The 53,263-nt window shown below is 54.9% G+C and carries 67 protein-coding genes (1 of these 67 cut by a window edge); 38 read left to right on the top strand and 29 right to left on the bottom strand.

Going from position 1 to position 53,263, the window contains the following annotated elements:
* Positions 1-743, top strand: the 3' end of a protein-coding gene (locus BUC32_RS03275) for a hypothetical protein (protein ID WP_139280619.1). Its footprint begins 1,519 nt before the window's first position; 743 of the gene's 2,262 nt are visible here — the last part of the coding sequence; its start codon lies off the left edge, out of view; it ends in the stop codon at positions 741-743.
* A 93-nt stretch (positions 744-836) separates the two neighbouring features.
* Here BUC32_RS03275 and BUC32_RS03270 read toward each other — a convergent pair whose 3' ends face one another.
* From BUC32_RS03270 to BUC32_RS03260, 3 genes are read right to left on the bottom strand one after another with little or no spacing between them, the layout of a single operon-like run.
* Positions 837-1,175, bottom strand: a complete 339-nt coding sequence (locus tag BUC32_RS03270) for an NAD-dependent epimerase/dehydratase family protein (RefSeq protein WP_175556888.1) — start codon at positions 1,173-1,175, stop codon at positions 837-839.
* 55 nt (positions 1,176-1,230) lie between these two features.
* Positions 1,231-1,467: a DUF2842 domain-containing protein gene (locus tag BUC32_RS03265; RefSeq protein ID WP_073249404.1), complete on the bottom strand. Its 237-nt coding sequence runs from the start codon at positions 1,465-1,467 to the stop codon at positions 1,231-1,233.
* A gap of 11 nt (positions 1,468-1,478) precedes the next feature.
* On the bottom strand, positions 1,479-2,774 hold the full coding sequence (locus BUC32_RS03260) for an adenylosuccinate synthase (RefSeq protein WP_073249402.1): 1,296 nt from the start codon (positions 2,772-2,774) through the stop codon (positions 1,479-1,481).
* Positions 2,775-2,907: 133 nt separating this feature from the next.
* On the opposite strand from BUC32_RS03260, the gene BUC32_RS03255 reads away from it, so the two are divergent.
* Positions 2,908-3,303 (top strand): DUF6524 family protein, encoded by a 396-nt coding sequence (locus BUC32_RS03255; RefSeq protein WP_073249400.1) that lies wholly within the window; start codon positions 2,908-2,910, stop codon positions 3,301-3,303.
* An 86-nt stretch (positions 3,304-3,389) separates the two neighbouring features.
* Here BUC32_RS03255 and BUC32_RS03250 read toward each other — a convergent pair whose 3' ends face one another.
* Genes BUC32_RS03250 through nthA form a run of 3 tightly spaced genes read right to left on the bottom strand, consistent with a single transcriptional unit; the run spans position 3,390 to position 4,989 of the window.
* The gene (locus BUC32_RS03250) at positions 3,390-3,704 is read right to left on the bottom strand and encodes a nitrile hydratase accessory protein (protein WP_073249398.1); all 315 of its coding nucleotides are present in this window, start codon (positions 3,702-3,704) and stop codon (positions 3,390-3,392) included.
* Positions 3,701-4,372 carry a nitrile hydratase subunit beta gene (gene nthB, locus BUC32_RS03245; RefSeq protein ID WP_073249396.1) on the bottom strand — a complete coding sequence of 224 codons (672 nt, stop codon included), beginning with the start codon at positions 4,370-4,372 and terminating at the stop codon, positions 3,701-3,703. The genes BUC32_RS03250 and nthB overlap by 4 nt, the downstream gene beginning before the upstream one ends.
* On the bottom strand, positions 4,369-4,989 hold the full coding sequence (nthA, locus tag BUC32_RS03240; protein ID WP_073249394.1) for a nitrile hydratase subunit alpha: 621 nt from the start codon (positions 4,987-4,989) through the stop codon (positions 4,369-4,371). The genes nthB and nthA overlap by 4 nt, the downstream gene beginning before the upstream one ends.
* Before the next feature lie 236 nt (positions 4,990-5,225).
* Here nthA and BUC32_RS03235 point away from each other — a divergent pair, with 236 nt between their 5' ends.
* The 13 genes from BUC32_RS03235 to BUC32_RS03175 all read left to right on the top strand — a co-directional run bounded on the left by BUC32_RS03235 (position 5,226) and on the right by BUC32_RS03175 (position 15,015).
* On the top strand, positions 5,226-5,615 hold the full coding sequence (locus BUC32_RS03235) for a hypothetical protein (protein WP_073249392.1): 390 nt from the start codon (positions 5,226-5,228) through the stop codon (positions 5,613-5,615).
* Positions 5,616-5,820: 205 nt separating this feature from the next.
* Positions 5,821-6,171: a preprotein translocase subunit SecG gene (secG, locus tag BUC32_RS03230; protein WP_073249390.1), complete on the top strand. Its 351-nt coding sequence runs from the start codon at positions 5,821-5,823 to the stop codon at positions 6,169-6,171.
* Between the two features lie 185 nt (positions 6,172-6,356).
* Complete coding sequence (locus tag BUC32_RS03225; protein ID WP_073249387.1) at positions 6,357-8,000, top strand: CTP synthase; 1,644 nt, start codon at positions 6,357-6,359, stop codon at positions 7,998-8,000.
* Positions 8,001-8,043: 43 nt separating this feature from the next.
* Positions 8,044-8,706, top strand: coding sequence for a hypothetical protein (locus BUC32_RS03220; RefSeq protein ID WP_073249385.1), 663 nt, complete (start codon positions 8,044-8,046; stop codon positions 8,704-8,706).
* Positions 8,707-8,788: 82 nt separating this feature from the next.
* Positions 8,789-9,484 (top strand): hypothetical protein, encoded by a 696-nt coding sequence (locus BUC32_RS03215; RefSeq protein ID WP_073249383.1) that lies wholly within the window; start codon positions 8,789-8,791, stop codon positions 9,482-9,484.
* 35 nt (positions 9,485-9,519) lie between these two features.
* Positions 9,520-9,813 carry a DUF1330 domain-containing protein gene (locus tag BUC32_RS03210; RefSeq protein ID WP_073249833.1) on the top strand — a complete coding sequence of 98 codons (294 nt, stop codon included), beginning with the start codon at positions 9,520-9,522 and terminating at the stop codon, positions 9,811-9,813.
* Entirely contained in the window at positions 9,813-10,229 is a 417-nt protein-coding gene (locus tag BUC32_RS03205) for a tellurite resistance TerB family protein (RefSeq protein WP_073249381.1), read from the top strand. The genes BUC32_RS03210 and BUC32_RS03205 overlap by 1 nt, the downstream gene beginning before the upstream one ends.
* A 133-nt stretch (positions 10,230-10,362) precedes the next feature.
* Entirely contained in the window at positions 10,363-10,800 is a 438-nt protein-coding gene (locus BUC32_RS03200; protein WP_073249378.1) for a tellurite resistance TerB family protein, read from the top strand.
* Positions 10,797-11,531: a phosphate/phosphite/phosphonate ABC transporter substrate-binding protein gene (locus BUC32_RS03195; RefSeq protein ID WP_073249376.1), complete on the top strand. Its 735-nt coding sequence runs from the start codon at positions 10,797-10,799 to the stop codon at positions 11,529-11,531. The genes BUC32_RS03200 and BUC32_RS03195 overlap by 4 nt, the downstream gene beginning before the upstream one ends.
* A gap of 129 nt (positions 11,532-11,660) precedes the next feature.
* On the top strand, positions 11,661-12,437 hold the full coding sequence (locus BUC32_RS03190; RefSeq protein WP_073249374.1) for an ABC transporter ATP-binding protein: 777 nt from the start codon (positions 11,661-11,663) through the stop codon (positions 12,435-12,437).
* A gap of 34 nt (positions 12,438-12,471) precedes the next feature.
* Entirely contained in the window at positions 12,472-13,182 is a 711-nt protein-coding gene (locus BUC32_RS03185; RefSeq protein ID WP_073249372.1) for a transporter substrate-binding domain-containing protein, read from the top strand.
* Between the two features lie 145 nt (positions 13,183-13,327).
* Complete coding sequence (locus BUC32_RS03180) at positions 13,328-14,212, top strand: ABC transporter permease (protein ID WP_073249370.1); 885 nt, start codon at positions 13,328-13,330, stop codon at positions 14,210-14,212.
* The gene (locus tag BUC32_RS03175; protein ID WP_073249368.1) at positions 14,209-15,015 is read left to right on the top strand and encodes an ABC transporter permease; all 807 of its coding nucleotides are present in this window, start codon (positions 14,209-14,211) and stop codon (positions 15,013-15,015) included. Before BUC32_RS03180 ends, BUC32_RS03175 begins: the two co-directional genes overlap by 4 nt.
* 26 nt (positions 15,016-15,041) lie before the next feature.
* Here the strand turns inward: BUC32_RS03175 and BUC32_RS03170 are convergent, their stop codons facing one another.
* Positions 15,042-15,461 (bottom strand): hypothetical protein, encoded by a 420-nt coding sequence (locus BUC32_RS03170; protein ID WP_073249366.1) that lies wholly within the window; start codon positions 15,459-15,461, stop codon positions 15,042-15,044.
* A 161-nt stretch (positions 15,462-15,622) separates the two neighbouring features.
* On the opposite strand from BUC32_RS03170, the gene BUC32_RS03165 reads away from it, so the two are divergent.
* The 5 genes from BUC32_RS03165 (at position 15,623) to BUC32_RS03145 (ending at position 21,879) form a co-directional block, all read left to right on the top strand.
* On the top strand, positions 15,623-16,939 hold the full coding sequence (locus tag BUC32_RS03165; protein ID WP_073249364.1) for a glutamine synthetase family protein: 1,317 nt from the start codon (positions 15,623-15,625) through the stop codon (positions 16,937-16,939).
* Between the two features lie 134 nt (positions 16,940-17,073).
* The gene (locus BUC32_RS03160) at positions 17,074-17,754 is read left to right on the top strand and encodes a type 1 glutamine amidotransferase (protein WP_073249362.1); all 681 of its coding nucleotides are present in this window, start codon (positions 17,074-17,076) and stop codon (positions 17,752-17,754) included.
* A complete protein-coding gene (locus BUC32_RS03155; RefSeq protein WP_073249360.1) occupies positions 17,754-19,112 on the top strand; it encodes a glutamine synthetase family protein in 1,359 nt (452 codons plus the stop codon). The genes BUC32_RS03160 and BUC32_RS03155 overlap by 1 nt, the downstream gene beginning before the upstream one ends.
* Positions 19,113-19,200: 88 nt before the next feature.
* Complete coding sequence (locus tag BUC32_RS03150; protein ID WP_073249358.1) at positions 19,201-20,505, top strand: NAD(P)/FAD-dependent oxidoreductase; 1,305 nt, start codon at positions 19,201-19,203, stop codon at positions 20,503-20,505.
* A gap of 156 nt (positions 20,506-20,661) precedes the next feature.
* Positions 20,662-21,879: a DegT/DnrJ/EryC1/StrS family aminotransferase gene (locus BUC32_RS03145; RefSeq protein ID WP_073249356.1), complete on the top strand. Its 1,218-nt coding sequence runs from the start codon at positions 20,662-20,664 to the stop codon at positions 21,877-21,879.
* A 61-nt stretch (positions 21,880-21,940) separates the two neighbouring features.
* Here the strand turns inward: BUC32_RS03145 and phaR are convergent, their stop codons facing one another.
* From phaR to BUC32_RS03130, 3 genes are all read right to left on the bottom strand, one after another.
* Positions 21,941-22,492: a polyhydroxyalkanoate synthesis repressor PhaR gene (phaR, locus tag BUC32_RS03140; protein ID WP_073249354.1), complete on the bottom strand. Its 552-nt coding sequence runs from the start codon at positions 22,490-22,492 to the stop codon at positions 21,941-21,943.
* Between the two features lie 145 nt (positions 22,493-22,637).
* Positions 22,638-23,084, bottom strand: a complete 447-nt coding sequence (locus BUC32_RS03135) for a phasin family protein (RefSeq protein WP_073249352.1) — start codon at positions 23,082-23,084, stop codon at positions 22,638-22,640.
* A gap of 132 nt (positions 23,085-23,216) precedes the next feature.
* Positions 23,217-25,010, bottom strand: a complete 1,794-nt coding sequence (locus BUC32_RS03130) for a PHA/PHB synthase family protein (protein ID WP_073249350.1) — start codon at positions 25,008-25,010, stop codon at positions 23,217-23,219.
* A gap of 107 nt (positions 25,011-25,117) precedes the next feature.
* Here BUC32_RS03130 and phaZ point away from each other — a divergent pair, with 107 nt between their 5' ends.
* Positions 25,118-26,395, top strand: a complete 1,278-nt coding sequence (phaZ, locus tag BUC32_RS03125; RefSeq protein ID WP_073249348.1) for a polyhydroxyalkanoate depolymerase — start codon at positions 25,118-25,120, stop codon at positions 26,393-26,395.
* Positions 26,396-26,463: 68 nt separating this feature from the next.
* Here the strand turns inward: phaZ and BUC32_RS03120 are convergent, their stop codons facing one another.
* From BUC32_RS03120 to BUC32_RS03105, 4 genes are all read right to left on the bottom strand, one after another.
* The gene (locus tag BUC32_RS03120) at positions 26,464-27,174 is read right to left on the bottom strand and encodes an alpha/beta fold hydrolase (protein ID WP_073249346.1); all 711 of its coding nucleotides are present in this window, start codon (positions 27,172-27,174) and stop codon (positions 26,464-26,466) included.
* Positions 27,175-27,255: 81 nt separating this feature from the next.
* Positions 27,256-27,705 (bottom strand): VOC family protein, encoded by a 450-nt coding sequence (locus tag BUC32_RS03115; protein WP_073249344.1) that lies wholly within the window; start codon positions 27,703-27,705, stop codon positions 27,256-27,258.
* A 4-nt stretch (positions 27,706-27,709) separates the two neighbouring features.
* The gene (locus BUC32_RS03110) at positions 27,710-28,723 is read right to left on the bottom strand and encodes an alpha/beta hydrolase (protein ID WP_073249342.1); all 1,014 of its coding nucleotides are present in this window, start codon (positions 28,721-28,723) and stop codon (positions 27,710-27,712) included.
* A gap of 7 nt (positions 28,724-28,730) precedes the next feature.
* On the bottom strand, positions 28,731-29,480 hold the full coding sequence (locus BUC32_RS03105) for an alpha/beta fold hydrolase (protein ID WP_073249831.1): 750 nt from the start codon (positions 29,478-29,480) through the stop codon (positions 28,731-28,733).
* A 156-nt stretch (positions 29,481-29,636) separates the two neighbouring features.
* Between BUC32_RS03105 and thrS the strand changes: the two genes are divergently transcribed.
* The 6 genes from thrS (at position 29,637) to BUC32_RS03075 (ending at position 34,754) form a co-directional block, all read left to right on the top strand.
* On the top strand, positions 29,637-31,586 hold the full coding sequence (thrS, locus tag BUC32_RS03100; RefSeq protein WP_073249340.1) for a threonine--tRNA ligase: 1,950 nt from the start codon (positions 29,637-29,639) through the stop codon (positions 31,584-31,586).
* 234 nt (positions 31,587-31,820) lie between these two features.
* The gene (locus tag BUC32_RS03095; RefSeq protein ID WP_073249338.1) at positions 31,821-32,126 is read left to right on the top strand and encodes a BufA1 family periplasmic bufferin-type metallophore; all 306 of its coding nucleotides are present in this window, start codon (positions 31,821-31,823) and stop codon (positions 32,124-32,126) included.
* A gap of 132 nt (positions 32,127-32,258) precedes the next feature.
* Positions 32,259-32,561, top strand: a complete 303-nt coding sequence (locus BUC32_RS03090) for a BufA1 family periplasmic bufferin-type metallophore (RefSeq protein WP_073249335.1) — start codon at positions 32,259-32,261, stop codon at positions 32,559-32,561.
* 25 nt (positions 32,562-32,586) lie between these two features.
* Positions 32,587-33,444 carry an MNIO family bufferin maturase gene (gene bufB, locus BUC32_RS03085; protein WP_073249333.1) on the top strand — a complete coding sequence of 286 codons (858 nt, stop codon included), beginning with the start codon at positions 32,587-32,589 and terminating at the stop codon, positions 33,442-33,444.
* The gene (locus tag BUC32_RS03080) at positions 33,441-34,190 is read left to right on the top strand and encodes an HvfC/BufC N-terminal domain-containing protein (protein ID WP_073249331.1); all 750 of its coding nucleotides are present in this window, start codon (positions 33,441-33,443) and stop codon (positions 34,188-34,190) included. The genes bufB and BUC32_RS03080 overlap by 4 nt, the downstream gene beginning before the upstream one ends.
* Before the next feature lie 9 nt (positions 34,191-34,199).
* On the top strand, positions 34,200-34,754 hold the full coding sequence (locus BUC32_RS03075; RefSeq protein WP_073249329.1) for a DoxX family protein: 555 nt from the start codon (positions 34,200-34,202) through the stop codon (positions 34,752-34,754).
* Here the strand turns inward: BUC32_RS03075 and BUC32_RS03070 are convergent.
* Together BUC32_RS03070 and BUC32_RS03065 are read right to left on the bottom strand one after the other, a co-directional pair.
* Positions 34,743-35,111 carry a hypothetical protein gene (locus BUC32_RS03070; RefSeq protein ID WP_073249327.1) on the bottom strand — a complete coding sequence of 123 codons (369 nt, stop codon included), beginning with the start codon at positions 35,109-35,111 and terminating at the stop codon, positions 34,743-34,745. The two genes, BUC32_RS03075 and BUC32_RS03070, sit on opposite strands and share 12 nt — an antisense overlap.
* 48 nt (positions 35,112-35,159) lie before the next feature.
* Positions 35,160-35,471 (bottom strand): ArsC/Spx/MgsR family protein, encoded by a 312-nt coding sequence (locus BUC32_RS03065; protein ID WP_073249829.1) that lies wholly within the window; start codon positions 35,469-35,471, stop codon positions 35,160-35,162.
* Between the two features lie 214 nt (positions 35,472-35,685).
* On the opposite strand from BUC32_RS03065, the gene BUC32_RS03060 reads away from it, so the two are divergent.
* Entirely contained in the window at positions 35,686-35,892 is a 207-nt protein-coding gene (locus tag BUC32_RS03060) for a cold-shock protein (RefSeq protein ID WP_073249325.1), read from the top strand.
* Between the two features lie 36 nt (positions 35,893-35,928).
* On the opposite strand, the gene BUC32_RS03055 is transcribed toward BUC32_RS03060, so the two are convergent.
* The 3 genes from BUC32_RS03055 to BUC32_RS03040 all read right to left on the bottom strand — a co-directional run bounded on the left by BUC32_RS03055 (position 35,929) and on the right by BUC32_RS03040 (position 37,822).
* Complete coding sequence (locus BUC32_RS03055) at positions 35,929-36,210, bottom strand: hypothetical protein (protein WP_073249322.1); 282 nt, start codon at positions 36,208-36,210, stop codon at positions 35,929-35,931.
* A 302-nt stretch (positions 36,211-36,512) separates the two neighbouring features.
* Positions 36,513-36,989: a dihydrofolate reductase gene (locus tag BUC32_RS03045; RefSeq protein WP_073249318.1), complete on the bottom strand. Its 477-nt coding sequence runs from the start codon at positions 36,987-36,989 to the stop codon at positions 36,513-36,515.
* A gap of 2 nt (positions 36,990-36,991) precedes the next feature.
* The gene (locus BUC32_RS03040; protein ID WP_073249316.1) at positions 36,992-37,822 is read right to left on the bottom strand and encodes a thymidylate synthase; all 831 of its coding nucleotides are present in this window, start codon (positions 37,820-37,822) and stop codon (positions 36,992-36,994) included.
* A 135-nt stretch (positions 37,823-37,957) separates the two neighbouring features.
* Between BUC32_RS03040 and BUC32_RS03035 the strand changes: the two genes are divergently transcribed.
* On the top strand, positions 37,958-38,386 hold the full coding sequence (locus BUC32_RS03035; RefSeq protein ID WP_073249314.1) for a VOC family protein: 429 nt from the start codon (positions 37,958-37,960) through the stop codon (positions 38,384-38,386).
* Entirely contained in the window at positions 38,380-39,081 is a 702-nt protein-coding gene (locus BUC32_RS03030; protein WP_245815127.1) for a DUF1194 domain-containing protein, read from the top strand. The genes BUC32_RS03035 and BUC32_RS03030 overlap by 7 nt, the downstream gene beginning before the upstream one ends.
* A 164-nt stretch (positions 39,082-39,245) precedes the next feature.
* Here the strand turns inward: BUC32_RS03030 and BUC32_RS03025 are convergent, their stop codons facing one another.
* From BUC32_RS03025 to BUC32_RS03015, 3 genes are all read right to left on the bottom strand, one after another.
* On the bottom strand, positions 39,246-39,743 hold the full coding sequence (locus tag BUC32_RS03025) for a MarR family winged helix-turn-helix transcriptional regulator (protein WP_073249312.1): 498 nt from the start codon (positions 39,741-39,743) through the stop codon (positions 39,246-39,248).
* Positions 39,744-39,880: 137 nt separating this feature from the next.
* On the bottom strand, positions 39,881-40,186 hold the full coding sequence (locus BUC32_RS03020) for a succinate dehydrogenase assembly factor 2 (RefSeq protein WP_083599232.1): 306 nt from the start codon (positions 40,184-40,186) through the stop codon (positions 39,881-39,883).
* Positions 40,179-40,607: a helix-turn-helix domain-containing protein gene (locus BUC32_RS03015; RefSeq protein WP_073249824.1), complete on the bottom strand. Its 429-nt coding sequence runs from the start codon at positions 40,605-40,607 to the stop codon at positions 40,179-40,181. Before BUC32_RS03015 ends, BUC32_RS03020 begins: the two co-directional genes overlap by 8 nt.
* Before the next feature lie 84 nt (positions 40,608-40,691).
* Here BUC32_RS03015 and BUC32_RS03010 point away from each other — a divergent pair, with 84 nt between their 5' ends.
* Both BUC32_RS03010 and BUC32_RS03005 read left to right on the top strand, forming a co-directional pair.
* Positions 40,692-41,894, top strand: coding sequence for a pyridoxal phosphate-dependent aminotransferase (locus BUC32_RS03010; RefSeq protein WP_073249310.1), 1,203 nt, complete (start codon positions 40,692-40,694; stop codon positions 41,892-41,894).
* Between the two features lie 9 nt (positions 41,895-41,903).
* Positions 41,904-42,311: a hypothetical protein gene (locus BUC32_RS03005; protein ID WP_073249308.1), complete on the top strand. Its 408-nt coding sequence runs from the start codon at positions 41,904-41,906 to the stop codon at positions 42,309-42,311.
* Here BUC32_RS03005 and BUC32_RS03000 read toward each other — a convergent pair.
* The gene (locus BUC32_RS03000; RefSeq protein WP_073249306.1) at positions 42,308-43,675 is read right to left on the bottom strand and encodes an MATE family efflux transporter; all 1,368 of its coding nucleotides are present in this window, start codon (positions 43,673-43,675) and stop codon (positions 42,308-42,310) included. The genes BUC32_RS03005 and BUC32_RS03000 overlap by 4 nt on opposite strands.
* Before the next feature lie 96 nt (positions 43,676-43,771).
* Here BUC32_RS03000 and BUC32_RS02995 point away from each other — a divergent pair, with 96 nt between their 5' ends.
* Positions 43,772-44,416: a TIGR02453 family protein gene (locus tag BUC32_RS02995; protein ID WP_073249303.1), complete on the top strand. Its 645-nt coding sequence runs from the start codon at positions 43,772-43,774 to the stop codon at positions 44,414-44,416.
* Positions 44,417-44,435: 19 nt separating this feature from the next.
* Here BUC32_RS02995 and ppk2 read toward each other — a convergent pair whose 3' ends face one another.
* Positions 44,436-45,410, bottom strand: a complete 975-nt coding sequence (gene ppk2 / locus BUC32_RS02990; protein ID WP_083599231.1) for a polyphosphate kinase 2 — start codon at positions 45,408-45,410, stop codon at positions 44,436-44,438.
* Positions 45,411-45,625: 215 nt separating this feature from the next.
* Between ppk2 and BUC32_RS02985 the strand changes: the two genes are divergently transcribed.
* Together BUC32_RS02985 and BUC32_RS02980 are read left to right on the top strand one after the other, a co-directional pair.
* Complete coding sequence (locus BUC32_RS02985) at positions 45,626-45,910, top strand: DUF2218 domain-containing protein (RefSeq protein ID WP_073249300.1); 285 nt, start codon at positions 45,626-45,628, stop codon at positions 45,908-45,910.
* 99 nt (positions 45,911-46,009) lie between these two features.
* Positions 46,010-47,965 carry a DNA gyrase/topoisomerase IV subunit B gene (locus BUC32_RS02980; protein WP_073249298.1) on the top strand — a complete coding sequence of 652 codons (1,956 nt, stop codon included), beginning with the start codon at positions 46,010-46,012 and terminating at the stop codon, positions 47,963-47,965.
* A gap of 14 nt (positions 47,966-47,979) precedes the next feature.
* Here BUC32_RS02980 and BUC32_RS02975 read toward each other — a convergent pair whose 3' ends face one another.
* On the bottom strand, positions 47,980-48,816 hold the full coding sequence (locus BUC32_RS02975; RefSeq protein ID WP_073249296.1) for a DUF4393 domain-containing protein: 837 nt from the start codon (positions 48,814-48,816) through the stop codon (positions 47,980-47,982).
* 374 nt (positions 48,817-49,190) lie between these two features.
* Here BUC32_RS02975 and BUC32_RS02970 point away from each other — a divergent pair, with 374 nt between their 5' ends.
* From BUC32_RS02970 to BUC32_RS02960, 3 genes are all read left to right on the top strand, one after another.
* The gene (locus tag BUC32_RS02970; protein WP_073249294.1) at positions 49,191-49,505 is read left to right on the top strand and encodes a glycine zipper domain-containing protein; all 315 of its coding nucleotides are present in this window, start codon (positions 49,191-49,193) and stop codon (positions 49,503-49,505) included.
* A gap of 128 nt (positions 49,506-49,633) precedes the next feature.
* Positions 49,634-49,939, top strand: coding sequence for a glycine zipper domain-containing protein (locus BUC32_RS20590; protein ID WP_073249292.1), 306 nt, complete (start codon positions 49,634-49,636; stop codon positions 49,937-49,939).
* A 49-nt stretch (positions 49,940-49,988) separates the two neighbouring features.
* Positions 49,989-50,663 (top strand): hypothetical protein, encoded by a 675-nt coding sequence (locus BUC32_RS02960; protein ID WP_073249290.1) that lies wholly within the window; start codon positions 49,989-49,991, stop codon positions 50,661-50,663.
* Between the two features lie 85 nt (positions 50,664-50,748).
* Here BUC32_RS02960 and BUC32_RS02955 read toward each other — a convergent pair whose 3' ends face one another.
* From BUC32_RS02955 to BUC32_RS02940, 4 genes are all read right to left on the bottom strand, one after another.
* The gene (locus BUC32_RS02955) at positions 50,749-51,327 is read right to left on the bottom strand and encodes a PA14 domain-containing protein (RefSeq protein ID WP_073249288.1); all 579 of its coding nucleotides are present in this window, start codon (positions 51,325-51,327) and stop codon (positions 50,749-50,751) included.
* Positions 51,328-51,449: 122 nt separating this feature from the next.
* A complete protein-coding gene (gene gph / locus BUC32_RS02950; RefSeq protein WP_073249286.1) occupies positions 51,450-52,103 on the bottom strand; it encodes a phosphoglycolate phosphatase in 654 nt (217 codons plus the stop codon).
* 77 nt (positions 52,104-52,180) lie between these two features.
* Entirely contained in the window at positions 52,181-53,104 is a 924-nt protein-coding gene (locus tag BUC32_RS02945) for an MBL fold metallo-hydrolase (RefSeq protein WP_073249820.1), read from the bottom strand.
* Positions 53,105-53,180: 76 nt separating this feature from the next.
* Positions 53,181-53,263: hydroxyisourate hydrolase (locus BUC32_RS02940; RefSeq protein ID WP_139280630.1), on the bottom strand; the 83-nt coding region annotated here is incomplete at its 5' end.

Genomic DNA, 53,263 nt, shown 5'->3' with positions numbered 1-53,263 from the left:
AGGTGTCGACCAAAACCGATGCGGACATGTCGCGCCTGATGAATGAGGCCCAGAACCAGCTGAACGAACCGGGTGGTTCCCGTCGTCGCCAAGCCATAGCGCACCTTCGCGCAGCGGTTGCCGCGACCAAAGCCGAAAAAAGCGCAGGTGTACCAGACAAGGTCGACGATGCGGCAGAAGCCTACCGCGACGATCTGGCCAGTGTTGTACGCCCCGTGCCCTCTACGGCAGGCGCTGCTCCTGAACATCAGTCGAAACAAGAGCGCCCACGCGATCCTTCGCCATTGAAACTGGTTGCAGAACAACGTGTTGATGCTCCCGTTGAAACTCCAAAAGAAGCTTCGGCTCCTGCAGAAGAAGCCCCGCGCGTTCCTGTTCGCCCGCGCAGGGTTTCAGCTGTGGACACCGTTGATCGGAACAAGTTCGTAGATCAAACCGCTTTGGGGAGCATTGAAGCCGGCGACTTTAATGAGTTTGCTGAAAGCGTTGGCGCCCACCAGCTGCACGAAATACTGGAAGCAGCGGCAGCTTATCTGACCTTTGTCGAAGGCCATGACGTTTTCTCACGCCCTATGGTTATGCGCATGGTTTTGGGTTTGGAAGAAGCCGAGTTCACCCGCGAAGACAGCCTGCGTGGATTTGGTCAATTGTTGCGTGAAAACAAGATCGAAAAAGTTTCGGGCGGGCGCTTTACGGCCTCGGAAGAGATCGGATTTAGACCCGAGGATCGCGCCGCAGGGTAACAGGGTAAGGTTATCCATAATGATTTACGAAGGGGCCGCATCACGCGGCCCTTTTTTGTGCGGTCACAAAGACGGTTTGGTCACCATCGGGCCTCACACCCGCTGCACTGATCTGAACCACACGGGTCGCCTGTTCTTGCAGCGCGTCAACCAGACTCTCGACCGCCTGACATGAATGACGTCCAGTGAGATCCGCGCGCCATCCTGCAAGGCTCTGTCTGCATTCACCACGACTTCTGCATCCTTCAGAAGGTCTTTCCATTCGGCCGGGCTCAGGCGCCCAAGGCCAACCTTTCTCCAGAAGTGTGGGGTTCCGGCCGGGCGCGAGCGGCTGACACCGATCACATCATGGCCAGCCTTGGCAAGCGTATCCAAACAGGCCTTGCCAATAAATCCGGATCCACCAGGAACAACGGCTTTGGGCGCGGTCACCACAGGTCTCCTAAAAACAAAAAAGGCGCGTCCCGTCAGGCGCGCCTTTTGATACTCACTTCAGGTCGTGCTGGTCCGGATTGTCCGGATCTGGCTGCCCGATGCCTTTGAAAAGCCCCTTGAACGGTAACACCCAGATGATCCCTAAGCCGACGTAGATTGCCAGTTCAAGCAAGAATCCGGGCCGATCAAACACACTCACCAGCGTGACAGCGGCAACAATGTAGATCGGCAACCCCACCAATAGAACGATCAACGCCCAACGGCGTTTTGCTTTGTAAGACAGGGCCATAGGCTGCTTCCTTAATCTGCAAACGGGTCGGTAACGAGGATGGTGTCTTCACGTTCCGGCGAAGTCGAAACCAAGGCAACCGGACAATCGATCAGCTCTTCTACGCGGCGCACATATTTGATCGCATTGGCCGGAAGGTCCGCCCAGCTGCGCGCGCCTTCTGTGGATTCACTCCAACCGGGGATTTCTTCGTAGATCGGTGTGCAACGGGTCTGTTGATCAGCCGCAAATGGCAAATAGTCGAGACGTTCGCCGTCAAGTTCATAGCCCACACAGATCTTCAGGGTTTCAAACCCGTCCAGTACGTCGAGTTTGGTTAAAGCAATACCGCTCACCCCCGAGGTCGCACAGGTCTGACGCAGCAAGGCCGCATCGAACCAGCCACAACGACGTTTGCGCCCGGTGGTGGTGCCAAATTCATGGCCCCGTTCTCCAAGACGTTGTCCATCAGCATCTTCCAGCTCGGTTGGGAACGGTCCCTCACCAACACGGGTTGTATAGGCTTTGACGATCCCCAGAACGAAATCAATTGAGTTTGGACCGATACCAACCCCGGTTGCCGCCTGCCCTGCAATCACATTGGATGAAGTCACAAACGGATACGTACCAAAGTCGATATCCAACAGAGCGCCTTGTGCGCCTTCGAACAGGATACGTTTGCCGGATTTGCGCTTTTCGTTGAGAACTTTCCAAACAGGTGCCGCAAAGGGAAGAATCTCTTTGGCGATGTCTTTGAGCTGCGCCACCAAACCATCACGGTCGACGGCTTCGATACCCAGCCCTTTGCGCAGCGGATCGTGGTGCTGCAATGCGCGGTCGACACGGGCCTCCAGCGTGGCTTTATCGGCCAGATCAGCGACACGGATCGCACGGCGTCCCACTTTGTCCTCATAGCACGGGCCAATGCCGCGACCGGTGGTGCCGATCTTGGTGCCCTTGCTGGCGGCCTCTTCTCGGGCGCGATCCAGTTCTCCGTGAATTGGCAAAATGAGCGGCGTATTCTCTGCAATCATCAGAGTTTCTGGCGAAATATCAACACCTTGCTCGCGCACAGTTTTGATTTCATTCATCAGGTGCCAAGGGTCCAGAACCACGCCATTGCCGATCACGGATAGTTTGCCACCACGCACAACGCCAGAAGGTAGCGCATGCAATTTGTAGACCTTGCCGTCGATCACCAATGTGTGGCCCGCGTTATGGCCGCCCTGAAAGCGCGCGATCACATCGGCGCGCTCACTTAGCCAGTCAACAATTTTACCTTTGCCTTCATCACCCCATTGGGCGCCAACGACGACGACATTTGCCATAACGGTTCCTTTCACAGGTCAAACCCGCGTCCTTTTAGCCATCAATGCCACGGCGCGAAACCGTAAATTCGCCGCAGCACTGGACAGAGGCCTAAAATTCTCGCAAACCAGAGGAAAAGAGCACGATGGACACATGGGATTGTTGCTGCGCTGGGTGTTTGCATTTCTATTGCTGACCCTCACATACAACCCGACCCGGTGGAACTATTTCCGCTGGAGTATGGACAATTATGTCGAGGAGCGACCACTGGCAGTGCTTCTCGGGCTTTTGCTTTTGATTGGCTACATAATCTATTTGCGTGCCACGGTTCGCTCAATCGGGGGCTTTGGCATGTTCTTGGTTTTGTCCGTGGTCGCGGCCTTAGTCTGGGTGCTTTACGATTGGAACATGCTGAGTTTGGAGAATCAGGACATCAACACCTGGATCGCAATTTTGGCACTTTCTATCGTGCTGGGAATCGGGCTTGGCTGGTCGATTGTGCGCCGTATGCTGTCGGGCCAGGTTGACATGGACAATGTCGACGGCTGACGGGTTTAACCATTTTGTACAAAATTTTTGGGCGCAATATCCGTTTTGTACAAACGGACGTTAACCTTTTCGCCATCAAATAACCCTCAAGCGGGCAATTTGACCGGGTGTCCATGTGGCGTCGAAAGATAGGCCTGTTCCCACGCAGAGCGCATATCTTCAACCGCAGCACCCGAGGCCATTTTATTGTCCTGCAACACCCGCTCCAGAGTGGCTAGCCAGGCGTTGAAATAGTCATCCCCGCCGTTCAGATCACCGGACAACCGATGGTCAGCCAGCGTAACTCCAAAATCGACAGTCCAATCCGGCCAGGTGAACACACCCTTTTCATGCAGGTGCACGGTCAGAGCAAAAAGCTGGGCGTGCCAAGGGGCTTCAAATATTGGGGTGGGTTTGCTCATGCGGGCTCCAGATAGCTTTGCCAGAGGTCCAGAATCACTTCGTCCTGTACCGATGCTTCGTCGCCCCAAAGGTCGCGCGCGGAAAATGCGACCGCATACAAGGGTTCCGGAGATTCCCCCTGACCATGGGCGTTGGCATCGGGAAGAACATGCGCGCCGTGGCGCAGAACCACCTGCCCCGGCATGCCTGCCGCATAAGATGGCAAGCGGGTGTGGCCGCCCGTGACCATGACATTGCGTGCAGGTCTGCGCGTGCGCACAGTATCACCCGGTCTGAAAGCCGCGGGCTCGGCATCGGTGCGTTGATAGGGGCTTCCTTTGGCCAGCACACCGGCGACGGCGTCGGCCTTCAGGGCGCGGCTCGCCAGATCGGAAACACCAGTCGCATGGCCCGTACTCAATTCCTCTGGCGTAACGACTCCTTGATGAACCAGCATATCCGCCATCGCGGCCAGCCATTTCTCGTAATAGGTGAACCGGCTGTAATCTTTGGGGCTGAGCGCTTCGCGGGCGTGGCGAGACACATCAATGTTCCATTGCCCCAAAGCGCCTGCCGCAAGCGTCAGCGCCATGGCACGGGCATGCCAGTCTTGGGCAAAGGTCGCACTATCTGATGGATCAACTGCGCCATCGCCATAGCGCCCGCCCATGTCGTGCACCCGGCTCATGCTTTTAGGCCCTTGGCCAGCGCCGTGCCGATCATCGAATCGCGACTGACCAAAGCTTCCAATTCGGTTTCGCTCAGGCCGTCAGTGCCGGAGGGACGTTCAGGCACCACCAGATAGCGGATTTCAGCTGTTGAATCCCAGACACGTACTTTTTTGTCTTCGGGCAGATCAACGCCAAATTCGGCCAGCACCTTGCGCGGCTCACGGACCACCCGCGACCGGTACGCGTCAGATTTATACCAGCCCGGCGGGATGCCCAGCAAAGGCCATGGGTAACAGCTGCACAAGGTGCAGACGACGACATTGTGCACTTCGGGGGTATTCTCAACAATCACCATGTGCTCGCCCTGACGACCGTAAAATCCCATGTCGTCCAGCAAAGGCATTGGATCATCCAGCATGGCAGCGCGAAACTGCGGATCGCTCCACATCCTGGCAACAACCTTGGCACCGTTCTGGGGGCCAATCTTGTGTTCATAGGTGTCGATAATCTCGTCCAGTGCAGCCGGATCAATCAGGCCTTTTTCGGTGAGAATAGTTTCAAGCGCTTTGACCCGCAGGGCGGGATCAGGTGGCAAAAGAGCGTGCGGGTGGTCGGGATCATGATCATGGGGCATGCACGCGAGTTTGCCAGATAGAGGCAAGCGCTGTCCAGCCGGGATGAATAGGTTTGAGATCAATCATGATCAAAAACTTTCGAGTTTCAAATTCAAGGCCTATGCCGACAGACCGTCAACCGGACCGGGATTCAGGTCTTTCACACCGCCCACGACCACCAAGACTAAAAGTCCCCCACGCCGCGACGGAAACGCGCAAGACAATCGTTTGACTGGGACAACCGATCGGAGCCGTCATGCGAAACCACTTAATCTTGTTGACCACCACATTGTTTTGCCTGAATGCGACATCATCGGCCTCTGAAACTCTTGGCAAAACCGGGAACTCGAGCTGGGAGAGCCTCAATCAAAGGTATGGAGCCAACCAAAGCGATCAAAAACAAATGGATCGTCTGGGGATCACCAATGCTGATTTTTCCAAATGCAAGTCAGGCGACGGCGCGCGCCGTCCTCAACAAGGTCAGCCACAAGCCTCCATGCAAGGTGCCCCAAGCGATGGACCTGTGGCGAAACCAAGCGGACAGCGCAACGGTGACAAGCTGTACAAATGCTTAAAGCGGGCCAACCCATACCTGTCGCGCGGCACGTTCGAAGCCGTTATGAAATCCATGCGAAGCCAATTCTGATTCAGGATTGAGGCAAATCAGCACGCGCAAAAAACCTCTGATGGTGCAAAAAGCCGCTGGGCTGATTGTCCCATGACATAACAAACGCAACGGCATTTGACACTTACAGTCCTTCTTGGCGATCTATGCGCAATACTGCCTTGCCCCGCGCGTCAAAACTGCCTACATAGCGCGCTGAACCAACCGCTCGCTTTTACAGGTCCTCATGGAAAACGTTGTTCTTATCGTCCACCTTCTTCTTGCACTGTCGCTGATTGGCGTGGTGCTGCTGCAACGTTCTGAAGGGGGCGGCCTGGGCATGGGCGGCGGCGGCGGAGGGGCTATTTCCGGCCGCTCTGCAGCGACTGCTCTGGGCAAGCTGACCTGGATTTTGGCGATTGCGTTCATCTGTACGTCGATTGCCCTGACGATTATTTCGGCGCGCAATTCGGCCGGCAGTTCGGTTCTGGATCGTCTGGGCGATGCCCCGGCACAGGAAACCACTGAAGAACCCGCATCTGATTTGCTGCCACCTTCCAGTGACACATCAACTCCGTTGGTTCCAACCGCCGACTGATCCCAATTGGGGCCTTTGGCCCCGACCACCAAACCTTGACGTTTTAAACTGGTTCGCAACAGCATCTTGCGTTTCGGTTGCCAAGGGGGTGCGAATCCTGATAAACTTAAATCCCGTGATGCTGCGTCAGATTCTCTTGGCGTGGGCGCTTGCAATGTTCTGAATTCACGGGGGTCGCCAATCTTATGGCACGGTATATTTTCATCACTGGTGGTGTTGTGTCTTCGCTGGGCAAAGGCCTTGCTTCTGCGGCATTGGGCGCTCTTTTGCAGGCCCGTGGCTATACGGTGCGCCTGCGAAAACTGGATCCCTATCTGAACGTCGATCCGGGCACGATGTCGCCGTTTGAACATGGTGAAGTGTTTGTCACGGATGATGGTGCCGAAACCGATCTGGACCTTGGCCACTATGAACGGTTCACAGGCGTGCCTGCACGTATGACGGACTCGGTGTCATCAGGGCGGATTTATTCCAACGTTTTGGAAAAAGAACGTCGTGGCGATTATCTGGGCAAAACCATTCAGGTGGTCCCGCATGTGACCAATGAAATCAAAGACTTTATCGGCATTGGCGATGATGAAGTTGATTTCATGCTGTGTGAGATCGGCGGCACCGTGGGCGACATCGAAGGCCTGCCATTCTTTGAAGCCATCCGCCAGTTCAGCCACGACAAACCCCGCGGTCAGTGTATTTTCATGCACCTGACATTGCTGCCATACCTCGCCGCATCCGGTGAGTTGAAAACCAAGCCAACCCAGCATAGCGTCAAAGAATTGCAGTCCATCGGCATCGCACCGGATATTCTGGTCTGTCGTTCAGAACACCCCATCCCCGAAAAAGAACGCGCTAAGATTGCCCTGTTCTGTAACGTGCGCAAAGAGGCGGTTGTGGCGGCTTATGATCTGAAATCGATCTATGAAGCCCCGCTGGCCTATCACAATCAGGGACTGGATCAGGCGGTGCTGGATGCCTTCAACATCGCCCCAGCCCCGAAACCAGACCTGCGGGTCTGGGAAGACGTGGCCGACCGGATCAAAAACACCGATGGCGAAGTGAATGTGGCCATCGTTGGCAAATACACGCAACTTGAAGACGCCTATAAATCGATCAAAGAGGCGCTGACCCACGGTGGCATGCACAACCGGGTCAAGGTCAACGTGAAATGGGTCGACGCTGAGGTTTTTGATAACGATGACGCCGCCCCTTATCTGGAGGGCTATGACGCCATTCTGGTGCCCGGCGGATTTGGCGAACGCGGCACCGAAGGCAAGATCAAGGCGGCGCAATTTGCCCGCGAACGTGGCATTCCCTATCTTGGCATCTGTCTGGGCATGCAAATGGCCGTCATCGAAGCCGCGCGCAATGTCGCGGGAATCACCACTGCCGGATCCGAAGAATTTGACCATGAGGCTGGCGGCAAACGGTTTGAACCGGTGGTCTATCACCTGAAAGAATGGGTGCAGGGCAACGCCAAAGTGACACGTAAGCAAGACGACAACAAAGGCGGCACCATGCGCCTTGGGGCTTATGATGCTGTGCTGACTGATGGGTCAAAAGTGGCTGAGGTCTACGGTGCAACAGCCATCGAAGAGCGCCATCGCCATCGCTATGAGGTCGACACGACCTATCGCGAAAAACTGGAAAAATGCGGGTTGAACTTTTCGGGCATGTCTCCGGATGGACGCCTGCCGGAAATTGTTGAATGGAAAGATCACCCCTGGTTTATTGGGGTTCAGTTCCACCCCGAGCTGAAATCCAAACCGTTTGATCCGCACCCTCTGTTCAAAGACTTTGTGCGCGCGGCCAAAGACAATTCCCGCCTGGTCTGACCCCGGTTTTGAGTTTTGAGCAGGCTGCGTTACCCTCAACGGTATGCGCAGCCTGTTTGCTTTCTGTCTGACCGTTTCCACAGCCCTGCCCGTCTGGGCCTGTGAACGTCCGGTCTGTCTTGTCGAGGCGGACAGTCTTCATCTGGCCCGCCATGTCACTTTTGATGATTTGCCCAGCGGATTTGGTGTGGGGCGTCAAATCGAAGGCATCCTTGACCAAAACGGTGTGCGTTTTGGCGAACGTTTTTCCGGGCAATCGCTGACGGTACAGGGTGATTTCGACGGGGTTGAGGGCACCGCCAGCGCGCCGCTTACTTTGCTGCCCGGCGCCCCCGGTGAAACCCTTGGCATTTTGCGCCTGATGCGCACCTCGGTGCTGCAGGGCCACGGCCCCCGCGGATTTCCGCGCGCCGAAGCCGTCGGAGAAGGCGCGATTGCAGCCATCTTTGACTATGATCAAAGCGCGATTTCTCTGGACATCCGGGGCGGTGAACTGGGGGAGGCCACAGTGACCTTCCTTTCTCGGGATGGTCAGAAAATCGACACACACACGCTCGGGCCTTTGTCGGAAACCAGCCACGGGTTTCTGCGACAGCACAGGAAAAGCGATATCGCAGGCATCCTGATCACCAACACGGACCCCGAAGGCATCGCGCTGGACAACCTGCGGTTTGACCAAAGTGCCATTTTGGGATGGCTGCGCTGATCCGTCTTCATTTCGCCAAAAATACTCCCGCCGGAGGCTCCGCTGCTTTTCAACTGAGCAGGCTTTGAGTACCTTTCACGCCATGAGCCTGAGACTGCTCTTCCTGCTTGCCTTCACCACGCCTGTTTCGGCCGAAATCATTGCGGTGCCTTATAGCGATCTCCGGCTAGAACTTTCCAACACGCTCACGTTCGAAACCCTGCCCCAACGCCCGGAACCGGGGTTCAATCTGGATCATCCCCTGCGCAGCGCCGGAGCTTGGGTGGGTGAACATTTCGCGGGGCAATCCATGGCAGAGGTTGTGGCGACAAACGGCTCGCCTCATGACGCGTTAGGGCATGCATTTGGCCACCGGCCCCTGTCTGTTCAACCCGGCCTGCCCAACCGCAATCTTTCCATCGCGTTTCATCGTGGATTTGGGTCCAATGCGATTCTGCCGCTGGGCCCGGATGGGTTTGATAGGGTCTCGGGCCGTGGTGAAGGGGCGTTGGCGGTGGTTTTTGATACCGATCAGATGGCCGTCGGGTTTCGCGTCCACACCGATTATGCCGCCCCGCTGGGCAACATCCCATCATCGGGCGACGTAAGGGTGCATTTCTTTACCAGACAGGGCTATCCGATCGAAACAAAGGTCCTGACACCGGGTCGTGGGATATCGGAATTTGGGTTTCGTGTCACAGACGGTCCGATACTGGGTGGGATGGTCGTGACCAATACTGATCCGGGGGGGATTGCCATCGACGACATCCTCTTTCAAATTGACCTCATGCTGTTTTGAAAGACCAAAAAAACAATCGAGGGGGAAAAGAGACCATGGCTAAAGGATATTGGATCGGCAGTGTCGAAGTCGATGATATGGAAATCTACAAAAAGTACATTGAGGCCAATGCAGCGCCCTTTGCTGAATATGGCGCCAGGTTTCTGGTACGGGCCGGGCAATTCACCAACCCCGAAGGCACGGCGCGATCCCGCAATGTGGTGATCGAATTTCCCAGCTATGCAGCGGCATTGGAATGCTACGACAGCGCCTCGTATCAGGCGGCCAAAGCCATACGCACACCGGTTAGCGTGAACAATATGGTCATTGTTGAGGGGTACGATGGCTGATGTTTGAAAGTCTGATCAACCGCCTGCGCGGCACACAGGAAACCCCACCCCTGCCGGAACCGGACGAACATCTGGCGCTTGGTGCGCTGATGGTGCGGGTGGCGAAATCGGATCAGCATTATGATGCGCTTGAGATTGGCGAGATTGACAGGTTGCTGGCCGAGAGTTTTTCTCTGAACCCGATCGAGGCCGCCAAGATGCGTGCGACCTGTGAAAAGCTTGAGGCGCAGGCACCGGGCACCCCTGACTTTGCCCTGTTGATCCGTCAGACGGTGGATTATCCCCATCGTCTTGAGATGATCCGGGCCTTTTGCAGAGTGATCATGGCGGATGGTCGCCACCTGCCGGAAGAAGACGCCGCTTTGAGCGATATTCTGCGGATTTTTGGTATCCGTGACGAAGACAAACCGTTTTGAAGGCTGGCAAAAGAGGCATTGCGTCTCAGGGCGCCCCTGCAGTGCAAAGGCGCCATTTACCTCAGAGTGCTTTTAAGAGATGAAACCGCCACACTCTTGTGGTTTTCCCAAACAGGCATAGATCGGACGCAGAATGATTGCAGGATTTTTCAAACGACTGACCGAGGGCGCTTCCGGGGCTCTGGCCGATGATGACGCGCGGCTGGCCCTGACCGCCTTGTTGGTGCGCATCGCGCGGGCTGATGGAGATTACGATCAAGCCGAAGCCACGCAGATCGACAAAGTGAACCTGCAGCGCTATGGGCTTTCGCCGTTTGAGGCGGCAGCACTGCGCAAAGAAGCCGAGATTGTCGAACAGGACGCGCCAGACACGGTGCGCTTTACCCGGGTCATTAAGGATGCGGTGCCACATGACGACCGTATCGGTGTGATTGAGGCCCTGTGGCAAGTGGTCATGGCCGATGGTGTGCGCGAGGCCGAAGAAGACGCTGTGGTGCGACTGGCGGCCAATCTTTTGGGCATCAATGATCGCGACAGTGCTTTGGCGCGTCAGCGGGTCTCATCAAAATGATTGCCATGCTGGGCATGTATGATCGCCCGGAAACGGCTGCGGCCAATGATCGGCTGTGGCAGGCGATCCGGGGCAATCTGGGATTTGGACCGGTTGCTCTCACGCGTGACAGGGACTTCTTTGACATATGGCGCGCCCGCGATCTGGTGTTTGCCCAGACCTGCGGCATGCCGTTTCGGTTGGAATTGCACGCTCGGGTTCAATTGGTTGGCACACCTGACTATGGCCTGCCTGACTGTCCACCGGGATTTTACAACAGCGTGATCGTGGCACGACGGGACGCAGGAGATGTTACGCTGACCGAGCTGTGCGACGGAGTGTTTGCCTATAACGAACCAGTGTCGCAATCGGGTTGGGCAGCTCCAATGGTGCATATGCAGGCGCTTGGCCTCACTCCAAATCAAACGTTGCAAACCGGAGCGCACATTCTTTCGGCGCAGGCCGTCGCCACAGGAAAGGCCGATTTCGCCGCGCTGGACGCTCTGACATGGGCGCTGATCCAGCGCTATGACGCCTTTGCAGATGATTTGCAGGTGATTGCAAAAACCACACCAACCCCGACCCTGCCATTTATCACGGGGCCCGGTCAACGCGTGGACGTGATCCGCGCAGCGACAATCAAAGCCATTGCCAATCTGACGGATGCGGATCGATCCACGTTGTGTCTTTGGGGGCTTACAGAGATTCCCGCGTCGGACTATCTTGCAGTGCCAAATCCCCGAAAAACATAACAAACGGCGAATTAACCCGCCGAAATGGACGAATTCCCCTAGGGTCAACCGTTTTGCAAGTTGCAATCGCCCATTTTTTCGGCCCTAGTGTGACCCTGATAACGCAAACAAAAAACGTGATTGCTGCCCTTGTCTGACACAACACCTGTTCTAGAAATTCGCAACCTGCACAAAGCTTACGGCGACCTTGAGGTCATCAAAGGCGTGGATATCACCGCCCATCGCGGTGATGTTGTTTCGTTGATCGGCTCGTCCGGGTCCGGCAAATCGACAATATTGCGCTGTGCCAACCTTTTGGAGGACAGCCAGCAAGGCGAGATTCTGTTCAAGGGTGAGCCTGTGTCATGGAAGGGCCAAGGCCATGATCGTCACCCTGCGGACCCAAAGCAGGTGCTGCGCATTCGCACCAACCTGTCGATGGTGTTCCAACAGTTCAATCTGTGGTCGCATATGACCATTCTGCAAAATGTGATGGAGGCGCCGCTGACCGTTCTGGGACGTGATCGTGCAGAAGTGGAAGACGCCGCGCATGCCTACCTGAACAAGGTGGGTATTTCCGACAAGCACGACGTGTTTCCGGCGCAACTGTCTGGTGGTCAGCAACAGCGCGCCGCGATTGCGCGTGCCCTGTGCATGGAGCCCGAAGCCCTGCTGTTTGATGAGCCGACCTCGGCGTTGGATCCTGAACTGGAACAGGAAGTGATCCGCGTGATCAAATCGCTGGCAGAAGAAGGTCGCACCATGTTGATCGTGACCCATGATATGAAACTGGCCCATGATGTGAGCGACCACGTGGTCTTTCTGCATCAAGGCAAGATCGAAGAAGAAGGCGACCCGGCAACGTTGTTTGGATCGCCTAAAACCGAACGGCTGCAGGGGTTCCTGTCAGCCACTGCTGCACACTAAAGACTAAGAAATCAAACTACTGGGAGTGTAAAAAATGAAAAAACTAATCCTCAGCACTGCTGCGCTGGCGCTGGTCGCCGGGTTTGCATCTGCCGACGTGGTGCGTATGGGCACAGAAGGCGCCTATGCACCGTGGAACTTTGTCAACGACGCTGGCGAGATCGACGGCTTTGAGCGCGAATTGGGCGACGAGCTGTGCAAACGCGCCAACCTGACTTGTGAGTGGGTCAAGAACGACTGGGATTCGATCATACCGAACCTCGTGTCGGGCAACTATGACACCATCATCGCCGGCATGTCTGTGACCGCTGAGCGTGATGAAGTCATCGACTTTACCCAAGCCTACACCCCGCCGGACCCCTCGGCGTTTGCGGCACTGGACGCAGGTCTTGACGTCGAAGGCGGCGTGATCGCAGCCCAAGCGGCGACCATTCAGGCGGCTTTCATCGCTGAAAAAGGCTGGACCCTGATCGAATTCGCCACCCCGGAAGAAACCGTGGCGGCGGTCCGCAACGGCGAAGCCGACGCGGTTCTGGCTGACAAGAGCTTCCTCGACACAGTTGTCGGATCAGACGGTCTTGTTCTGCTTGAGCGCACCGAAATGATCGGTGGCGGCGTTGGCATGGGGGTCCGCGAGTCGGATCAAGAGCTGCGCGCAACGTTCGACGCGGCCATCCAGTCGATGAAGGATGACGGCACACTGAACACGCTGATCGCCAAGTGGGAAGTTTCTTCTCAGTGGTAATACGGCAGTAAACTGATCCCATCAGGGATGATCCGGGTTCGCAGGCCATAGCTTGCGGACCCGAATGGTACCCGGACCGGCCCAGCCACATTCTGAGGCCACATGAAAAACCGGGACCACACGACGGACAAGGACAGACCAGCAGATGTTTTCCTATTGTACGGATCCAGAAGCGCTTGAGGGGTTGGCGTGGCTTTCCTGCTACCTGACAACGGGCAAGCACATGGGCCTCTACATCTCGGTTGTGACCGTGCTTGTCCTTTTGGCGATCACCGCCCCCGTCGCGTTGGCATTTGGATTTGCGGGCGCTACGGCCGCGCGGTCCAAGTTTCTGCCGCTGCGCTGGCTTGGCAAAGGCTATACGTCGATCGTACGCGGCGTGCCGGACATCGCCTTTTTCATGTTTTTCGTCATTGCGCTGGACCAGGGCTTTGAGTGGCTGCGCCATCAGGTGAAGTGCCCCGACTGGCCTGATGCGATCCGCCAAGGCAATGATTTTGTCGTCTGCACCGCGGCCAAGCTGCCCCTGTCGGCCTCGCCGCAATGGTTGCATGAAACTTACGCGTTTTTCCTTGCGGTTCTGACTTTTGCCATCGTGTTTGGCGCCTTTGCCGCCAACGTGCTGTTTGGCGCCATGCGAGCCGTGCCGCGCCCGCAGCTGGAAACTGCAGAAGCCTATGGCATGACACGTCGCCAGACGTTCTGGCGCATCCTTGTGCCGCAGATGTGGGTCTATGCCCTGCCCGGCCTGTCGAACCTGTGGATGGTGCTGATCAAAGCCACGCCGCTGTTGTTCCTGTTGGGTGTCGAAGACATTGTTTACTGGGCGCGCGAGTTGGGCGGCACTAAGAATGCCCGCTTTACCGACTATCCGCATGGCGACTGGCGGATGTGGTACTTCTTTGCGCTGCTGGTGTTCTATCTCAGCTTTACCAAAGTCTCTGAGGTGGTTCTGGAGCGCATTATGAAACGTCTGACCCACGGGCAGGCCACATCTGGCGGTGAAGCCCAGCGGAGGGCAAACGCATGAGCTGCTGGGTGACGGTTCAGGACTATGCGCTGCGGTCCATAGGCATTGGCGAGCGTCTGTTGCCAAAGTCTGACTTTACCTTATGTCAGCAGTTCACGCTGATCGGGTCGGGCATGTTCTGGAACATCTATTTCGGGGTTCTGGCCCTGATGACCGGGTTCTTTTTTGCCACTGCATTGGCGGTCGGCAAGAACTCGAGCAGTGCCTGGGCGCGAAAGCCGTCGGAATGGTTCATCTTTATCTTCCGTGGCTCGCCACTGTTCATTCAGTTCTTCTTTGCCTACTTCGTCTTTCTGACACTAAAGCAATCCGTACCTCTGCTGGCGCCCTTTACCGCGGCGTGGCTGGGCGCGCTGGTGGTGTTGTTCTGTAATACTGCCGCCTATTCGGGTGAGATTTTCTACGGCGCGCTTTTGTCGATCCCTAAGGGCGACACCGAAGCGGCAGATGCTTACGGATTGTCTGGCTGGGCACGGTTCCGCCGAATCGTGTTCCCGACGATGATGCGGCTGGCTTGGCCTGCCTACACCAACGAAGCGATCTTTCTGTTTCACGCCACGACGCTGGTGTTTTTCTCGGGCTTTCCAGTGCTGCGCCAGCAGGGGGACGCGCTGTATTATGCCAGCTATTTCGCAGATAAAACGTTCAACCCGTTCATCCCCTACCCTATCCTGGCGTTCTACTTCATCATTCTAACCTTGATTGTTGTCGGCCTGTTCGGACTGGTGAACAATCGTCTGAACCGCCATTTGCCACAGGAACGCCGCACCAAAATGCGGTTCCGCCCCAACATCATCCGTTAGGGCGGAGGCAAGTGTTGTAAGAATGACTAGAACTTGAGCTCTTTTCGGGCGCGCTCTTCGGACACTTCTTCGAATTGCAGCTTACCGGCAAAGGTGGCCGCATTCAGATAGCAGCGGATATAAAGCGTTTGGCCCGCTTTTACGTCGATCGTGCCTTCGGTGTTGTTGGCTTCGGGGACTTTGAAAAAGTTTGGCCCGGCCGGAACAGGAACGGCATCAACGGACCCGCGCTTGAGATGCGCTACCGTTCTACCGTTTGCATCTTGAATCGTGAACCGCACACCACTGCCAGCAGTTGTTCCGCTACGGTAAAATACGACAACGCCCTGACCAGGTTTGGGTGCTGGAATTTTAACCTGAGCAAAAGCCGCTGCGGGCCCAAATAAGGCCGCAACCGCTGTGGCACCTGCATATGCCAATACGTCCCGTCTGTTGAATTTTGACATCCTAAACTCCTTTGCAAAATCATGAGGCACAATGTGTGTCACCTTAGCATTAGGACAAGTCACATGCTTGTGAATTTCTACCAAAAATTATTTTGATCAAATTATGGTGACATCCCCCGCCTGCCTGCGCTACAACGGGGCAAAGCCCTAGGGAGCCTCACATGGACCTGTCACAGTTTTCAACACTTCGCGTCGCTGCATCCGATCTAAACGGTCAGATGCGCGGCAAACGGGTGCCAGCATCTTATGGAGCAAAGCTGGCCAAAGGGGCGATCCGTATGCCCCTGTCCTGCCTGAATGTAGACGTTTGGGGCGCAGACATCGACGACTCTCCACTGGTGTTCGAAACCGGTGATGAGGATGGCATTCTGTTCCCAACGGACCGTGGTGCGGTGCCGATGCCATGGCTGGACACGCCATCAGCGCTGGTTCCGTTGACCATGCACACCGAAGACGGTGCGCCTTTTCTGGGCGACCCACGTCAGGCTCTTGCCAGCGTTCTAGAGCGATATACGGAACGCGGCTGGTCGGTGATGGCCGCCACGGAAATGGAATTTAGTCTGGTCGATCCCAGCGGCAAGCGGCCAAAGCCACCGCGTGATCCGCGCAGCAGCCAGCGCCTGTTTGCTCCCGATATCCTGTCTGTGGATGAGCTGGATGCCTTTGATGTCTTTTTCACCGAGCTTTATGACGGCTGCGTCGCCATGGGCTTGCCTGTTCAAACCATCATCAACGAAAGTGGCCTTGGCCAGTTTGAGGTGACTCTGACCCATCAATCGGCATTGCGGGCCGCAGATGATGCATGGCTTTTCAAATTCTTAACCCGAGGCCTTGCACGGCGCCACGGAATGGCCGCGAGCTTTATGGCAAAGCCCTATCTGGATGACGCGGGCAATGGCATGCATGTGCATTTCTCGGTGTTGGACAGCGATGGCAACAACGTCTTTGACAATGGTGGCCCGGAAGGCACTGAGACCTTGTTACAGGCGGTCGCGGGATGTGTGCGCGCAATGCCGGCCTCGACCCTGATTTTTGCACCACATGGCCCCAGCTATGACCGTCTGGTGCCCGGATCCCATGCGCCCACGGGTGCCTGTTGGGCCTATGAAAACCGCACCGCGGCCATTCGCATTCCGGGGGGGCCGCATCAGGCACGGCGCATTGAGCACCGCGTCGCGGGCGGGGACATTAACCCCTACCTCATGCTGGCCGCTGTTCTGGGGGCCGCGATCGAAGGTGTTGAGGAAGGCCTAAAACCCCCTGCCCCGATCACCGGCAACGCCTATGACATGGACCTGCCTCAACTGGCGCCCGACTGGACGTCGGCCATCGACCGCTTTGAAAGCGATGCGTTCATTGCCCGTTGCCTGCCGGAAATGCTCATTCAGAACCTTGTGATGACCAAGCGTCAGGAAGCGGCCAAGCTGGCCGAGATGCGCCCCAAAGATCACTGGAAACTCTACCTCGAAAGAGTCTGAGCCCTTCCGCGTGACGACCGGCCCACCGGGCCACGCGCGGAAGGATGACAGCCTTTCAACAGCCGGAATCCGTGCCCCCTTGCGGGAAGTGATTCTCTCGGCTACCATTAATTTGATCAAAAATCTGGTGACACATGAAAATCGGTATTCTCCAAACCGGCCACTCCCCTGATGAACTCAAACCTGAGGTCGGGGACTATGGGGAGATGTTTATTGCCCTTCTGGGCGACCACGGCTTTGACTTTGAAGTTTTCAGCGTCGTGGATCAGGAATTCCCGGCCTCTGCAGAGGCCGCAGATGGCTGGCTTATCACGGGCTCTAAACATGGCGCCTATGAAGACCACCCCTGGATCCCTCCATTGGAAGATCTAATCCGCGAAATTGTCGAAACAGGCCGTCCTTTGATTGGCGTGTGTTTTGGTCATCAGATCATCGCACAGGCCTTGGGCGGCAAGGTTGAGAAGTATGCCGGTGGATGGGCTGTTGGGCGCCAGGTCTATGACTTTGGCGGCACAGAAATGGCCTTTAATGCCTGGCATCAGGATCAGGTGACGGAACGCCCCGAAGGTGCGGTGGTTCTGGCATCCAATACTTTCTGCGAAAATGCGGCTCTGGTTTATGGCGACCAAATACTGACGGTCCAGCCACACCCCGAGTTTGGCGCTGCTATGGTGGACGGGCTGATACAGACCCGTGGCAAGGGCAACGTACCGCAAGAGCTGCTGGATGCAGCCACAGAAAAGCTGAGCGAACCTGTTTCGAGTCAGACTTTCGCAGATCAGATGGCGGATTTTTTCCGCAAAGAGAGGGCGTAATGGCCGACTGGATGAAAAAGGTGCCCCAAGCGGCACGTGATTATGTTGAAGGTAAACGACTGGATGAAGTCGAATGCATTATTTCGGATCTGCCGGGGATTGCCCGCGGCAAGGCGGTCCCTGCCAAAAAGTTTGCAGGGCAAAGCTATTTCCACCTGCCGGATTCGATTTTCTATCAGACCATCACAGGTGGTTGGGGCGAGGCCGCAGGTGATGGTGGCTTTATTGAAAAAGACATGGTTTTGCGCCCTGACTGGGACACCGCCACTGCGGCCCCATGGACCGGAGACTGGACGCTTCAGGTGATCCACGATGCTTATGACATCGATGGCAACGCGATTGAGTACAGCCCCCGCAATGTGTTGAAACGGGTGGTTGAACTATATCGGAAAAAGGGCTGGAAAGCTGTTGTCGCGCCTGAGATGGAATTTTACCTCGTGGCCCGCAACATCGATCCAGCCAAGCCGATTGAGCCAATGATGGGCCGCTCCGGCCGCCCGGCTGCGGCCCGGCAAGCCTATTCGATGACAGCCGTTGACGAATTTGGCCCTGTGATCGACGACATCTATGATTTCGCCGAAGCCCAGGGCATCGACATTGACGGTATCACCCAGGAAGGCGGTGCAGGTCAGCTGGAAATCAACCTCTTGCACGGCGACCCTGTCGCGCTGGCCGATCAGGTGTTCTACTTTAAACGTCTGATCCGCGAAGCGGCGCTGCGCCACGATTGTTACGCCACCTTCATGGCCAAACCGATTGGCGACGAGCCTGGCAGTGCAATGCACATTCACCACTCGGTGATTGATATCGAGACCGGTCAGAACATCTTTTCCGGCCCGCAAGGTGGTGACACGGACGCGTTCTATCACTTTATTGCCGGTCTGCAGAACCACATGCCGGCTGCGATCCCATTGATTGCGCCGTATGTGAATTCCTATCGCCGCTATGTGCGGGACCACGCCGCCCCCATCAATCTGGAATGGGCGCGCGATAACCGGACCACCGGCATTCGCATTCCGATCTCGAAACCAGTTGCGCGCCGGGTGGAAAACCGGTTGGCAGGGATGGATTGTAACCCCTACCTTGCCATCGCGGCCTCTTTGGCCTGTGGCTATCTTGGCATGATGGAAAAAGGGCGCCCTGATGCGCAATACAAGGGCGATGCCTATGACGGTGAAGAGGCAATCCCACGCGAAATGAGCGCCGCGCTGGATATCTTTGACGAAGCCAAGGACCTGCACGAGATATTGGGGCCAGAGTTTGCCCGGGTGTATTCCATCGTAAAACGCACGGAATACGAAGAATTTCTTGGGGTTATCAGCCCGTGGGAGCGTGAGCACCTGCTGCTGAACGTCTAAATTCGCTTTGTGGGTTTTCGGGTGCGAATTGCACCCGAAAGCCTGCAGCGCGAGTATTTTTGCAAGATTGAATGCGGGAGGATATCCCATGAATTTGCTTCACTCGAACGACAAGCGCGGCGAACACGCGCCCAGCTGGTATGCTGCAACCGCAACGCCGCTGGATCCTTTCCCTCAGTTGCAGGGGAACACTAAGGCTGATGTTTGCGTCATTGGCGGTGGCTTTACCGGCCTGTCCACGGCCCTGCATCTGGCGGAAAAAGGCTATGATGTGGTGCTGCTTGAGGCACATCGCGCGGGCTTTGGTGCCTCTGGGCGCAATGGCGGGCAGTTGGGCTCGGGCCAGCGTATGGAACAGGATGAGCTGGAAAAGCTGATGGGGCGGGACGATGCGCTCAAGCTGTGGCACCTGGCGGAGGACGCCAAACAGGTGGTCAAAGATCTGGTCGCCAAACACAAAATTGATTGCCACCTGCGACCCGGCATCATGCACGCCTGCCTGAATGAGCGCGAAGTCAAACACGAACATGACTACGTGCAGCAATTGCAGACCCAATATGGTTATGACCAGATTGAAGCGCTGGATTACGACGCGCTGCAGGCAATTTGCCCGTCACCTGCCTATGTCGGAGGCTCTCTGGACATGAGTGCGGGCCATCTGCACCCCCTGAATTTTGCGCTGGGGCTTGCCGAGGCTGCGCGCAAAGCGGGTACGCGTATTTGCGAATTGTCAGAAGTAACCGGGATTGACCACGGCACTAAGGTAAAAGTGAAAACCGCCGAAGGGTCCGTTACCGCAGATCATCTGGTTCTGGCCTGCAATGGTTATCTGGGCGATCTGGACGGCAAAGTGGCGTCACGGGTTATGCCGATCAACAACTATGTTGTGGCCACAGAACCGTTGGGCGATGAGGCGGCCAAAGTTCTGACGCGCGATATCGCCGTGGCGGATTCCAAGTTCGTTATCAACTACTACCGTCTCAGCGATGACAAACGCCTGCTGTTTGGCGGCACGGAAAGCTACAGCTACAAGTTTTTCGACGATATCGGCGAAAAGGTCCGCAAGCCGATGCAAAAGATTTATCCACATCTGCGGGACGTTAAGATTGATTATGCCTGGGGTGGGACTCTGGGCATTACGATGAAACGCATGCCGTACTTACGCAAGCTACGCCCCAATGTCGTGAATGCATCGGGCTATTCCGGTCACGGTGTTGGTACGGCCACACATGCCGGCAAATTGGTGGCCGACGCCATCGCCGGACAAAGCGAGGGTTTCGACACCATGGCTGCCGTTCCGGCGATGCCCTTCCCCGGTGGCCGACTTGTCCGCAGCCCTCTGCTGGTTCTGGCAATGACGTGGTATTCTTTGCGCGATCGGCTTGGGGTTTAACCTCCAGCGCAACACCCCACTAAGTTTTGGCCCTGCATCTTTCAGATGCGGGGCCTTTTTTTATGGAGATTCCGGCCAATCCTTGACCAAGGGTCTGGATTTTGGAATAGGCCTGATTTATATTTATCAAAGGTTGAATTAAGAAAAGCAAAAACTATGACATTGCCACCGAATGTGTATGACGCCGAGCCAATTCCTGAATCCGCCCGAGCAGAAGTAGACAGATTGCTGCAATCAGGGGATTTGTTCCGTTACACGGCACCTGAAGACGCGCCAGTTGCGCTTCTCGAGGCCGAGTTTGCCGCGATGATGGGCACGAAATACGCGCTGGCTGTGTCTTCGTGCTCAGCGGCACTGTTTTTGTCATTGAAAGCCTTGGGATTGCCACGCGATGCGCGGGTTCTGATCCCAGGTTTCACCTTTGCTGCGGTTCCATCTTCGGTGATCCACGCGGATTGCGTACCTGTTCTGTGCGAGGTCGGTGACAACTACCGTATTGATGTCGCTGATTTCGAAGCCCGTCTGGACGACAATATCTCAGCCGTCATCATCAGCCACATGCGCGGGCATACGTCCGACATGGATGCGATCATGGCGCTGTGTGATGCCCGCAATATTCCCGTGGTCGAAGATGCCGCGCACAGCCTTGGAACCACCTGGCACGGCCGTAAAATTGGCACCATAGGGCAGATTGGCTGTTTCTCGTTTCAATCCTACAAGCTGGTGAATGCGGGCGAAGGCGGGATCATGGTCACGGATGATGCGGACCTTGTTGCGCGCGCTGTAATCATGTCAGGAGCCTATGAGCATACCTGGCAAAAGCACAAAGCCCCTGAGGGGGACAACACGGGAGCTTTGGAGGCTGCGTTTGCACGCTGGCAGAACCAGTTGCCGCTGTACAATCTGCGCCTGAACAACCTGTCGGCTGCCATCATCCGCCCTCAGTTAAATGAGGTTCCACGCCGGGTCCGGGATGGGCGCAAAAATCACGATTATGTTGCTGACCTGTTGAACCAGTCACCATGGCTGAGCGTTCCCGAGAAGCTGGCCCCGGAAGATCGCGCGCCGGATTCAATTCAGTTCAACATCGAAGGTATGACCAACAATCAGATTCTCGCATTTCAGGAAGCCGCCCAAAAGCGCGGTGTCAAAGTTCAGGTGTTTGGACAATCCACAGACAACGCGCGCGCGTTCTGGAACTGGCAATTCATCCGCGACCTGCCTGAGTTACCGCAAACACGGGCCATGCTGATGAACGCGTGTGACGTGCGGCTTCCAGCACGATTAAAGACGGAAGAGCTGAATGTAATTGCTGGGGCGCTAACCGGTGCTGCCGAGGATGTGATGGGACGCCTGCGCGCCTACGGAACGTAATATCGGCTTGAAATCCGGTCTGGATATCAAAAGCCCCGGCACATGTCCGGGGCTTTTTGTTTTAACTGAGTTTGTTCAGCTTGGATTGTAATTCAGACAGTTGTTTCTTGATGTCATCAAGATCTTCGCCGCCCTCGCCGCCTTTTTCTTCTTCAGGTTCAGTGGATGTTGTGCCACCTGCCCCCCAATTGCCCAGACCTCCGGTCATGGCTTTTAGAAAGGCCTCTTGCTGGGCTTGCATTGCCTCGAGGCCGGGTAACTTCATAGCGCCGCCACCCATCATCTTTTCCTGCCCCTCTTTCAGCATATCAAATGACGCCTGCAAGAATTGCGGCACAACGCTGGTGGCTTGGGTGGTGTAGCTGCGCACAAGGTCGTTCAGCACGTTGACAGGCAACATGTTTTCGCCACGACTTTCGTGCTCGGCAATGATTTGCAAAAGATACTGGCGCGTCAGGTCATCACCAGATTTCAAGTCGACGATCTGCACTTCGCGTCCATCGCGGATAAATCCGGCGATATCGTCCAGCGTTACGTAGTCGCTGGTTTCAGTGTTATAGAGCCGACGGCTCGCGTAGCGTTTGATCAGTAGCGGTTTGGTGTCGTCAGCCACAGGAGTCTCCCCAGGATATGCGCGTTGCAGAAAAACCTTATGCGAGCGCAGAAAAAAAGGGAAACAAAAAGAAAGGGCGAGCCACTGGCTCGCCCACACGTTCGGCACCTTGAGGGAGGAGTTGGTGCCGGAAGGTCGTGTTTTCTTATTTCGCTTTTGCGGCTTTCTTAACAGCGGCAGTCGCGTCAGTTGTGGCTTTTTTAACAGCAGCAGTGGCTTCTTCCGAAACGTCTTTGCCAGCAGCCATCAGCAGTTCAACAGTTTCCATCTGAACTTTTTTAGCAACTTCAGCAAAAGCAGCCATGTTTTCAGCAGCAACTTCAGCCTGAGCCGATGCGAAATCGGTCATCGCCTTGGCATAGTCAGCTGGGTCTGTTTTGGCTTTGGACATGTCGCCCATTTTTGCCAAAGTGTCTTTTGTCCATTTCGACGAGATTTCCGAAGATTTCTCGGCAGCGTCCAGCGCTACGTTGGTCAGTTTTTCGTTCATGGATGCAGTGTTTTTGAAAGCATCTTCCAGAGCGGCGGTGTCTACCGGGAATGCGCCCATCATGTCTTTCAGCATCGCTGTTACGTCTTGTGCTTTAGTCATTTGACAAATCCTTGATTTAATCCTGCGGGTCGCCCCGCTCTTTCTACGTCTGCAAACAATATGTATGCTGCAGTGCGGCAAATCAAGGATTTTTTGCTGCACTGCGGCAATTTTATGCGTTTGTCTTTATTTTCAACGCGTTGCGAGGGTCACAACATAGGTTCCAGGCGCATCACACAGGACTGGATGGTCCGAATCGCCCGGCTCACGCGCAGGAACCTGCTTGCCAGAGCGGCCCGAAAGCCACTTATCCCAGCGCGGCCACCAAGAGCCTTCGTGGAATGTGGCCCCTTCCATCCACTCGTCTGCCGAACCTTTGGACGAAACATTGGAATAGTGACCGTATTTCTTTTTTGACGGAGGGTTCACGATCCCGGCGATATGCCCGGATTCAGACACGATGAATGTTTTTGACCGGCTTTTTGTTTGCTGGAAGCCCTGATAACAGTCTTTCCACCGTGCGATGTGGTCGGTCTCGCAGGTCACCGAACAAATCGGCAAATCGACGTCCGAGATATGCAGACGCTCGCCACATAGTTCGATCCCCTCGCCGACAAAGGTGTTCTCCTGACACAATTGACGCAGATATTCATGCGCCATCTTGCCCGGTAGGCCTGATCCATCGCCATTCCAATACAAAAGATCAAACGCCGGTGGTGCTTCACCCATCATGTAGCTTTTGATCGCTGGCCCATAAACAAGGTCGTTTGAGCGCAGAAAGGAAAATGTTCGCTGCATAATAAAAGATCGCAATAGACCTTCGGCTTCGATTTCTTCGTCGATCCCGTCGATGAAGTCATTGCCAAGGAACGGTGTAAATTCGCCCTGATCGCCGAAATCAACCAGAGTTGTAAAGAAAGTCGCCGATTTGATCGACTTGTCGCCGCGCTGTTTCAACAACGACAAGGTCAGGTGTAATGTTGTTCCCGCAATGCAGTAACCAACCGCGTTCACTTGCTTTTGCCCGGTCAGCTTTTTGACCTCGGATACAGCCGTCAGGAAGCCTTCTTCGATGTAATCTTCAAGACCGACATCAGAATAACTGCGGTCTGGGTTGATCCAGCTGACGATAAAGACGGTGTAGCCTTGATCCACCGCCCATTTGATCATGCTGTTCTGCTCTTTCAGATCCAGAATGTAGTATTTATTGATCCACGGCGGAAAAATGATCAGCGGAACTTCGTGAACCTTTTCTGTGGTCGGACTGTATTGCAACAGTTCGAACATACGGTTGCGATACACCACTTTGCCCGGTGTCGTGGCAATGTTGCGGCCAATTTCAAAGGCATCCTGATCCGCCAGACGCACGATCAGTTCGCCATTGTTGGCCTCAAGATCCGAGATCAGGTTCTCGAGCCCTTTGACCAGAGATTCGCCTTCGGTCTCAATTGCTTTTTCCAGAACGTCCGGATTCAGCCCCAAAAAGTTGGTCGGAGACATCATATCGATGATCTGTTGTGAAAAATACTCCAGCCGCTGCCGGTCTTTGCCTTCGACACCGTCCGCATCCTGCACGGCCTGACGAATCGCGTCGGCGTTGTGCATGTATTGTTGCTTGACGAAATTGAAATAGGGATGGGTTTGCCACAACGGATTTGAAAATCGACGGTCGGTTGGCGTGTCATCTTCCGGTGCTACTAATTGTCCCTGAAGAAGCAGCTGCTGAGCGTCCATCATATGCTTAACGGACTTGGTCCAATACTCGATTTGGTGCTCAAAAACCTTACCCGGATTTTGGGTCATTGCTTGCATGTATGCACTTGCAGCATTGACAAAAACATCATCGTCGGGGCCCTGAAGTTCCTGCCGCAACGGTTTGCGGTGCGACATGACTTCTACAAGCCTATTAGATAGTTGCTCTACGCGGGCAAGATTCTCATTCATTCTGTCCAAGTTTGCCCCTGCGGCATTCTCTTTAGTTGTCATATTCAAAAAATAACCCTATTCTCGCTGCTACGCAGCATAAATTCGCCCAAGTAACGGGTAGCACAACACCTTAATGTGTGAACTACCGGGTAAAGCAGGAGACGCCAATGCGCTACATGGCCACGTATGACCTTATGGAAACCATCCGTAATACCAACCAATGGATGGGGGCCTCTGCTCTCGCTATGGCATCGTATCCGGTTTTTTCTCTGATGCCTAACCCAATGCTTGAATGGGCCGCGGCCTGGGGCGAAGTGACGGAACGCACGTTTCAGCGCATGGTTGTCAAACCTGACTGGGGCATCCGCACATTCACCTGCGAAGACGGCAAAGATCATCTGGTCAATATCGAAACTGTGGTCGAAGGCGCCTTTGGGGACCTCCTCCACTTTAACGTTGCTGGTCGTGAAACCCAGCCGCGCAAGATTTTGCTGGTTGCTCCGATGTCCGGCCACTATGCCACCCTGCTGCGCTCGACTGTCAAAAGCCTGATTGTGAACTGTGAAGTTTACATCACGGATTGGCACAACGCGCGTGACATTCCAGTGTCAGAAGGCAAGTTCGACGTCGAAGACTATACCTTGTACCTCGTTGATTTTATGAAAGAACTTGGCCCCGACACCCATGTGATCGCCGTGTGTCAGCCTGCCCCTCTGACTTTGGCGGCAACCGCCTATCTTGCTGAAGAAGACCCGGAGGCCCAGCCTCGGTCTTTGACCTTGATTGGCGGGCCCATTGATCCAAACGCGTCGGCCACGGACGTCACCGATTTTGGCCATCGCGTCACTATGGGGCAACTTGAAGAAATGATGATCCAGCGCGTGGGCTTTAAGTATCCCGGTGTGGGTCGGATGGTTTATCCGGGTCTGTTGCAGTTGGCGTCGTTCATGTCGATGAACGGCGAGCGCCACTCGCAAGCGTTTCAGGACCAAATCTCGCGTGTGACCCGTGGCGAAGCTTCTGAGCATGACGCACACAACCGTTTTTATGATGAATATCTGGCAGTTATGGACATGCCTGCGGAGTTCTATCTGTCGACCGTCGAACGTATTTTTAAGAACGGCGAGATTGCGGGCAACGAATTTGTCGTGAACGGCCGCAAAGTCGACATTGGGAAGATTACAACAGTGGCCGTGAAAACCGTGGAAGGCGCCAAAGACGACATCACTGCCCCGGGGCAATGTGTGGCCGCACTTGATTTGTGTACTGGCCTGCCTGACAGCAAAAAAGCCAGCCACGTAGAGCCCGAAGCTGGCCATTACGGTATCTTTGCCGGCAAGAGCTGGCGGAACAACATTCGCCCTCTGGTTCTCGAATTCATTGATGCCAACGCTGAGGCCCCCAAAAAGACGCGCAAGCCAGCGAACAAGAACGCCGCAGCCTAAACACCGGCTTCTGCCAGGTTATCAAAGGCGTGCCCTAAGCGGGCGCGCCTTTTCCTTTTAAGATTCTGTTATTGCAAGATAAATGGTTGCGTCATCCATTCACGAAGCGCAGCGGTTGTGGCTTGCGGTTGTTCAAGCGTTGGCAAATGCCCGGCGTCTTCGATCACAGTAAGTTTCGCGTAAGGAATAAGCTCAGCCATGGATGTATGCCGTTTCACCGGTGTCAGGCGATCATATTCACCGCACAAGACCAACGCAGGAACTTTGCATTTACGTAATGTGCTTTGCTGATCACGACGACGCTGTAATGCACGTGCCTGACGGATGAACACATCCGGCCCCAAATACAGGCCCATTTCCTGCACCAAAGCGAGAACTTCAGTCCGATGTGGTCCAGGCGCAAGAAAGTCTGGCTGCATAAACCCTGTCAAAACTTCGTCCAGCCGTCCAGCCCGTGCACCGACAATCATTGGCTCGTAAGTCGCTGAACTTTGGGGGGTTTCTGCCAACGGGTTGGTGTCCATCAAGGCGATACGTGAGACCCGATCCGGAGCGCGACGCAGAATTTCCATAGCGACAATGCCGCCCAGGCTTAGTCCTGCAAGGGCAAATTTTGGTGGCAAAACAGACAGCAAGCCAGATGCGATCTCTTCCACTCTTTCGCCATGAGTAATCGGAGCGATGGTAACCGCAAACTCAGAGGACAATTCGGCAATTTGCGGCCCAAACAGGCGTGCATCACACATCATTCCGGGAAGCAGAACCAGTGGCTCTTGCATACTCATTCGCCTCTCATTTTGGGTACGGCTTGTAACATCCGTGTGATTTGTGCCGCATTGGGCAAGGACACGTCAACTCTGCTAATCGTCTGTCTTGGCATTGTCGAACCCATTCCAGCGGAATTCCCCGGTTTTGGACAAAGGTGCAAACGGATTCCAAGCAATTTCCCAGACATGCCCGTCAGGATCTGCAAAGTATCCATGGTATCCCCCCCAGAACACGTCTTGCGCTGGTTTAAGAATATTGGCTCCGGCAGATGCAGCAGAACTCAGTAAAGACGATACCTCGCCTTTCTCCCTTACGTTGTGCGCCAAGGTGATTCCTGAAAAGCCAGAAATCTGGCTCTCATCAAGCCCCAGTTCCTCTGCCAAAGCGGTCTTGGGGTATAACCCCAGCGTCTGTCCAATCAAGTCAAACGCAATCACCCCATCGGGACTTTGCACGCGGGTCCACCCAAGTGATTCATAAAAAGCCGCTGACACATTCATGTCGGAGACGGCCAGCGTAATCAGGCTTACTCTTTGATCCAAAGTGTTAGTCCTTTACATTAGGATACAACTCTAATTCATTGATCCAATTTAATATACCACCTACAAGACCTTGCGTCTGCCCAGGTGACAGAATGTCTCCGGCAATGACATGGCTATTGGGGTCATCGCCCGTGCCAACGGAAACGGCCATCACTGTTTGCAGGGTATTCTCACCGCCCCACGCTGCGGCCACTTTACGGGTTTCGCGGTGATCCACAACGTCGTCTGCATCCGAGAACCAGAACAATGCCGGCACTGTTACCGACTGATAGTTTTGGGTCGCGGCGTGCTGAACAAGAGCAGCCATCTGAAACAAAGACACTGTTGGATAGGTTGTGGTCCAAAATTTGTCATGCAGATCGTTTCGACCAGTCCAGCTCCGGGTTTTGCCCGCCACAACTGGCCCCCAATACCGCGCCGCCGGCAAGGTCAGGATCATAGCTGTTGGGTCCGCAAGCCCAAAGTTTGGGGACACCAGCACCAGCCCTTTTACATCTTTAACCATATCCGGCTGCACCGCCGCCTCAGCCATCAAAGTTGCGCCAGTGGATGTTGCTATCACGATTATGTCTTCACCGAGACGCCGCCCGATCTCAAGCGCTTCGGCCGCATCGTTCATCCAGTCCTGCGTGGTGACTTCGGCCAATGCCTCTCCTTTGCGCCCATGTCCGGCAAGCCGCGTATAAAACAAATTGGCGCCAAGTGCTTTGGCAACCAAATCAGGCACCGGTCGAATTTCTTCTGACGTGGCTGAGAACCCGTGAATGTAGACAATCGCAAGAGGCGTTTTTTTGCCACTTTCTCCGTGCCAGATCACCCGCTTTTGGGTGTCGGGCGTGATGTCATCAAAGTCAGCTTCTTTCGCGGCGAGATAGGCATCAATGTCAACACCGATATCGGACGATCCAAAGGTTGGATGCAGCGAAATCCGCTCATACGGGCCCCATATCCAAAGCGCCAGACAGAGCAAAATGATCAAAACCAACCCACGACCCATTATTCGCCTAAATGTTCGCATATGACAATTATCCTTCATCAATAATGCATTTAAGCGATCTTCCAATCAGCTTTAGACAAGCGTCATCTGAAAATCTGTGATCCGCACCCTTTACCAAAGTCAGTCTTATATTGTCTCCTTGAACGTGTTCCAGAAGTTGAACGGCAGTGGTGGTTGATACGGCTGTATCGGCGGTGCCTTGCAGAAACCTAACCGGACAATTTAGTGCCAAAGTGGACCGTAAGACCAATTGATTGCGCCCATCTTCGATCATCTTTTTGGTGATGATATAGGGCTCCATACAATCGGAAGGCAGCTCGACATGCCCAACGGTCTCTAGCGCCTTTTTCTGGTCATCAGTGAAATTCGCCCAATAGCCATCTTCGGTGAAATCCGGTGCGGCGGCGATGGTCACCATTCCGGCAATGCGTTCCGGAATCGCCCGCGCCAAAAGCAAAGCCTGCCATCCCCCCATCGATGACCCCACAACAATCAAAGGCCCTGTTGTCAAAGCATCAACTGCTGCCAGAGTGTCCTGATGCCAATCGCCAATGCAACCTTCCTCAAAAGTACCTGAGCTTTCTCCGTGGCCGGAATAGTCAAACCGCAAGAAAGATTGCCCGCGCGCCTGACACCATTCTTCGAGGAAAATGGCCTTGGTACCTTGCATGTCGGACTTGAGACCACCCAGAAAGACCACCGTAGGTCCAGTGTCCCCGCTTTTGTGATAGGCGATGCGACGCCCCTGAGGTGTGTCAATAAATTGCGTTGTGCTCATGGTGTCCTCACTGCGATTTGGCCCAAGCTTAACCGCACAATTCCGACCTTGAAAGGCTGCTTGACTTGAGATCATCAAAGGCGCAAAAGATGCGCGAACCATATACTTGCAACCGGGCGTTCCGTGGGCGCCAAACTGACGAGGAGTTGAAGGCTGATGGCCGATATTTCCCTTACTTTTCCTGATGGTAATGCACGTTCGTATGCGAGCGGGATTACCCCTGCAGAGGTCGCATCGTCGATCTCATCTTCACTTGGCAAAAAGGCGATTTCTGCCACCGTTGATGGCCAGCATTGGGATATGCAGTGGCCGATTGATGCGGATGCATCGATTGCGATCAATACTCTGAAAGACAACGATCCTGAGGCGCTGGAGCTGATCCGGCACGACTGCGCGCACATCATGGCGCGCGCCGTTCAGGAGCTTTGGCCGGACGTTAAGGTCACCATTGGCCCGGTCATCGAAAATGGCTGGTATTATGACTTTGACCGTCAGGAACCGTTCACACCCGAAGACCTTGGTGCGATCGAAAAGAAAATGAAAGAGATCATCAATCGTCGTGATCCAGTAACCACCGAGGTTTGGGATCGTGCGCGCGCAGTGGCTTTTTATGAGGCCAACAACGAGCCCTATAAAGTTGAGTTGATTGATGCCATTCCGGGTGATGAACCACTGAGGATGTATTGGCACGGCCATTGGCAGGACCTGTGCCGTGGCCCGCACCTGCAGCACACCGGTCAGGTCCCTGCGGATGCCTTTAAGCTGATGAACGTAGCTGGCGCCTATTGGCGCGGCGACAGTGACCGCGCGATGTTGCAACGTATTTATGGCGTGGCCTTCAAAAACAAAGAAGACCTCAAGAAACACCTGCATATGCTGGAAGAGGCCGCAAAACGCGATCATCGCAAGCTGGGCCGCGAAATGAACCTGTTCCATATGCAGGAAGAAGCCCCAGGTCAGATTTTTTGGCATCCAAACGGTTGGACCATCTATACCGAACTTCAGAACTATATGCGCCGCAAACAGCGCAAGGACGGCTATGTCGAGGTGAACACCCCGCAAGTTGTCGACCGCAAACTATGGGAAGCATCCGGTCACTGGGACAAGTATCAGGAGCATATGTTCATCGTTGAAGTTGACGAAGAACATGCGCGCGAGAAATCGATCAATGCGCTTAAGCCAATGAACTGCCCCTGCCACGTTCAGGTCTATAACCAAGGCCTGAAATCTTACCGCGATCTACCACTGCGCATGGCGGAATTTGGCAGCTGTAACCGATACGAGCCTTCGGGCGCTTTGCATGGGATCATGCGTGTGCGTGGCTTTACGCAGGATGACGCGCATATTTTCTGCACAGAAGAGCAGATCGAAGAAGAATGCGCCAAGTTCATCGACTTCTTGTCGTCGGTTTATAAAGACCTTGGTTTCGAGGAATTTGAAATCATGTTTGCCACCCGCCCCGAAAAGCGTGTTGGCACCGAAGAAAGCTGGGACCACGTTGAGAACGCGCTTGAAAACGCGATCAAGAAAACAGGCAACGCCTATACGCTTGATCCCGGCGAAGGGGCTTTTTACGGACCCAAGCTGGACTTTAAGCTGACCGACGCGATTGGCCGTGTCTGGCAATGTGGCACCTTTCAGGTGGATCCAAACCTGCCAGAACGTCTGGGGGCTTCCTATATTGCAGAAGACGGCGCAAGGCATCAGCCCTTTATGCTACACCGCGCGTGTTTGGGTTCGTTCGAACGCTTCATTGGCATTCTGATCGAAAGCCACGCGGGCAAACTGCCCTTCTGGCTGGCGCCGCGTCAGGTGGTTGTCGCGTCAATCGTGTCAGATGCGGATGATTATGTGCAGGAGGTTGTCGAAGCGCTGCGCGCCAAAGGCGTGCGTGCAGAGGCCGATGTGCGCAATGAAAAGATCAACTATAAGGTTCGCGAGCATTCGGTCGGCAAAGTGCCGGTCATTCTGGCCATCGGCATGAAAGAAGTCGAAGAGCGCACCGTTTCGACCCGCCGCCTGGGTGAGAAGCAAAGCAAAGTCCAGACATTGGACGAAATCGTGAGCATCCTGGCCGAAGAGAGCCTGGCACCCGACCTCGTCTAAAGGTAATTGCAACAATCCGGCAGGCGCGTCGCGGGAAACCGGGCGCGCCTGTTTCGTTTTCGAAACATTTCCCACCTTCCAGTGCTGGAATCTTCACAGAACCGTCACGTCACCTGACGGGCTTGTGATACACGGCCCCGTGATTGGTCTGTGTGGGTTTCTCCGGCCTAGTCTGTTCTCATGCCACTCGAAGCAGTGGCCCGAATGAGTAACTTACCCAAGGGAGACCACCCAATGTCGAACACAGTAAAAACCCTCGCAGTCGCCAGCGCCGTTGCCGCAGCACTGACCGCAACGACCCACACAGCTGCCAACGCAGCAGGCCAGGAAAAATGCTATGGTGTTTCAATGGCTGGTGCGAATGACTGCGCAGCAGGCCCCGGCACCACATGTGCAGGCACTTCGACCATGGACTACCAGGGCAACGCCTGGAAACTGGTTGACGCAGGCACCTGCATGGACATGGAACTGCCCGCACAGGCAGACGGCTCTATGCGCAAAGGCTCGCTCGAAGCTCTTGAGCGCGACCTGCCAGCATAAATTAACCTTATCACCCCGGCGCTCCCGCGTCGGGGTGATTTGACGAAAAACGGCCTGATTGTGCTAGGCTGTCCCTGAATCCATCAAATGGTTTCAAAATTCTTAAGATATTCAACAAAAAGGGACGCGCGAATGTCTAGACCTCTTAAAACTGCGGCGATTGCCGGTGCTGTTGCCACCGCTTTGATCGCTCAAAGCCAATCGGCACAGGCCGGAAAAAAAGAGAAATGTTTTGGTGTTGCCGAAGCGGGCCAAAATGGCTGTGCTGCGGGACCAGGCACCACCTGCGCCGGAACCTCGTCAACGGATTATCAAGGCAATGCATGGATGCTGGTCGAAGAAGGCACTTGTCTGACCATCGAATTGCCGGACACGGCCGACGGCAAAATGCGAACACCTTCGCTTGAAGCCTTGGATCGTGACCTGCCAGCCTGACCCGGATCATAGGAAAGCCCCTGTTATGTTCGACGTCACTTCCCGGTTCCCCCAATTACCCAACGCGCCGGGAGTTGGCTATAAACCGCAGCATTTTCAAAATATTATGGGTGATCCGGGGCACGTGACATGGCTTGAAGTTCATGCCGAAAACTATATGGGGGCCGGAGGGCGCCCGCTGGCGCAGTTGCGGCTGTTGGCTGAACGATTTCCCGTTTCGGTGCACGGTGTTGGCTTGTCGATTGGCGGCGAAGGGCCGTTGGATGCTGACCATCTGACGCGCTTGAAACATCTGGTCGACTGGCTGAACCCCACTGTGTTCTCTGAGCATCTGGCCTGGTCCAGCCACGAGAGCGCGTTTTTGAACGATCTTCTGCCCCTGCCCTATACCAACGACACCCTGAGCCGTGTTGCGGATCATATCGATCAACTTCAAGACACGGTTGGTCGCCAAATGATGCTGGAAAATCCGTCAAGCTATCTGGCGTTTGCTGAAAGCACCTGGTCTGAACCGGATTTCCTGCGGGAAGTCGCCAAGCGTACCGGCTGTGGGCTGCTGTTGGATGTGAACAACGTCTTCGTATCGGCCACCAATCTGAACTACGATCCCCGCTCATACATCAACGATTACCCGCTTGAATTGGTTGGGGAAATTCATCTGGGTGGACATGATGAGGACACCGACGATCACGGCGCACCATTGTTGATCGACAGCCACGGCAAACCGGTGGTTGATCCAGTCTGGGCGCTGCTGGATCATACTCTGTCTTTGTCCGGGCCCCGTCCGATCCTGATTGAGTGGGACAATGACGTGCCTGAATGGCCCGAGCTTGACGCCGAAGCCGAACGCGCGTCCAAGGCGCTGGAACAGGTGGCCGCATGAGCGTCACCCAAACCGATTTCCGCACCGCGATTCTGGACAGTGACCTGAATGTTCCGGATGGGTTGAAAGATGCGCAAGGGCGCCCTGCGGGACGACGGTTCGATGTCTATCGCAACAATGTGGCCGTCTCGCTGACGGAAGCTTTGCAAGCTGGTTTTCCAGTCGTTTTCAAATTGCTGGGCACGCAGAACTTCAAAGCCATTGCTGGTGTTTTTCTGCGCCGGAACCCTCCGTCAAATCCGATGATGATGCATTATGGCGCGGAATTTCCTGATTTTCTTCGCGGCTTTGAGCCCTTGTCGCACCTTGGCTATCTTGGAGATGTGGCAGACTTAGAATTGGCTTTGAGGCGTTCATACCACGCCGCCGACTGCGAAACTGCGGGCGGTGATGTACTGGCGCGAATCCCCGCCGCACAACTTGAGACACTGCGTATTGGGATCGCACCTTCGGTGGAGGTTTTGTCGTCCCCCTGGCCCATCCACGACATCTGGGCCTTCAATCAGGTTAAAGGCGCTCCAAAACCTCGCTCTGAGGCACAGGATGTCTTGGTCACACGTCATGAGTTTGACCCGGAACCGCATTTGCTGCCGCCCGGAGGCGCCCGGTTTGTGGCCGCGCTGATGACCGGCACGACTTTGGGAAAGGCCGCAAGTGAGACCACAGTCCAAGTTCCGGAATTCGATCTCAGCACCGTTTTGACACTCTTGCTGACCGGCAATGCCATCACCACAGCAACCATCTGAGGATACGCCATGAATGCCTTGATATCACTTCATAATTCTGTCTTCTCGAGGGTAAACCGTGTCGATTGGCTTCTGCCCACATTGGCACGCTTTGTCTTTGCAGCAGTGCTTGTGGGGTACTATTGGCATTCCGGGCTCACCAAATTGGGCAATGGCATTCTGGGCCTGTTTCAACCTTCGGTCGGGGCCTATGTTCAGATATTTCCACGCGCGCTTGAGGCGGCAGGCTATGACACGTCTCAGCTATCCGTTTTTCACTGGGCCATCGTCACCGCAGGTACCTGGGCCGAATTCATTCTTCCGGTGATGATTGTTCTGGGGCTACTGACCCGTCTGTCAGCACTGGGGATGATCGGATTTGTCGTCTTGCAATCTCTGACGGACATCGTCGGACATCATGCAGATGCAGTGACGGTTGGCGCATGGTTCGACCGTTTTGAAAACAGCGCCATTATGGATCAGCGCGCGTTCTGGGTGTTTTTGCTGGTTGTTCTAGTGGTTAAAGGCGCCGGGCCGCTATCTGTCGACGCGATATTGGCACGGCGCACCCAATCAGAAATGTGACTTCGGCTCGTCCGGTTTACCAGCTGCCACGGCCAGCACCCCGCCAAGCCCGGCAAAGCAGATTGGGAACATCGTAAAGACGTTAAAGCCAAAGGCCGCGTACATTCCCACCGCTGACAAAAGCAGTAGTCCTCCGCCCCAAAGAGCGCGTGCCCGTGCCATAGCGCCGCCAGCAATCGCCAATAACGGCGCCAGCAATCCACCAGCTTTTACCAGTTGGACATTGTCCACGGTGCCGAAAATCTCGCCAACTTCGTTGTAGCGTTCGGTCAGATCGGTGTAACCCCAGCTGAAGAAACCAATAAACATGCCGATTATTCCGGCGATAATACCCAAAGTCAGTGCTGCGTTACGCATGGATCGTCCTCGTTAACTTGTTGGTTCCACATAAGGGCCAACGTGCGCTTATCCAAGGGCCATTTGCACATCCCTACCCCATCCGAGGTAAAGTACCCCATCACGTTCAATCAATGGACGTTTCATCAAAGTGGGATGTTCCACCAAAAGATCCAATGGGGCTGTGCCACGTTCTTCCTCGCTCAGATTACGCCAAGTGGTCGAGCGGGAATTGACCAGAGCATCACCAAATTCGGCAAAAGCCCGCACGAGCAAATCGTAAGGAACGCCATCTGCACGCACATCTACAAACTCTGCATTCGTCAACATTTTCAAGGCTTTGCGACAGGTATCGCAATTTTTCAAACCATAAAGTCGCATATTTTTTTCCAGTTTCAACTACATCACAATTTTTCGCAGATCACTCAGACCTTCGGGTTTTGCTTGCTTTTTACATATGCCGTGCAATCCTTCGATCAACATTTTGGTGTCAACGCCATTTCTTGGGGCTTACCCGCTGATATTGGCGACTGGAATGTGATCCACCGTCTCTTTGTGGGCGGTGGAAAAGAGAGACATTAAAAGGAGAAGCTGTATGCCAAACGGTACCGTCAAATGGTTCAACTCAACCAAAGGCTTTGGCTTTATTGCCCCGGATGACGGCGGCAACGATGTTTTTGTACATATTTCAGCGGTAGAAGCTGCTGGTATGACAGGTCTGGCCGATGATCAAAAAGTCCAGTTTGAATTGGTCGAAGGAAGAGACGGACGCCAGATGGCTGGCGATCTGAAAGCTTTGTAAGACCCGATGGGGCGCCTTCGCGCCCCATAAATCCTCTTAGCTACAGCCTTTGGTCCCCGCAGGGCAGCTTGCGGTGTATGAGACCTGCGTCGGAGCCGGTGCAGCAGAATTGGGTTTACCACAACAAATTACGCCCCCGACGACAACGGGCTGATACCCTGCCTGGCAATGGTTTGACGAAGTTGGATAGGCTTGGATCAACAGCCCTTCGGGCTGGTTCACTGGGCCGATTTTCGGAGCATTGCTGCTCCAGGTTTGTGCCGTAGCCGGTGCCGCCAGCAAGGCGGAAAATGCAACGATGGAAATTAACGTCTTCATGGGGCCCCTCCCAGTTTAAAATTAAATAACTTCCTGAAAATAGGAGGTCTCGCGGGGCGGTGTCAATTTCCATACCAGAAATGCATTGTTTCTTTTTCGTGAACAAAACGAGACTGGTCTTAAATCGCGACAACGCGCGCCTGGTGGGGGCCAGCGGCGCTTATTGGATCAAACCTAAATCGCACAAAGCAATTGTGCTGATTTTGAAACTGATGCGTTTGCAGGTGAGGTCAGGGTCTGCGTTCAACCTAATCTCTATAATGCAAAGTGAAGGGCGTGCCGACTGGATTGGAACTTGTTGACTAACGTCGAAAGTATTCATGCACCACGCATCGCGGGTCTACTTCGCGCAGCGTGGTTTTGCCGATCAGCTTCCACTCGTCATCGTCAAATGCTGGAAAGAACGTGTCGGCATCGGGCACGTTCAGGTTAACTTCGGTCACCAGAAGACGATCTGCCAGAGGCAGCAGGTCTTTGTAGATGCGAAAGCCACCAATCCCATAAACGCGCCGGTGGCCGGCGGCATGGGCCGCGTCAATGGCAGCCTCAAGACTTCCATAGACGTGTTCTGCAACATCTGCGTTCGAAGACACAACCAAATTCAGGCGCCCTTTCAGGGGCTTAAATGGCAAACTGTCCCATGTGTTGCGCCCCATGATGATGGCCGCCCCACTGGTTTCACGTTGAAAGAACTTCAAATCCTCGGGCGCATGCCAAGGGATCGTATTGCCTTTGCCGATGGCGCCATTGCGGTCACGAGCGACGATCAGAGTTATCATGGTTACACCGCCACAGGTGCAGAAATCGACGGGTCCGGATCATAATCCAGCACTTCGAAATCCTCGTACTTGAAATCAAACAACGACGATACCTGCCGTTTAATCCGAATTTGCGGCAAGGGTTTCGGTGTGCGTGCCAGCTGGGTTTGGACCTGATCCATATGGTTTGAGTAGATATGGGCGTCGCCGATGGCATGCACGAAATCGCCTTCTTCATAGCCGGTGACATGCGCCAGCATTTTCAAAAGCAATGCATATGAGGCAATGTTGAAGGGAACCCCAAGGAACATGTCTGCAGACCGCTGATAAAGCTGCAAATGCAGCTTTCGACCGATGATCCGCACTTGCCATAAGGTGTGGCAGGGCGGCAGCGCCATATCTGGCACATCGGCTGGATTCCAGGCCGACACAATCAGACGGCGGCTGTCTGGTGAGGTCTTGATCGCTTCCAGCAAGTCAACGATCTGATCCACTTCTCCGGCGTGAAACAACGGGCGCCCACTTTCATTTCCGGCGCTCAGCAATTTTGGGAAATGCCGCCATTGGCGACCATAGACCGGGCCCAGATCTCCGTTTTCATCCGCCCATTCGTCCCAGATCGATACGCCGTTTTCCTTGAGATAGGCGATGTTGGTGTCGCCCGACAAAAACCAAAGCAGTTCATGGATGATCGACCGCAGATGCAGCTTTTTCGTCGTCACCAATGGAAAGCCATCCGCCAACGGATAGCGCGCCTGCATGCCGAAATGCGAAATCGTGCCAGTGCCGGTGCGATCGCTTGATTCTTCGCCCTGCTCCAGAATGGTGCGCAACTGATCGTGATACTGCTTCACGTGCCTCTCCCCCCAAAGGAATGGTATTACCGACACTCTTAAAGACTTCGTACAGCAGCGCCAAGACGGTTTGGGCTGGAAACCCGCAACTTGCAGTGGTTTGATCGTGCCAAAGCATTGCGAAGGGGAAACCAAATGCATTTGAAATACCTGCACACCATGGTCCGAGTGACCGATCTAGAGGCTTCGATGGCGTTTTACGGGCTTCTGGGACTAAAAGAAATCCGTCGGTATGACAGCGAAGCCGGGCGGTTCTCGCTGATTTATCTGGCCTCGGAAGGCAATGAAGAGACGCCGTTAGAGTTGACCTACAACTGGGATGGCGATGACGGACTGCCCAGCGATTCTCGTCATTTCGGACATCTCGCCTATGAGGTGGGCAATATATATGAGATGTGTCAGCACCTTATGGACAATGGCGTTACCATCAACCGCCCACCGCGTGACGGGCGTATGGCGTTTGTACGCTCGCCGGACAATATCTCGATTGAGTTGTTGCAACAGGGGGACGCACTTGCGTCAGCAGAGCCATGGGCCAGCATGGAGAGCACTGGTCATTGGTAAAACTCACCTGCATTGCTCTGATATCAGCACTGGCCCTGCCTGCGGGTGGGGTCATGGCGCAATGTCGCCAGGCGTTGGCGTTGGGACTGGATGTCTCGGGATCGGTCGACACGCGAGAATACCGCCTGCAACTGGACGGGCTTGCCGCTGCGTTTCAATCCAAAGAGGTACGTGAAACCCTGCTTTCAGATGCCGGTTTTCCGGTGCGGGTGGCCGTCTACGAATGGAGTGGTTCGCGCAATTTCAACCGGCGCATTCTGGTCGATTGGACCGCAATCACCGATGAGGCCGCATTGAATGCTCTCACCAGCCGGCTGCAGTCCACAACGCGCAGAGCTGCAGGGCCTTCGACCGCATTGGGCGCGGCGATTGAATTTGGCACGGCCCTATTGGCGGAGCAAACGGACTGTCCAAAACGCACTTTGGATATTTCCGGGGATGGAACGTCCAACACAGGCCCACGCCCGCAAAACATCGTCTCCCCCAATTGGATCACCATCAACGGCCTGACCATCGGTGAAAATCGGGCCGGGTTCGACCCTTCGCTTCAGGAGTTGTCCGCATATTTTGAAGCCAATGTTATTCGCGGGCCCGGAGCGTTTGTTGAAACTTCGCTGGGGTTTACAGATTACGAACGGGCGATGACCCGTAAACTGTTGCGTGAATTGCAGGGTTTGGCCCTATCTTCGAGTTAACGAATTTGTCAGCCAGACTTCGGGCTTTCCGACATGGGTCATTGAGCCCGCAAGCCAAACGGAGGTTTGCGGGTTCAATGAGTGGCTGGTTTCTTAGGATTTCGCTGGTGACCCGCACTCATCAAACATGACTTTGCGCATTAACCACGGGTCTGGTGCGCAAATCAGTAAATATAGCGGATCTGATCGCTCCAATAACGCTCAACACGGCGCAAGGCAAAAGTGATGCCTTCAATGCCATCCGGTCCCAGAACGCCTTTGGATTGCAGACCTTGCGCGTGACGCTCAAACAGGGTTGAAACCACGTCTCGTATTTCGCGGCCCTGCTGGGTCAATCGCACCCGCACTGACCGGCGATCAATCTCGCAGCGTTGATGGTGCATAAAGCCCATTTCAACCAATTTCTTGAGATTATAGCTAACGTTAGAACCCTGATAGTAACCGCGCGATTTTAACTCACCGGCGGTGACTTCGTTGTCCCCGATATTGAACAACAACAACGCCTGAACAGCGTTGATTTCAAGAACGCCAACCCGTTCAAATTCATCCTTGATGACGTCCAGAAGAAGGCGGTGCAATCGCTCAACCAGCGCCAGTGAATCCAGATAAGAAGTGATGAAACCGGTGTCTGCATTGGTCCCGAGGGGGGCGTGAATACTCATGAATTATCTCCGACGTTCTTTGCTTACATCGGAAACTGGGGGCAAAAGGCGAACATTGTGTTAAATCGAACAGGTTTCTCTAAGAATTTATCTATTTGAGCATTTCGCAGCGATTTCGAAGCCGATGAATGCCGGTCTCAGGCCTGTACAAACATGTGCTTGGCGCCTTTGGGCTGACCGGTACAGGTACCGCTGATCGCTTGAGAGATATCCTTAATCAGCCCCGAGAAACGGTCAGGTGCGGGCATTTGCCCGGTGACCCACTGATAAAGATCCTGATCGTTTTCGTGCAAAAGCGCGTCATAGAGATCAAGTTCGTCCGCATCCATTGACGCCAGATTGTCGTCTGCATAGCGCACAAGGATGAGGTCCATTTCCTTGATACCACGGCGCATGGACCGCATTTTCATCCGTTTCAGGCGGTTTTCATGTGTCTCAGTCATTTTGCATTGTCTCTTTCACTGCCAGACGCAGTTTCTTTTCCAGCCGCGCAAGATGATCCAGGTTGTTTTTCATTTGCGCGCGAATATCACGAATTTCCACCAAAAGGCCGGAGAGGTTGGGAGCCGTTACCCCTTCATCTTCTGCGGGGGCCGAGACGACGCCTTCGCCTTCCCCCATCAGCAACCAGACAACCGAAACATTGAGTAAACCCGCCATCATCTGCAGTTTGTTGGCGCGTGGCTCGTTCAGGTCATCTTCCCAACCACGTGCGGTTGAGATCTTTACGCCCAAACGGCGCGAAAACTCTTCCTGAGACAGGCCCGCATATTCGCGTGCAGCAGCCAACCGGTCTCCAAATGTAGCCACATCATCGCCGTACCAATAGTCATCATAGGTTTCGTCGGTGAAATCATCAGCCATTTTGAGCCCTCCTGAGCTTCGCGCTTGATCGGGCGCGGTGCGCACCCTAAGACAGGACTGCATTGAATACAAACGAGGTTGCCCATGTCTTTCCTATCCGCGACACTATCCCGCGTAAAACCCTCGCCGACGATTGCTGTGACCACCAAAGCAGCAGAACTTAAAGCAGCGGGACGCGATGTGATTGGTCTTGGTGCCGGGGAACCCGATTTCGATACGCCACAAAACATCAAAGACGCGGCAGTGGCCGCAATTGACGCCGGAAAGACGAAATACACGCCCGTCGATGGCATTCCAGAATTGAAAGCCGCGATCTGCGCCAAGTTAATGCGCGACAATGGGCTGGACTACACGCCGCAACAAGTCAGCGTTGGCACCGGTGGCAAACAGATTCTCTACAATGCCCTGATGGCCACGCTCAATCCCGGCGACGAAGTGGTGATCCCCGCCCCGTATTGGGTCAGCTACCCGGATATGGTGCTGCTGGCAGGTGGAGAGCCGGTCATCGCTCAGGCATCTTTGCAAACCAATTTCAAACTGACCCCAGATCAGCTTGAAGAAGCGATCACCCCCAAAACGAAATGGCTGATCTTTAACTCGCCTTCGAACCCAACCGGCGCGGGATATAGCCGCGAGGAACTCAAAGCACTGACAGATGTGCTGATGCGTCATCCGCATGTCTGGGTGATGACAGACGACATGTACGAACATCTGGCTTATGACGATTTTGAGTTCTGCACGCCTGCCGAAGTTGAGCCTGCTTTGTACGACCGCACATTAACTTGCAATGGAGTGTCCAAGGCCTATGCCATGACCGGTTGGCGCATTGGCTATTCAGCGGGTCCTGTCGAACTGATCGCTGCGATGCGCAAGATACAATCGCAGTCGACATCAAACCCCTGTTCGGTGTCGCAGTGGGCAGCCGTTGAAGCGTTGAACGGCCCGCAGGATTTCCTGCCGGTGAACAACGAGACTTTCGTGCGCCGTCGTGATCTTGTGGTGTCGATGCTGTCCGAAATTGACGGAATGGTCTGCCCGGTGCCGGAGGGCGCGTTTTATGTGTATCCGTCAATCGCGGAATTGATTGGCAAAACCACCCCGGCGGGCACAGTGGTTGAAAATGACGAAGCTTTTGCCACAGCATTGCTGGAAGAAGCCGATGTCGCCGTGGTCTTTGGTGCCGCCTTTGGTCTTTCGCCAAACTTCCGGGTCAGCTACGCTACGTCTGACGAAGCGCTGAAAACTGCCTGTGCGCGCATTCAGGCTTTCTGCGCCTCGCTGACCTAAGGGGGCGCGATGTTGGCTGAGCTACCAGACTATTTTTTCCGGGTGCGGGAAAACGGCGCGATTGTATTTCGCGTCGACACGCAGAACCGCCAGCGCCGGATCGACATGGATCAGATCGCCGTTGTGAACATTCGCAACGGCGAAATTAAGCCACACGGCGACCGGGTCTTGTCTGACGTTGATTTGGGCGCAATCCGCAAATGGATGGTTGAACGTCAGGATATTCTGGCCCACCGTGACATCGATGATATTCACCGTGCTGTGGACTACCTCAACCTGACCAGTCAGTGGGCGCAATCGCGGGCCAGTGCCGAACAACTTGAGGACGTGACGGATGCCCTCTTGCTGGCAATGCATGATTTGCGATCCGTTCTGGTCCGCAAAAAAGCGGATCGGTTGATGAAGGGCAAAGACTAGGCCGAGTATTTCACGCGCAAAGACGCGAGCATCGGCCCCCAGAACCTCCAGAGTAGCAAAATGGCGGCAACGGTCAGCCCCACGACCAGACCCAGCCAAATGCCAACCCCATCCCAACCGACCCAGAATCCGAAGACATAACCGGTGGGCACGCCAATGCCCCAATAACTTATCGCTCCGATCAGCATGGGCGCGCGGGTGTCTTTCACGCCCCGCAACAATCCCAAAGCCATGATCTGGGCCCCGTCGACAAACTGAAACAGGGCGGCGACAAAGATCAATGACACACCGATGCCTAAAATCGCCTCGCGGTTGGGTTCATTGGGGTTCAAAAACAGCTCTAACAAAGGGCGCGGGAAGGCCAGTAGTGCAATCACTGTGATCAGAGATGCCGCCAGCGACAGGAAAATGGCCACTCTCGCCCCACGCGCCAGATGTTCGGGGTCTTTGCGACCGATGGCATTTCCAGCCCGCACAGTGGCTGCATTTGACAAACCAAGATGGGCCATGAACGCCAGGCTGGTCAGTTGCAGCGCAATCCCGTGAGCCGCCAATTGCAATGTGCCAAGCCAACCCATCATAATACTTGAAGCGGCAAACAGTCCGGTTTCGGCCAGGCTGGTCAACCCAATCGGCACGCCGAGGCGAAAGACATGGCCAAAGGCCTCCCAGTCAGGGCGCCAGACGCGGGTGAACATTTTGTGCTGAGGCAGAACCACAAGCACATAAGCCACAACCCCAATCAAAGACACAATCTGCACCAGAAGGGAGGCGATCGCCGCGCCGATCACACCCAGCTCGGGCGCGCCCCAATGGCCAAAGATAAGCGCATAATTGGCCACCGCATTGACCAACGCGGCCAGCACCGTCACCCAGAATACCACGCGTGTGCGTCCCAGAGACGCAAGATAGGATTTCAGAACCATCACCAAAAGCGCCGGCAACAGGCCCAGCCCAACCAGGCGCAGATAGCCTTGCGTGACGTCAGTGATTTCGGGGTTTTGCCCTAATCCATTCAAAATGGCTCCGGAAAACCAAAACAAAGGAAATGCCGCAATCGCGGTCACAACAGACAACCACATCCCCATGCGGGTGACACGTCGGACCGCTGTTTCATCACCTTCGGCGTCTGCTTCGGCCACCAATGGCATCACGGCGATGGCAAAGCCCGAGCCTAAAATGAACAGCACAAAGAAATAGGTCCCGCCAAGCACCACTGCTGCCAGTGCTTCAACCGAATACCAGCCCAGCATGATGGTGTCGGTCAAACCAATGGCGAACTGCGCCACGTGCCCGCCAATTAATGGCAGACCCAAAAGCAGCATTGCGCGCAAATGATCACGGTATGAGGTGACAGGTTTCATCCCCAAGGCTTAGGGGTGATTTCGATAACTGACAAGACAAGGAATTTGCAGGAACACCAGCGCCGGGTAGAATGAGTTTCAGCAAGGGGGAGTAACATGTCCGATGATTTTGCAGATTTGGTGCCGCAAGCGCGCGCATTCCTGACGGAGCTAAGCGCGAACAACAACCGCGACTGGTTTTTGACCAACAAAAAGCGCTATGAAATCGCGCTGAAGCACCCTGCACTTGCGCTGCTCGATGTGATCTCGGCTGATCTGGAAAAGATGGTTGGCGCGCCTGTATCGACCAAACTGTTTCGCCCGCACCGAGATGTGCGATTCTCTAAGGACAAAACGCCCTATCATACCCACCTGCATATGCTGTGGACTGCCGGTGGCATTGGATGGTTTTTAGGGATCGCACCGGGATACGTCAGTGTTGGTGCCGGGGTTTTCGGGTTTGACAAGAATGCCTTGATCAGATGGCGCGACACGGTGGCGGGTGCAGATGGCCAGGCCATAGCGAACATGATTTCAGCGCTGACTGATAAAGGAACACGTCTTGATCCTCCAGAACTGAAACGCGTGCCCGCCCCTTATGACAAGACCCATCCTCGCGGTGATCTGTTGCGCCGCAAAGGATTGGCTTTGTGGTTCGATCTGGAGGACCGCACCATAGAAAAAGGCGGCCTGACCGCATGTATCAGGACCGCCTTTTCAGAGCTGCTACCGGTTCAGGTCGCACTGGCGCCATTGGAGTAGGCCAGCGCGGACGCGGCTCTTATTTCTTGCGTGTATCCGGGTGCAAAGCTGTGCCCAGAATATGATCCGCGCGGTGGATCACATGGCTGGCCGTTGACACAATCAACGGGTCCGGTGCATGGGCGATCTTCAAGTCCTTGCCGGGGTAATCCAGCGAATTCAGGAAATGCAGCATACAGTTCAGCCGTGCGCGCTTTTTGTCATTGGATTTGATCACCGTCCAAGGCGCATCAGCTGTATCTGTGTAAAAGAACATCGCTTCTTTGGCTTCGGTGTAATCATCCCATTTGCCGAGCGACGCTTTGTCGATCGGTGACAGCTTCCACTGTTTCAATGGATCGTTTTCACGGCTCTCAAAGCGGCGACGTTGTTCTTCCTGGGTGACCGAGAACCAGTATTTGTAGAGACGAATGCCTGAACGCACCAACATTTGCTCAAGATCAGGTGTCTGACGCATAAATTCCAGGTATTCACCCGGCTCACAAAATCCCATGACCCGCTCAACACCTGCACGGTTGTACCAAGAGCGGTCATACAGAACGATTTCACCAGCAGTTGGCAGATGGTCGACATAGCGTTGGAAATACCATTGCCCGCGTTCTTCATCCGTCGGCTTGTTCAGCGCCACAACGCGGGCAGCCCGAGGGTTGAGGTGTTCGGTGAAACGTTTGATCGTGCCCCCTTTACCAGCAGCATCGCGCCCTTCAAAAATCATCACGAACTTTTGGCCGGTTTCCTGCGCCCAAAGCTGTACCTTTAGCAATTCAGCCTGAATTTTGGCTTTTTGGGCCTCGTATGGACGGCGCCCCAGTTTGGTATCATAGGGGTACTCACCACTTTCAAACGCGCGGCGCACTTCCTCCGCAGACGGTGTCACCTTGGCTTTCGACGCCGTTGCCTGAGCAGGCGTCGTCGCTTTGGGTGTGGCGGGCGCCTTGGCTTCTTCAGCAGCTTTTTTAATTGCAGAAGGGGTGTTCGCAGAATTTGCGGTCATAGATGTCTCCTAAATGTCTGAACTTGAGACCGCAGTACTCGATTTCACCTGACGCTACTTTGATACACGTCAACTGAAATACACAATCGGGGTTCAATCATACACTCAAACCGGGTTTTTTGTTGGTGGGCGCAACAGCATTGGGTAAAGTGGTTTACCCAAGCCAGCCAAATGCTCGCCAGGCCCTATTCCGATCCCTGAAATGAGGCCCCCTGATGACCCAATCCGCAACCGCCACCGCACCAACTGAACACGCCAGCCGCTATCTCCAGCAACTTTGCAAACACTGGTCCCACAAAGCCGAAACTGATTTCACCCCAGAATCCGGAACCATCACCTTTGCCAGCGGCAATCTCCTGAAACTTGGGGCCTCAGCCGTCCAACTGACGCTTGACGTCACAGTGCCCGACGCCGAAGACCTTGAACACTTCAAAGGGGTGGTCGATGCCCACCTGTTGCGCTTTGCATTTCGCGAAGACCTAGAGATTGTGTGGGGCTAGGCGAGATTTGCGCCTCCAAAGGGCGCAAACCACCCTTCCCCCTTGGGCGATCCCCTGCCATAATGATCGCCAACCAAAACCAATAAGAGCAGCCCAACGATGGCAAACGATCTTTTGAACGCACCTGCTGCGAGCGACTATGACGCCTCATCCATCCAAGTGTTGGAAGACATGGAGCACGTGCGCCTGCGTCCGGGCATGTATATCGGTGGCAAGGACGACCGCGCGTTGCACCATATGGTGGCCGAGATTGTCGACAACTCGATGGACGAAGCGGTCGCGGGGCACGCCACATGGATCGAAATTGAGCTGCATGAAAACGGCCACGTCTCAGTGCGCGACAACGGTCGGGGTATCCCCACTGGACCTCACCCCAAAGATCCGGAAAAATCCGCGCTTGAGATCATCTTTTGCACCCTGAACGCAGGCGGCAAATTCTCGGGCGACAGCTATGAAACCTCCGGTGGTTTGCATGGCGTGGGCTCATCCGTGGTCAATGCCCTGTCCGATCATCTGCGTGTGGAAGTCGCCCGCAACAAAGAACTCTTTGCGATGGAGTTCTCGCGCGGCATCCCGCAGGGCAAGCTGGAAAAGATCGGCTCAGCCCCCAACCGACGCGGCACTGCGGTGACGTTTCACCCGGATGCAGACATTTTTGGTTCACTGAAACTGAAACCTGCCCGCCTGTTCAAAATGGCGCGCTCCAAAGCCTATCTGTTCTCAGGCGTCGAAATCCGTTGGAAAACCGGTATTGAGGATGGCGAAACCCCGAAGGAAGCGAAATTTCACTTTCCCGGAGGCCTGTCGGATTACCTGAATGAAACCTTGTCCGGGGCCTCCACCTATTCCGAAAACCCTTTCAGCGGCACGGTCAGCTTTGAGAAATTCAACGCACCCGGCAAGGTTGAATGGGCGATCAACTGGACCCCGTCGCGCGATGGCTTCATTCAGTCCTATTGTAACACGGTCCCCACCCCCGAAGGCGGCACCCACGAGGCCGGGTTCTGGGCCGCGATCCTCAAAGGCATCAAGGCCTACGGAGAGCTGGTCAGCAACAAAAAGGCCGCAACCATCACCCGCGAAGACCTGACCACAGGCGCCGGGGCGCTGGTGTCGTGTTTTATCCGCGAGCCGGAATTCGTCGGCCAGACCAAAGACCGTCTGGCCACGGTTGAGGCCCAACGCATGGTCGAAAACTCGGTCCGGGACCACTTTGACAACTGGCTTGCGGCTGACACGAAATCCGCCGGTGCAATTTTGGACTTTCTTGTGCTGCGCGCCGAAGAGCGCCTGCGCCGCCGCATGGAAAAAGAAACCCAGCGCAAGTCTGCCACCAAGAAACTGCGACTGCCCGGCAAGCTGACCGATTGTTCCAGCAAAGATCGCGCAGGCACGGAACTGTTTATCGTCGAGGGCGACTCGGCCGGCGGATCAGGCAAAGGCGCGCGCAACCGTAAGACGCAAGCGTTGCTGCCGCTAAAGGGCAAAATCCTGAACGTGCTGGGGGCGGCGTCCTCCAAGCTGGGCAGCAACGCCGAGATTTCGGACCTGTGTGAAAGCCTTGGCTGTGGCATGGGTAGCAAGTTCAACATCGACGATCTGCGCTATGAAAAGATCATTATCATGACCGATGCGGACGTCGATGGCGCCCATATTGCGGCGTTGTTGATGACCTTCTTTTACACCCAAATGCGCCCGTTGATTGACGCAGGGCATCTGTATCTGGCCTGCCCGCCGCTTTATCGTCTGACCCAAGGCCCCAAACGCATCTACGTCGCCACCGACGCCGAGAAAAACGCGCTGATGGAAAAAGGTCTGGGCGGCAAAGGCAAGATCGACGTGCAGCGGTTTAAGGGTCTGGGCGAGATGGACGCGAAGGATTTGAAAGAAACCACCATGGACCCGGCCTCGCGCAAACTGATCCGCGTGACGATTGACGAGGACGAACCCGGCGAGACCGCCGATCTGGTCGAACGCCTGATGGGCAAGAAGCCCGAAATGCGGTTCCAGTATATTCAGGAGAACGCCAGGTTCGTGGAGGAGTTGGATGTTTGAGGACCGATTGCTTCTCAGCGAAACACCGATTTTGAAAAGTTTTGGCCAACTTGCGTTAGTAAAACGCTGGACCTCTTTAGTGAGAACGTAAAACCATTGACTTCGCCCCGATTGACGAATTCGGAAAACCAGTCACTTTTTTCCGATTTTTCATAGTCCTTGATGCGTTGAGGTGCCGTCAATGTTGCGTCGTCTCGCGCGACAATGAGGCCAAGCCCCACAAGGGTCTCTATACTCGCTTGAACTGCCCGAAACACCTCATCGCCTTTGTGCCCCTTCCCGAGAGCAAGCGTTAGCAAGTCCTCATTGCAAAACCTATACAGCTCGGTTTCGCCTGTGAAAACCTTGTGCTTTCTACGAATGTTCGTTGTGCTAGTCGTTTGTTGTTTGGCCAGATAAGCAAAAACCTGAGCATCGAATGCACTCATCAATCTTATCTTATCTACAAATGAAGGATGCGTGCTTGAAGCCTTGTTTTTCATCATCGAAGAAGCCAGTAGGCTTGCAAACATTTCACTTATCTCAGGCTTCTGGCCGTGAAACTTCAACGATTCGATAATCGGCCCGGCAATTGCCAAGTCAGGAGTTTGGATATTTTCTTCTGGCTCATTTTCAAGTTTCTTTGAGACCCTAGTTTCAACCCAATTCTCGACATACTCAGCACTCCAAACCAATCCTCTAACGGGAGCCAAACACACATTCACAACTCGTCCTACAGTACCAAGCGCTTTGCCTGTTTCAGATGCTATTGGCTTTAGGGCATCATCGTAGATGGGGACAGCCTTAGCCAAGTTGGCCGCTGCATTAATTGCGTCACTGACATTGCCCGGTTTTGCGTCGTCTGAACCCATGTTTCGTCCTTTATGACTTCGTGATTGGAACTCTGACGTTTTATAGCGTCAACCACAACTGGATGTACATTTAATCTAAAGGATGGGTCTCCAACCCACCAAACTCAAAGCCTTCCATCTAAACGTGGTGTAAAACTCTTCCCCAACAACCCTCGCGCCTGATCCGATGGGTGGGTGCGGAACGCGCCCGCCCAGTGGGGCGGGTCGGGCGCGTGCATGATGCAGGGCATCATGCATTGGGGGATAGGTTGCCGTTTCTCCAACCCGTAGGGCGGGGTTTCACCCCGCCATTGCCACAACAATCCTCACACATCAGCGGGGTAAAACCCCGCCCTACGGGTTGTGTCAACCTTTCGGCATGATACCCTGCCCCCATGCGCCTCACCCTCACCTTCCTCCTCCTCACCTCTCCCGCCTTCGCCGATGAGCCCGAGCGCACGCCGATCTTTTGCGATCAATATGCGCGGCATGCGGCGGGAACGCCGGGCACGGTGCAAGGCGGGCGCACGGGCAACTGGGCGGGAGCCGCTGCCGGAGCCACTCAAGGCGGCAAAACCTCCCGCCAACGCGGGGCGCTGATTGGCGGCACAATTGGGGCGGCCAAGGGCGGGCAATGGGACAAGCAGGTGATAGATTTCTTCTACGAGGAATGCATCAGCGGCCACAAATTGTCGGCTCCTTTCCCCTGATCCGGGGCATTTGGCACAAAATCACATGACGCTGGCACCTGTTCGCTCTTGGGCGGCGCTTTGGCTTCCTAAATAGCTTTCATAACGAAGCAAACGCTCCCCCAGAGCAGACTACAGGAACCATCATCATGAAACGCCTCTCAGCCCTTCTTGTGGCCACAATGCTGGTCACCACCCCTGCCCTCGCACAGGAACGCTCCGCCACCTATTGCGACTCATATGCCAAAGCCAAATCCGGCCACAGCAGCGCCAATCAGGGTGCTGGACGTGGCCTTGTCGGAGGCGCGGTCGTCGGTGGCATCGTCAACGGATCAAAAGGCGCATGGCGCGGTGGCGCGACTGGCGCGGTCATAGGCGGCATCAGCGGCAGCAACGCCGACCAGCAACGCTATAATCAGCTTTATCATCACTGCCTTAGCGGCAACCCTTTGTGATATCTGACAAACCCCTTGCCCCGCGCGGTAGCCTTGCTAGGCTACCGCTATGCGCGCCGCCCTTTTGATCCCTCTTGTTCTGCTGACCTCATGTGCTCGTCCTTTGACGCCCGCAGAAAAGGCCTTTGCCCACGATCTTCACGGCAGCACCATCAACACAAATGCGCCCGCGATTGTGGCGGATATCCCGATGAGCGTGGCCACGTTCAAGCGCGAAAAACGCGCGCGGCTGGCGTGTCGTGAACGCATCTTTCCCGAACCCAAATCCGAGACCGTCACTGTATCCCCCGCCGCCGTGGTCCTGTGGAACACGGCCTATTTCTCGGAATCCTGGTATCGCAAGGATTTCCTGAAGGGCTATCCCGACAAGATGAACCTGATGGATGCAATGCTGTTTGCCCATGAGATCACCCACGTCTGGCAATGGCAGAACCGTGCCACAACCGGCTATTCCCCCTGGCGCGCCGCACAAGAGCATGAACCCGGCGGCGACCCGTATTTGTTCGACATCTCAACCGCCACCAGCTTTTTGGACTATGGCTATGAACAACAAGCCAGCATTGTCGAAGAATACGTCTGCTGCGCCATGCTCGACCCTGACGCACCTCGGACCGAACGGCTGGCTTCTTTGATTTCGCAAGCCATCCCAGTCAACGATCTGCCCATCCCGTCAGAAATCACGCTGCCTTGGAAAGGGGCCCAGATCCAAGGCATCTGCGGCTGACCCTTTCACTTTTCAAAAAACATTCTCACCGAAAGCAAAAAAGGGCCCGTTCGGGCCCTTTTCAATTCCTCGTGATCGTCGGGGACTATTTGTAGCCAAAAGCGCTGTTCGGGATCAGCTGAATGGATCCACCGGGCTTTTTCCATTCCGATTCAAGACAGGCGGTGCCTTCTTTCTGGAAATAGATCACTTTTAGGTCATACCATCCCGCCGAGGGTACTTTGACCTTGGGCCGACCCGCGCTGGCACATGGGGTGACATCATCCAGCTTGGCCACTTGCTTGCCACTGATCCAGGCTTGCATGCCGTCGTTCGAAAAAAATTCGAGGTCATAAACACCAGGGGCCGGGAATTTGATATAGCCACGGATATCCGCCACCACCAATTCGGAAATGCCTGCGGTCAGAACCGGGGCACCTTTGCCCTTGTCGGGATAATTCAACCCCTTCAAAGGCTTACCGGGCTTACTGCTTTGCTTGAGACGCCCCTTGGCCGCCCCGAGCGAGCGCACTTGACGGTCTCCTGTAAAATAGCTGACTTTCAGGCCTTGTTTGACGCCTTTGGGCTGTGGGTTGGCTGGAGTAAGCTCAATCACACCCGCCGACACAACAGTCGCGCCCAACATTCCCAAAGCTGCAATCGCGCTGATAAACAGTTTTCTCATTCGAATTCTCCCCGTGATTTGCCATCTATATTCGCATGATGCGCAATTTATCCAAGGGTAAATTCGGCACAGAGTTCCCCTAAATCAAAAGACGGCAAGAATTGGCGCCGCCTGCTGGCGGGTCACGATTGAAAATAACCGCTGACTATGTCAGGCAGTTGCGCGAAATTCGCAAATGCATACTGGTGTGGAATATCCACAACCGCCCGCTTGCGATACCCCTCGGTAAACAGCGCAAACGTGACGCTGGCCGCCACGGCTGTATCTGCGTCAATTTCGCTATCACCAACATACATGACCTGATCTGCGCCAAGCGCGCGAACAGTTTCTTGCAATGGAAAAGGATCGGGTTTGCGTGCTTTGGTGCTGTCGCCACCAATGACCACGTCAAAATACCCGTCCAGGCCCATCTGCATCAAAAGATGTATCGCTGGCCCATGCGGTTTGTTCGAACACACGCCCATTTTGTACCCAGCAGCCTGAAGGACCTTCAGTGCTTCTTCCATGCCGAGATATGGCTGGCTAAGATCCGCTGTGGCCGTCTGATATATCCCAAGCACATCCGCCGCAATGCGATCAAACTGGGCCATATCCATGGCCTGCCTTGCCATCACCCGCTCGACCAGTTTGGGAAGACCATTGCCGACAAAGGATTGCACCGTGGCCATGCCCAGTTGAGCCTGCCTTTCATTCGTCAACATCTGGTTCACTGCAGCATGGATATCCGGCAGGCTGTGAACCAGCGTACCGTCCAGATCGAAAATCACCGCTTTCATGCACGTCCCTCAGATTGTAACCGCCAGTCTCAGGTCACTGACCAAGGCCTGCAACAATGGAAACCATGCCGGTGAAGTCAAGCACCCTCGGGCACAAAACGATAGGTATCTTCGCTGCGTTCCACATGGCCCATGCCGCCGCCCGGCAAGTGATAGCCGATGATCCGCATTTTATCAGTTGCCATCTGGTCCAACATCGACAATCGCGTGGCCACGGCCATCGGGCGATCCTGATCGGACCCTGACTCAAACTGTGGCGCAGCAAAAGCAACGTGGTGATTGCCAATGGCATCGCCCACAACCATCACACTTTCACCGCCAGAGCGCAGCTCAAACGACATATGGCCCGGCGTGTGGCCGTAAGAGGCTCGCGCAGCGACACCGGGCAAAATTTCCTGTCCATCCTCAAAAAAGCTGATGGAATCCTCTAACATTTCCATCCGGCGTTTCGCCCCGACAGCCATTGTGGTGCGTCCGGACTCGATGGTGTCCACTGTCTTGGGGTCCCACCAATAGTCCCATTCAACACGCCCCATCATATGCTCAGCCTCGGGGAACAAGGGATCATCAAAATCATCCAATACCCCCCAAAGATGGTCTGGGTGGCAATGGGTAAAGACGACATGGGTGATCTCATCGGCTGACACTCCGGCCTCGTCAAGCGTGTCGACAAGCAGACCTGCACTGTCCTGAAATCCGACACCAGAGCCTGTGTCAAACAGCACGGTACGATCCCCGTCCCGAAGCAAAGTGACATTGCATTCTGGCATTAACGGCCCCTTGGCGATGCCATATTCACTCAAAATTGGCGCGACAACATCCTGTGGCATGGGCCCAAAGATGAACTCGTAAGGCAAAGTCAGAGTCCCGTCCGATAGGGTTTGAATTTGCATCGACCCAATCTGAGTCGCATCCGAAGCCCAGCCCAGCTGAACCCCCGCCCCCATCATCGCAGCACTGGCGGTCGCCCCTTGCAATAGCTTTCTACGGGTCATTGTCATTGGGATGTCCTCTTGGTCACATGGCTTTCGCAACATGCTGACATTCAAATGTTTGAATGACAATCCCTAAGGTACCTTAACTGCCTCTGTATGTAGAGAATCCGAATGGGGATAGGAGGAGTGGGACGTGGTAGTGGCTGTGTTCTGACATGCCAAAGC

This window comes from Shimia gijangensis (genome assembly GCF_900142085.1).
GTDB lineage: Bacteria > Pseudomonadota > Alphaproteobacteria > Rhodobacterales > Rhodobacteraceae > Shimia > Shimia gijangensis.
The sequence above is the reverse complement of the archived record's forward strand: the minus strand, read 5'-3'. Positions and strand labels throughout refer to the sequence as shown.

What these genes read in the sequence shown, in the direction of transcription:
- BUC32_RS03265 (WP_073249404.1), bottom strand. Translation starts at nt 1,467, where the DNA reads ATGGCCCTGTCTTACAAAGCAAAACGCCGTTGGGCGTTGATCGTTCTA.
- BUC32_RS03260 (WP_073249402.1), bottom strand. Translation starts at nt 2,774, where the DNA reads ATGGCAAATGTCGTCGTCGTTGGCGCCCAATGGGGTGATGAAGGCAAA.
- BUC32_RS03255 (WP_073249400.1), top strand. Translation starts at nt 2,908, where the DNA reads ATGGGATTGTTGCTGCGCTGGGTGTTTGCATTTCTATTGCTGACCCTC.
- BUC32_RS03250 (WP_073249398.1), bottom strand. Translation starts at nt 3,704, where the DNA reads ATGAGCAAACCCACCCCAATATTTGAAGCCCCTTGGCACGCCCAGCTT.
- nthB (WP_073249396.1), bottom strand. Translation starts at nt 4,372, where the DNA reads ATGAGCCGGGTGCACGACATGGGCGGGCGCTATGGCGATGGCGCAGTT.
- nthA (WP_073249394.1), bottom strand. Translation starts at nt 4,989, where the DNA reads ATGCCCCATGATCATGATCCCGACCACCCGCACGCTCTTTTGCCACCT.
- BUC32_RS03235 (WP_073249392.1), top strand. Translation starts at nt 5,226, where the DNA reads ATGCGAAACCACTTAATCTTGTTGACCACCACATTGTTTTGCCTGAAT.
- secG (WP_073249390.1), top strand. Translation starts at nt 5,821, where the DNA reads ATGGAAAACGTTGTTCTTATCGTCCACCTTCTTCTTGCACTGTCGCTG.
- BUC32_RS03225 (WP_073249387.1), top strand. Translation starts at nt 6,357, where the DNA reads ATGGCACGGTATATTTTCATCACTGGTGGTGTTGTGTCTTCGCTGGGC.
- BUC32_RS03220 (WP_073249385.1), top strand. Translation starts at nt 8,044, where the DNA reads ATGCGCAGCCTGTTTGCTTTCTGTCTGACCGTTTCCACAGCCCTGCCC.
- BUC32_RS03215 (WP_073249383.1), top strand. Translation starts at nt 8,789, where the DNA reads ATGAGCCTGAGACTGCTCTTCCTGCTTGCCTTCACCACGCCTGTTTCG.
- BUC32_RS03210 (WP_073249833.1), top strand. Translation starts at nt 9,520, where the DNA reads ATGGCTAAAGGATATTGGATCGGCAGTGTCGAAGTCGATGATATGGAA.
- BUC32_RS03205 (WP_073249381.1), top strand. Translation starts at nt 9,813, where the DNA reads ATGTTTGAAAGTCTGATCAACCGCCTGCGCGGCACACAGGAAACCCCA.
- BUC32_RS03200 (WP_073249378.1), top strand. Translation starts at nt 10,363, where the DNA reads ATGATTGCAGGATTTTTCAAACGACTGACCGAGGGCGCTTCCGGGGCT.
- BUC32_RS03195 (WP_073249376.1), top strand. Translation starts at nt 10,797, where the DNA reads ATGATTGCCATGCTGGGCATGTATGATCGCCCGGAAACGGCTGCGGCC.
- BUC32_RS03185 (WP_073249372.1), top strand. Translation starts at nt 12,472, where the DNA reads ATGAAAAAACTAATCCTCAGCACTGCTGCGCTGGCGCTGGTCGCCGGG.
- BUC32_RS03180 (WP_073249370.1), top strand. Translation starts at nt 13,328, where the DNA reads ATGTTTTCCTATTGTACGGATCCAGAAGCGCTTGAGGGGTTGGCGTGG.
- BUC32_RS03175 (WP_073249368.1), top strand. Translation starts at nt 14,209, where the DNA reads ATGAGCTGCTGGGTGACGGTTCAGGACTATGCGCTGCGGTCCATAGGC.
- BUC32_RS03170 (WP_073249366.1), bottom strand. Translation starts at nt 15,461, where the DNA reads ATGTCAAAATTCAACAGACGGGACGTATTGGCATATGCAGGTGCCACA.
- BUC32_RS03165 (WP_073249364.1), top strand. Translation starts at nt 15,623, where the DNA reads ATGGACCTGTCACAGTTTTCAACACTTCGCGTCGCTGCATCCGATCTA.
- BUC32_RS03160 (WP_073249362.1), top strand. Translation starts at nt 17,074, where the DNA reads ATGAAAATCGGTATTCTCCAAACCGGCCACTCCCCTGATGAACTCAAA.
- BUC32_RS03155 (WP_073249360.1), top strand. Translation starts at nt 17,754, where the DNA reads ATGGCCGACTGGATGAAAAAGGTGCCCCAAGCGGCACGTGATTATGTT.
- BUC32_RS03150 (WP_073249358.1), top strand. Translation starts at nt 19,201, where the DNA reads ATGAATTTGCTTCACTCGAACGACAAGCGCGGCGAACACGCGCCCAGC.
- BUC32_RS03145 (WP_073249356.1), top strand. Translation starts at nt 20,662, where the DNA reads ATGACATTGCCACCGAATGTGTATGACGCCGAGCCAATTCCTGAATCC.
- BUC32_RS03135 (WP_073249352.1), bottom strand. Translation starts at nt 23,084, where the DNA reads ATGACTAAAGCACAAGACGTAACAGCGATGCTGAAAGACATGATGGGC.
- BUC32_RS03130 (WP_073249350.1), bottom strand. Translation starts at nt 25,010, where the DNA reads ATGACAACTAAAGAGAATGCCGCAGGGGCAAACTTGGACAGAATGAAT.
- phaZ (WP_073249348.1), top strand. Translation starts at nt 25,118, where the DNA reads ATGCGCTACATGGCCACGTATGACCTTATGGAAACCATCCGTAATACC.
- BUC32_RS03120 (WP_073249346.1), bottom strand. Translation starts at nt 27,174, where the DNA reads ATGCAAGAGCCACTGGTTCTGCTTCCCGGAATGATGTGTGATGCACGC.
- BUC32_RS03110 (WP_073249342.1), bottom strand. Translation starts at nt 28,723, where the DNA reads ATGCGAACATTTAGGCGAATAATGGGTCGTGGGTTGGTTTTGATCATT.
- BUC32_RS03105 (WP_073249831.1), bottom strand. Translation starts at nt 29,480, where the DNA reads ATGAGCACAACGCAATTTATTGACACACCTCAGGGGCGTCGCATCGCC.
- thrS (WP_073249340.1), top strand. Translation starts at nt 29,637, where the DNA reads ATGGCCGATATTTCCCTTACTTTTCCTGATGGTAATGCACGTTCGTAT.
- BUC32_RS03095 (WP_073249338.1), top strand. Translation starts at nt 31,821, where the DNA reads ATGTCGAACACAGTAAAAACCCTCGCAGTCGCCAGCGCCGTTGCCGCA.
- BUC32_RS03090 (WP_073249335.1), top strand. Translation starts at nt 32,259, where the DNA reads ATGTCTAGACCTCTTAAAACTGCGGCGATTGCCGGTGCTGTTGCCACC.
- bufB (WP_073249333.1), top strand. Translation starts at nt 32,587, where the DNA reads ATGTTCGACGTCACTTCCCGGTTCCCCCAATTACCCAACGCGCCGGGA.
- BUC32_RS03080 (WP_073249331.1), top strand. Translation starts at nt 33,441, where the DNA reads ATGAGCGTCACCCAAACCGATTTCCGCACCGCGATTCTGGACAGTGAC.
- BUC32_RS03075 (WP_073249329.1), top strand. Translation starts at nt 34,200, where the DNA reads ATGAATGCCTTGATATCACTTCATAATTCTGTCTTCTCGAGGGTAAAC.
- BUC32_RS03070 (WP_073249327.1), bottom strand. Translation starts at nt 35,111, where the DNA reads ATGCGTAACGCAGCACTGACTTTGGGTATTATCGCCGGAATAATCGGC.
- BUC32_RS03065 (WP_073249829.1), bottom strand. Translation starts at nt 35,471, where the DNA reads ATGCGACTTTATGGTTTGAAAAATTGCGATACCTGTCGCAAAGCCTTG.
- BUC32_RS03060 (WP_073249325.1), top strand. Translation starts at nt 35,686, where the DNA reads ATGCCAAACGGTACCGTCAAATGGTTCAACTCAACCAAAGGCTTTGGC.
- BUC32_RS03055 (WP_073249322.1), bottom strand. Translation starts at nt 36,210, where the DNA reads ATGAAGACGTTAATTTCCATCGTTGCATTTTCCGCCTTGCTGGCGGCA.
- BUC32_RS03045 (WP_073249318.1), bottom strand. Translation starts at nt 36,989, where the DNA reads ATGATAACTCTGATCGTCGCTCGTGACCGCAATGGCGCCATCGGCAAA.
- BUC32_RS03035 (WP_073249314.1), top strand. Translation starts at nt 37,958, where the DNA reads ATGCATTTGAAATACCTGCACACCATGGTCCGAGTGACCGATCTAGAG.
- BUC32_RS03025 (WP_073249312.1), bottom strand. Translation starts at nt 39,743, where the DNA reads ATGAGTATTCACGCCCCCCTCGGGACCAATGCAGACACCGGTTTCATC.
- BUC32_RS03020 (WP_083599232.1), bottom strand. Translation starts at nt 40,186, where the DNA reads ATGACTGAGACACATGAAAACCGCCTGAAACGGATGAAAATGCGGTCC.
- BUC32_RS03015 (WP_073249824.1), bottom strand. Translation starts at nt 40,607, where the DNA reads ATGGCTGATGATTTCACCGACGAAACCTATGATGACTATTGGTACGGC.
- BUC32_RS03010 (WP_073249310.1), top strand. Translation starts at nt 40,692, where the DNA reads ATGTCTTTCCTATCCGCGACACTATCCCGCGTAAAACCCTCGCCGACG.
- BUC32_RS03005 (WP_073249308.1), top strand. Translation starts at nt 41,904, where the DNA reads ATGTTGGCTGAGCTACCAGACTATTTTTTCCGGGTGCGGGAAAACGGC.
- BUC32_RS03000 (WP_073249306.1), bottom strand. Translation starts at nt 43,675, where the DNA reads ATGAAACCTGTCACCTCATACCGTGATCATTTGCGCGCAATGCTGCTT.
- BUC32_RS02995 (WP_073249303.1), top strand. Translation starts at nt 43,772, where the DNA reads ATGTCCGATGATTTTGCAGATTTGGTGCCGCAAGCGCGCGCATTCCTG.
- ppk2 (WP_083599231.1), bottom strand. Translation starts at nt 45,410, where the DNA reads ATGACCGCAAATTCTGCGAACACCCCTTCTGCAATTAAAAAAGCTGCT.
- BUC32_RS02985 (WP_073249300.1), top strand. Translation starts at nt 45,626, where the DNA reads ATGACCCAATCCGCAACCGCCACCGCACCAACTGAACACGCCAGCCGC.
- BUC32_RS02980 (WP_073249298.1), top strand. Translation starts at nt 46,010, where the DNA reads ATGGCAAACGATCTTTTGAACGCACCTGCTGCGAGCGACTATGACGCC.
- BUC32_RS02975 (WP_073249296.1), bottom strand. Translation starts at nt 48,816, where the DNA reads ATGGGTTCAGACGACGCAAAACCGGGCAATGTCAGTGACGCAATTAAT.
- BUC32_RS02970 (WP_073249294.1), top strand. Translation starts at nt 49,191, where the DNA reads ATGCGCCTCACCCTCACCTTCCTCCTCCTCACCTCTCCCGCCTTCGCC.
- BUC32_RS20590 (WP_073249292.1), top strand. Translation starts at nt 49,634, where the DNA reads ATGAAACGCCTCTCAGCCCTTCTTGTGGCCACAATGCTGGTCACCACC.
- BUC32_RS02960 (WP_073249290.1), top strand. Translation starts at nt 49,989, where the DNA reads ATGCGCGCCGCCCTTTTGATCCCTCTTGTTCTGCTGACCTCATGTGCT.
- BUC32_RS02955 (WP_073249288.1), bottom strand. Translation starts at nt 51,327, where the DNA reads ATGAGAAAACTGTTTATCAGCGCGATTGCAGCTTTGGGAATGTTGGGC.
- gph (WP_073249286.1), bottom strand. Translation starts at nt 52,103, where the DNA reads ATGAAAGCGGTGATTTTCGATCTGGACGGTACGCTGGTTCACAGCCTG.
- BUC32_RS02945 (WP_073249820.1), bottom strand. Translation starts at nt 53,104, where the DNA reads ATGACAATGACCCGTAGAAAGCTATTGCAAGGGGCGACCGCCAGTGCT.